Raw genomic sequence first — 57,671 nt, 5'->3', positions numbered from 1 at the left:
TTGGGGTAGAAGTTGAGTTGCTCATAGTGAAGTCTCCGCATTTGCGCGGGGATTATAACCTGAATAAACGAAATTCTTATGTTATTTATGCTCTAAAATGCTATCTTTACTTAAATATTTTACTTTTTATAACGATTAAATCGAAAAAGGCGGGTCTATATGGTCGATCGAACCTTACGGCGCATTTTTATTATTACGGGTATCGTACTTATTTTATGGGTATTGTATTTATTAAAGCCAGTTGTACTCCCATTTATTGTCGCTTTTTTAGTCGCTTATTTGTTTAATCCGTTGGTGGAAAAATTTCATCAGATTGGATTACCACGCTGGTTGTCTATTAGCATTGTATTTATTGGAATTGGTGTTGTTTTAACTTTAGCAATTTCTTATTTAGTGCCTTTGATTTGGCAGCAGTTAATGTATGCCAAAAGTAGTATTCCAGCAGGAATTCATTGGCTGAATGATACCTTTTTACCTTGGTTGTCGCGTACTTTTAATTTAGTGCAGATGGAAATTGATAAACATCAATTGTCTACGGTAGTCATGGATTATATTCAGACCAACTATAGTGCGGACAGTCTACAAACCATGGCACTGAAAATTGCCCAATCTGGACTGAGTTTTATTCAAGTGGGTGGGACCGTTGTTCTTATTCCAATTATTGCTTTTTACTTTTTGTTAGATTGGGAGCGTATGCTAGACAGTATGCGCCGCCTCATACCGCGTCCTTACGAAGAATCGACCTTAAAAATTGTGAGTGAATGTCACAGCGTACTGGGCGCATTTGTAAAGGGTCAGTTTTTGGTGATGTTGTTGCTCGGCATAGTTTATGCGGTTGGTTTGCAATTAATTGGACTAGAAGTTGGACTGATTATTGGTATGGTGGCAGGTTTGGCCAGTATTATTCCTTATCTAGGCTTTGGTGTTGGAATTATCGCGGCTGTGATTGCGACATTTTTCCAGTTTGGTCTTGATTGGATGCAACTGGCTTTGGTTGCTGTAGTCTTTATGATTGGTCAAGCCGTAGAGGGTTACATTCTGCAACCATTTTTGTTGGGGGATAAGATTGGTCTGTCACCCGTCGCTGTGGTTTTTGCGGTATTGGCAGGTGCTCAATTGGCAGGATTCCTAGGAATGTTAATTGCATTGCCTGTGGCTGCGGTGATTGTTGTGTTGCTTAAACATGCACGAGAATGGTATGAGCAGAGTCAATTGTATGGTACACAAGCAGTTGTGACTTCCTTTGCTGAAACTAATTCTATTAGTATAGAAACTTCGCAAATGGACATTGATATTGAAATTAAAGACCAAACCTCGAAAGATCAGCACACTGATGAGAAATCGAGTAACATTGAACCCAAAACATAAAGCGTATAAGGCTTAATCACGAATATGCGTCAACTGCAATTAGATATTGAACCCCAACTCGATGCCCGAATCAGTGATTTCTCTGGTCCAGGTTGGGGTCACGTCATTGATGCAATTCGTCAGTTACATGCAGGTTTAATGAATCGATTTTATGTGTATGGTGGTGCTGGAACAGGCAAAAGCCATTTACTTTCTGCGATTTGTGATTCTTATTTGGATGTGGGTAAATCAGCAATAAAGGTTTCTTTATTAGAACTGCTGGATGCACCTACAGAGGCGATTACCTCTTTAGAACGCTATGATTTAGTAGCACTTGATGATATCGAAGCGATTTGTGGTGTCCCGCATTGGCAAAAAGCAGTCTTTCATCTGATTAATTATAATAATGAAGTTGGCGGACAACTGGTTTTTTCTTCTCGCTTTGCACCAATTGAATTGAAATTAGAACTGCCAGATTTACAGTCCCGATTAACCCAAGCGGTGAGTGTCAAAGTTCCGACTGGAAGTTTATATGCAGATCGACAAATCTTGGTAAGTTCAGTGCTTGGCCGACGTGGCATTCATATCGATCAGCAAATTATTGATTATCTACTGTTGCATGGCCCACAGCAGGCTTCGATACTTTTACAAACTTTAGAGCAATTAATTCAATTGCTTAAAGGCGAAAAAACTAAATTGAGTCATGCCACTTTAAGACAGATTTATGCTTTGATCGATGAATATCAATAACAGATAAAAGCGCTTGAGTAATTTAAAAAGCTGTGACAAAGTACTGATAAATTCGCATCGCAGGGATTTGCGAGCATAGAAAAATAATAGAAATGTACGTTAAGGAGAACAGGATGCTGCCAATCAGCATGAAGCCTCAGTGTGTCCAACCCAATTCAAATCTTACCTTAGCCCAGAAAACATACAGTGTGATTGTGCTGTAGTTGCTTTAATGCCCAAAGAATTTGGCAATTTAGTCAATTTTATTTGTATTGGCATCTTTTAGGCTGTACAGCAAAAGGACTGCAATCAGATTGCATTGAAATTTTTTAGAAGGTGCAATCTAGAAAAACAAGATAATTAAAAAATTAAGGAGAGATGTATGCTCAAGCAGAGCATTGGTGTGGGAGTGTTATGTCTAGCTGGGCATGCTTATAGTGCAAATATTAGTGTTACCACCACTGAAGATATTGTAAAAGATGATAAAGAATGTTCATTGCGAGAGGCGGTGCATTATATCAATCAAGAGATGCCTAAAGAAGGATATTTTGGCTGTGGTGGGGAAGATGCAAGTCCTGTCATTTTATTAGAAAAGCAGAAAGTTTATAAACTCAATTCACACTTAAACATTCAACGTGAATTAACCATTAAAACCAATTATGACGTTGATTTTAATGAGACGCCTGTTTTAGGTAAAAATAATGCTGTGCTACAAATGCAAGCGAAAGACAATATTCTACGCATTGATGATGGTTCACAAGAGAAGCTACTGAGTGTCGTGCTGTATGAAGTAAGTCTACAAGGTTGTGGTCAGGTTCAATGTACTCAACAAGGTGGACTGATTTACAACAATGAATATCTACAATTAAGTTATGCAGCATTATCTGGGGGATATGCTGCTCAAGGTGGGGCAATTTATAATGTAGGTAATTCAACAATAGAGAATACGACGGACAGTTTAGTTGTCATTCAGAATAGTTTGTTTGAGAAAAATTATGCCAATGAAGGTGCAGTTTTATTTACCCAGCGTCCAGCCTATAAAATTTTAAATAGTGTCATTCGAAATAATGAGACAGCAAGTACCACATCGGCGAGTATTTATTCATCGTTATTATTTAATACAGATCAGTTGCCTACCTCTATATTAAATGTCGCTAACTTTATTAAGAACAGTACTTTTTTACAGAATAAAGGTTACTTGCTGAATTTACGTGATGGTATTGGCTTAAATAACCTGACCATGATTGGGAACGCGCAAGGTATCCAATTTGTTGCTCCTCAGGGCAAAGCTTTTTTGGCGAATAGTATTTTGGTGGGGAATCCGTATCCGATTACAAATCAGCAGGATTGTAAATTTGAGTCTGGTGATCAAAGCATTTTACAGAATAATTTAGTGTCGGCGATGTGTGGACAAGGATTAGCCGAGTATCCAAATGATATTTGGACTCAAACGGCTTTAGTTGCAGGAAGTGCACTTGAAGGAAAATGTAACAGTGCAAATTTAGATCGGCAAAGTTTAGTCTGTCCGTTTAATCAGGGAACTAGTAACTTTTTAGGTTACTTTAAGCCGCGCTTATTGGTGTCTTATCAAAACTTGAGTGATTCTTTAATCGTTAATCAGGGCAAACAAGCTACAGGTTCTGACACTGCACTGGTTGAATGTGAATCAAGTGATCAGCGGGGGCAGGTGCGTGATTCAAATAATGTCCTGTGTGACCGTGGTGCTGTTGAGTTGGTGTTCCCAACAACAATCGCGTTAATCGGGGATGATATCAATTACGGTGAAGTTGCGAAAATGTCGGTTGCCGATTTGCTGGGTGATGGAGAGCTTTTACCGAAAGACCAATGTGAAGCCTTATTGGGGGCAAATCCAGCGGGTGGTGCTTGGCAAGATGGATGCTTACAGGTTGTTCCAACAATTACTCAGCCTAAAGGGACTTTAACCATAGATGAGGAAGGAAACATTCAGTACAAGCCGAATGGGAACTGGCATGGTGCTGATATTTTCAAGATTCGCTTAGTCACAACAACCACACGATTCAATGATTCTCAAAACCCTTATTTAGAGATAAAAGTGCAAGTCTCTCAGGCACCAGCTGGACAAATGGAAAGCAGTAAGGTGAAAACTTCGGGCGGGAGTGCAGGGGTATTTAGTTTATTCGGTTTATTGGGACTGATTGGATTACGTCGTTACAAGAAATAGGCAAGGGATTTGACCGTGAAAAATTATAAAAAAGGTTTACTGACATTAATGGTGCTTTCTGCGATGTCATTGATGGCAGCAGAAGATACATTTATTCATGTCACTACGTTTGATGATGAAGATGGTGACAACTTAAATCAATGTTCTTTACGCGAAGCTATTAAAACGGCAGCCGATAATAAAGCTTTTGGTGGATGTAATGCAGGTGATACGCGTCTAGGGCAAAAAGATCGGATTCAGTTAAAAGAGGGAATCTATATACTGAAGCGTGAATTAGTACCACAATCGGTGATTGAGATTTATGGTGCTGAGCCGCTTGATTATTCCAAGAAGCATGTATTAACAAATACGTATCCTGCTACGACAGCAATTAAAACAACCATCAGTGGCGAAAATCAAACGCGCATATTGAATAGTTCTTTGTCCAAATATGGCGTTTCATTTAAAAACTTAACGTTGGCGAATGCGGTAAGTACGGGATTGGGTGGAGCTATTTATGCTGGTGCGGATATTAATTTGTCCAATGTTGCTATTATCAACTCACGTGCGGCACAAGGTGGTGCAATTTACCTTGATGGTAACATCGCGTTGACTATTGATCATGGTTTAATACAAGGTAACCAAGCAGGACAGGGCAGCGTTCTGGCGATGACCTGCCAAAACAACTTGTTATTTACCAAGCCCACAATTTCCATTCAAAATAGCAGTATTGTTGCCAATGGCGCGGCAAATAATCAGAGTATGTTGGATCTTTGTGGTGAAGCATCGACTTTACTGCAAACCAATACGATTGCCAAAAATCAGGCAAATATCAGTACAGGGGCAATTATTAAAAATGTCTCATCTAATGTTGGGCCGGCAAATTTAAGTGAAAATAGCACGCTGACACTACTCAGTAATACGATTGTTGAGAATAATGCAGCCAGTACGCTGCTTTATGATCAATTGGGCAGTAAAAATATTTCATTTAATGTGCTGGCTTATAATTCAGGGCAGTCATGCCGTTATGCTTTGAATAACGGGAATGTGGCTGATGCAAAACTCAATATGGTGGCAATGAATAACGCCCTTCAATTGGCTACAGTTACAGGACAATGCAATCTGCCGAAAATCGCTTATGAAAGTAATGTTTCAGGAACCAATACCAATATTGATGTCAGTAATATTTCGATGGCAACATTACTGACTGCGTATACGGGACCAAATGCCAATACAGAATATCTACCGCTGTACTACCCAAGAGATAATCAGACCGCGAATGATCTGGTGAATTTGAATGCGATAGGGTGCAGTGATGTTGATCAACGCGGATTTAGTCGCATTACGGATGCAACGCTAATTCTTAATCCAAGTATGAAAAATACCTGTGATATTGGCTCGGTTGAGCTGATGCGCTTAACTGCGGCAGATATTATTAATTTAAAGAATTTGTCCTATTCGCAGATGATCGCGGACTATCAGCAAGCGATTGATTTATATCAAGCACGTATAGATGATAAATCGACGGATGTGAAATATTTGACGCAATATCAAGCTGAGTTGACTGCTTTTAAAGACTTGAAGAGCAATACTGAAAAATATGCCAAGTATCGTGCGATTTATATTGACCCGTTTGCACTTGCATTGCCTGATGAACAATGGGTGAATAATGAATCACAGGTTAAGGCATTAAATGCAGAAAACTATACGATTAATACCCAAGTATTGGGTGTGGGGCATTATTCTGGTGAAGGCAGTAGCTTTCAATTTATTGGCGACCAAGATCCGAAGTTGAAATGTGAGTGGGTGCCAGAACTTAAACGAATTATGTTTTATCGCCTAGATGATAGTATTTCTACTATTGGTGAGAATGCTTTATGTACTTACAGCATCACCTCGAAAACAGATGCGACTAAAACAACATCTGGCTTATTAAGTGCGAGTTTTACCAATATTTCCCCAATTGCAAAAGAAGATACTTATCGCTTGCAATATGGATCTAGCCAGAAAATTTCCTTGCACCCACTAGAAAATGATTTTGATGATGATGGTCCAAAAGGCAGTATTGCTGGACTGAATAAAGCCGACTTTTATCATAATGAAGCAGGTCAGGAGTTGGCAATTCGCTTGGATAGTTTACCCAGCGCGATGATGGTCGACCCATCAGTTCCGAATGGGCCATGTCCTGGAAGTGCAATGCGAGATACCTGTTATTCGAGCGATTTAGTGGTGCAGGTAAAAAATAATTACAGCCCATTCGACCAGATTATGGAATATACCGTATTTGATGCCGAAGGTTTGGCTTCAAATCGAGCAAAAATTTATTTAAATAATACGGCTAAGAATACAGTCACATCTGGTGGCGGCGGCGGTTCAACTGGGTGGTTGAGTTTACTGGGTTTATTGGGCTTAGGTTTGTATCGCCGTCATAGTCAAACGAAAAAGCATTAAGCAAAGCGGAAACATTAACCTCATTGAGTAACGATGAGGTTAATGTTTAAAGATGAAATAGAAATATAAAAAGCCAATCTTATTTATTATAGATTGGCTTTTTATATGGCAATTTTTATCGGTATAAGCTGTTGTTATTGCTGTTCAGTGGTGTGATGTAGGTATTTGTTCATATACTCTTCACGTATGCTAATGCGTTCTTCTGGTGTGGCTTTTTGCATACGTGCACGTAAATCATTACGTTCTTGACTGCTCATTTGCTGCCAAGTTTCACGCATTTTCTGTTTCTCTTGTTCAGGTAACTGCGTGAACCAGTCCATACGCTGTTGTAAGCTGCTACTTTGTTCATCTGGAATTTCTTTGAGAGATTGATAGCGTTTGATTAATGCACGCTGTTCTTGCTCAGAAAGTGTTTCCCATGTTTCGGCCACTTGTGTATTGGCATCTTTAGAAAAAATCCAAAAACGTTCAAAACCTGCAAAACTTGTTTGCAAGAAGCCGAGTGCACAAAAAGCAAAAGCTAAACGTCTAGCTGCCATGTGGAACTTTGTCCTCACCTAAAACCATTAACATTTCCAAATCTTCAACCATTTGCGGAGAGAGTTTTGGTGTTACAACAACTTGATTTTGTGGTTTTGCAGACATATCGACAGCATTGGGTAAAACCACAATTCCTGCAATTGCTGCGGCTAAAGCAAACCCAGTCATTTTGAAATAGGCAAAGCGTGATGATTTTTGCTGCTGAATATGATCCAGTACATGATTCATCACTACAGGTTTTGCCTTATGTTGCTGAGCAAGACCATCAAGTTTGGAAGTAACTTGTTTTAAGAAATCATCTTGTTTCATTCAGATGACCCTCCCGAATATGGATTCAAATGCGATAACGCAGATCGCAAACCTTGAATCGCGCGATGATAATGTGTTTTTACACTGCCTTCACTACAATTCATAATTTGAGCAGTCGTTTGCGTGTCAAATCCTTCCCAAGCCCGAAGCATAAATGCTTGCTGTTGACGAACTGGCAGTTGCCGAATCGCAGCTTGAATTTCTTCAATAGTGACTGCCTGATCCAGAAACTCTAGTGGGCTAGGAGTTGTTTCATCAATAACATCCTGAATTTCTAGATCATCTTCATCTAGACTCACCTTTTTAAACAATGAAAAAGGCTGAGAACGACGAGCTTCTTTACGACGCCAATCTTGCAGTTTGTTATTTAAAATGGTGTAAAACAGGGGATACCATTCTTCAGTCGACTTCTCTGAATAGGATTTATGCAAAGAAATAAAGGCTTCTTGGACCAGATCCATTGCGATGCCTTGTTGTCCTTTCGTTGCATTTTCCATCATTACAAGTGCGCGTCCAGTTACGTCTTGCATAAAATTCTTTAGACGTTGTTCAGCCGTACTTTTTAAAGCACTTAAATTTTCGGACTGAGACTGTTTCGGCGCTAAATCCATAGAGATGGAAAACCCTGTCATTGGATTATCACCATTATTTCCAATACATATCCTTAATAACGTTGGAAATAATGGTTTGGTTGACAATATCCGTTATTATTTTTTCAAGTGTAATCTATTTTTGAAATTGGATGAGACAATTTAAAATAAAAGTGTATTAGATGCGTTGGCGGACCATTTCAAAAAAGCAGATTGAACCCGCAATAGCGACGTTGAGCGATTCTTGACCACCTGGCTGTGGAATGCTGAGTGCTTGAGCATGTGCCAAAGCAAAGTCAGAAACTCCTTGGCCTTCATTACCTAAGATCCAGACACACGCTTGTGTTAAATCTTTTTGATATAAACTTTCAGCCTGATGCGAGCTGGTCACATACACTGGAATTTCAAAGCGGTCGAGTACATCTTCGATGGCTACGTTTTCATAGGTGTTGAGTGAAAAGTGTGCACCCATGCCTGCACGTAATACACGTGGTGACCAGAGTGCTGCAGAACCTTTGGTACAAATCACTTGTTTGATACCAGCCGCAGCAGCAGAGCGGAGTAGTGTGCCTACATTGCCTGGGTCTTGAATGTTTTCCAAAATCAAGGTATCCAAGCTAAAGTCTACACTTTGGCTTGAACTTGGTAAGTCTACAACTGCCAAGAAGGGCAAAGTGGTTCCCAATGTGCTTAAGTCACGATATAAGCTTTCAGCAATCACAAAAACAGCACCTTCATATTCATCTAAAATATCGCAAATATCAGGGTGTTCGAGTGCATTTTCAGTGGTGAAAATAGAATTGAGTTTCTTCTTTTTTTCAACCCAAGCTAAGCCTAAGTGTGTCCCTTCAAGCACGGTTTGACCCTGCTTTTTACGGTAGCTACTTTGCTCTATTAAACCACGGAGATGTTTAATCTTTGGGTTGTCTTTTGATTCAAGGAAAATAATGGACATGGAGGAGACTCATGCACATAACACGTCAGATGGCTATGTGCATTTAAAAAAAATTAGTTGTGGTAGCCAGTCACTAAATTGACTTCGTTTTTAGAACCAATAATCACAGGGACACGTTGGTGTAGGTCAGTCGGTTGAATATCAAGAATACGAACGCGACCAGTTGTTGAAGCACCACCAGCTTGTTCAATCAGCATACTCATCGGGTTTGCTTCATACATTAAACGCAGGCGACCTGCTTTTTTCGGATCTTTAAGGTCGTATGGATACATGAAAATACCGCTACGGCAAAGGATACGGTGAATGTCGCCAACCATACATGCAACCCAACGCATGTTGAAGTCTTTCTCACGTGGACCTGTTTTACCTGCGAGCAGTTCTTCAATATAACGTTTTACTGGGTTTTCCCAGTGACGTTGGTTTGATGAGTTAATAGCATATTCTTTGGTATCTGCTGCCACTTGAATATTTTCAGAGGTGAGTAAGAATTGTTGAGTTTCTGGGTCAAAGGTAAAGAATACCGTACCCGCGCCAACGGTTAATGCCAACATGGTTGATGGGCCATAAAGCACATAACCCGCTGCAACTTGTTGAGTGCCTGCTTGCATGAAATCTGCTGACTGAGTCACTGCATTTTTTGCAGGCAAGATTGAGAAAATAGTACCTACACACATATTGATGTCGATATTGCTTGAACCATCAAGTGGATCAAATAACACTAAATATTCGCCATTTTCTTGGGCAGGGGTAAAGTCATCTAATTCTTCCGATGCTAAACCACCAACATGTGGATGAATTTTTAATGCGTCAATTAAATAGTCATTTGAAATCACATCCAGTTTTTTCTGTTCTTCACCTTGCACATTTTCATTTTCAGCACTGCCCAATACCCCAGCAAGCGCGCCTTTTTGTAAAGCTTGATCAATGGTTTTACACGTATTTGCAATAGTATCAATAACTTTTGCAAGTTCAGGTGTAAGATTCCCAGTTTGTTGTTCTAAGAATTGGGAAAGGGTGAGGTATGCCATGGCAGGAAAACTCCGAGTGAAAACCAATCAAATTGAGCAAAAAAAATTTAGACAGCTAGTTTAGATGAGAATGCCGCAAAAGAAAAATTAAACTCGATTATTTGGCTTGATTTTACCCTTGCAACTTTTAGGGATAGTGCTATGTTGATGTGAAGGATTAAGAATAATGTGGGAGCAGAATGATGACAACGCAAAAGTTTGATGCGATGCCAACAGAAAATGAAGGCATTAGTTTAGAGGATATTAGTCCTGAAAAGGTGAAAGAAGCTTGGAAAGAATATGAAGCCAAGCCTGAATATAAAGATTTCAATAAGCATGACTTGATTGAATCTATGCAGCATCTGCATGAAGAAGATGAACATAAGCCTGCTTAAAACATAAAAAAGCGCTCAATTTAAAGGAGCGCTTTTTTTATGTACTCAGACATGCTTATTTTAATAAAGGCGGTACAGCTTCGTAGTTGATTTCTACGCGGCGGTTTTCTTTCCACGCATTCTCATCATGTCCTGCATTAATTGGCATTTCTTTACCATAGCTGACCGCTTCTAATTGAGTTGGACTTACACCATTGGTGATTAAGAAGCTTTCTACTGCTTTAGCACGACGCTCACCCAGTGCCATATTGTATTCACGTGTACCACGTTCATCAGTATGACCAGTTAACGCAACTTTCGAGTTTGCATTTGCCATAAGGAACTGGGCGTGAGCTTGAAGTGTTTGGTAGTCTTCATTTGAAAGATCGCTACTGTCGTAGTCAAAATGCACTACACGTTTAGCTAAAAAAGCTTTGTTTGCAGCTGTAACCCCTTTTGAAGAAGCACCTGCAAGATTCTGTGCATTTAACGCTGCATCTTCGCTTAATCCTTCAGTGCTAACTGTTGTACCAGCAGAATTTGGTGTTTGACCTGTTTGAATTTCGGCTGCAGGTTTACGGCTGGCACAGCCAGTCATAATCAGGGCTGAAGCCAAAACAGGTAAAACCAATAGTTTAATAGCGTTCATCTTCATCTCCATAAAGATTGATTTTTAAAAAATTATTTAGGTGCCCAAGCGGGTTCGCGAACTTCGCCTTGTTCACTTGGTAAATTCATACGGAAACGACCATCGACCGACATAATAGAGAGCAAGCCACGGTTATCTTCACGAGTGGCATAAACCACCATTTGACCATTTGGAGAGAAACTCGGGGATTCATCCAGACTGGTTGGGGTCAGAATATTGGTAATTCCTGAATTAATATCCTGAATTGCGACTTTATAACTGCTGCCACTAGGACGATGGACTAAAGCGACTTTTTTGCCATCGGCACTTAATGTACCTCGTGCGTTGAATGCACCACGGAAGGTAATACGCTTGCTACTGCCATCTGCGAAGCTGTAACGGTAAATTTGTGGTGATCCACCACGGTCTGAAGTGAAAATAAAGGATTTACCATCAGGTGCATAACGTGCTTCGGTATCAATAGCGCTGTCATTGGTCATACGCTGTAACTGACGAGTATTTAAATCCATTTGATAAATTTCTGGATTACCATGCATGGATGCAGTAAATAACATGGATTTTCCATCTGGCGAGAAGCTCGGGGCGCCATTTAAGCCACGGAAGCTTGCCAGTTTTTCACGTTGACCTGTCGACAAATCTTGCACATAAATCGCTGGACGTTTGCTTTCAAATGATACATAAGCAATTTTTTGTGCGTCGGGTGTCCATGCAGGAGATAAGATTGGATCACGCGAGGTGAGAATGGTTTTAGGTTGTTCACCATCGGTATCTGCAATCTGTAAAGTATAGCGTTGCTCAGGTGTTGCAGGATTACGGAGTACATAGGCAATGCGTCCGCTAAAATCTCCTTGAATGCCTGTTAATGCTTGGTAAATAGCATCACTGATCATATGTGCGGCTTGACGTACACGTGAACTGGGTACGGTCAATAATTCGTTTAGCAGATATTGTTTTTTTTCAACATCATAAAGTTGGTAATGAACTTCATAACTTCCAGCAGCATTTTGTTTGATTTCCCCAGTGACGACATAAGGCACGCCAGCGGTCTGCCATGCAGCAGCATTCGGATTATTCATGCTCGCGCTTGCTGGTAAGTTTTGTGATGCACTGCTAAATTTTCCTGAACGATTCAGGTCATTTTCAACAATAGAATAAATGGTTTGATCATTACTAAATGGAATAATCGCAATTTTGGGCGCTTGCTCTGGTGCCTTTGCAATTTCTAAATGAAGTTGAGCATGGGCAGTTTGTGCAATGACAGGTAGAAAAGCTGTCATGATTGCTAAACCAAGTAGATGTTTACGCGTATTTTCCATCATTCGCTGTATACTCAAAAACGTCAATTTTTGTGGGTTGTGTGAAATTGCCTAACATAATGGCATGAATTTTCATGATTTAAAGCATTACATTATGGCTAAACTGTTATAACACTGTGAAAATACTTAATCGCCATGTTTTTGGCATGGCGATTGTGATTATTGAGCTGTGAAAGATGAGGTAAATGTGCGCGCTTCACGCCGTGCATCAGGGTCAGAAGGCATAGGATAAGGTGCTGCTGCACGAACTGCGGCTTCGACACTGGCTTTCATATCTGGGTCGCTTGAATTCACGACAACTGATAAAACTGCACCACTCTCACTTAAGGTGACTCGAGCACTGGCTTTCTGACCCGATGCGCTCGCAGGTGGATTCCACGCACGTTTCACTTTGTTTTCAAAGTCTCGTTTCGCTGTAGAGGCAATACGTTTTGCTTCAGCTTTTTTATTGGCAGCTTCTTCCGCAGCCTTTTTAGCAGATGAGGCTTTCGCTTCTGCTTCAGCACGTTCTTTTGCATCGGCTTGCGCTTTGGCTTTAGCAGCGGCGTCGGCTTGCGCTTTGGCTTTAGCAGCAGCGTCTGCCTGTGCTTTAGCTTTAGCAGCAGCATCGGCTTGTGCTTTAGCCTTTGCAGCAGCATCCACCTGAGCTTTGGCTTTCGCAGCATCTGCCTGTGCTTTGGCTTTTGCGGCAGCGTCTGCCTGTGCTTTGGCTTTTGCAGCAGCATCTGTCTGTGCTTTGGCTTTCGCGGCAGCATCTGTCTGTGCTTTAGCTTTCGCGGCAGCATCTGCTTGCGCTTTGGCTTTTGCAGCAGCGTCTGTCTGTGCTTTGGCTTTCGCGGCAGCATCTGCCTGTGCTTTGGCTTTTGCAGCAGCATTTGCTTGCGCTTGCGCTTTAGCTTTTGCCGCGGCGTCTGTCTGTGCTTTGGCTTTTGCAGCAGCATCTGCCTGTGCTTTAGCTTTCGCGGCAGCATCTGCTTGCGCTTTGGCTTTTGCAGCAGCGTCTGTCTGTGCTTTGGCAGCGGCATCTGTCTGTGCTTTAGCTTTTGCAGCAGCGTCTGCCTGTGCCTTAGCGGCAGCATTCGCTTCTGCTTTGGCTTTTTCTTGAGCTAAACGTGCTGCCTGTTGCTCAGTGGTGTTGGCTTTTGGAGGCGCAACAGGAATTACAGGGACAGGCTCTACACTCGGTTCAGCAGTTTGGGTAATTTCAGGTGCAATATTTTCATGCACAGTTTCTGAAAATTCAGTTTCTTCGAGTGGAGTAGGTTGTAAATCTTGGGGTTTGATCAAAATGGTTTTGATTTGTTCGGGCGGTTTAGGTGGTTTACTCATTCCTAAATAAAGTAAGCCCACAACCGCAAGTACATGTACACCAAATGTAAAACCCAGTGCAATTGAGTTTTGTTTGAAAGGTGGCTTTTGAAAATTCTTCATATTACTTTAAAGGTTCGGTCAGTAAGCCAACTTGGGTTAAGCCTGCATCTTGAAGGATTGACATTAACGCCATCACTTCTCCATAAGGACGAGTTTGATGACCATTGATCACAACATTGAGTTTTTTATTATTTTGTTGAGCTTGCGCTTGTGCCTCGACTAATAGTTGAGTGAGTTCTGTCAGTGCAAGTGGTCCCGTCGTTTGACCTTTTTGCTCTAAGAAGTATGTTCCATCTGCTTTTAAAGAAACAATTGAAGGGGCATCTTCTGATTGTAGCGGAGTGCCATTGGCTTGCGGTAAATCGACTTTAATTCCACTGGTGATCATTGGTGCTGTAACCATAAAGATCACTAATAGTACCAACATCACGTCAATGTAGGGTACGACATTCATGTCACTTTTTAATGGCTTTTTTATACGCTCAAAGCGTCCTGAACGTTGAATCGCCATCAGTCATTTTCCTGAACAGAACCAACTGATTGACGTTGTAATAGCGCCACCATTTCTTCTGCGAATAATGCACGATCTGAATAGACTGCTTCACCTTTTGCTGTGAAATGGTTAAATGCGAGTACTGCGGGGATGGCTGCAAATAAACCAATTGCTGTGGCAATTAAAGCTTCTGCAATACCAGGTGCAACGGTCGCCAAGGTCACTTGATCGACATCTGCCAGACCAATAAAGGCATTCATAATGCCCCAAACAGTTCCGAACAAGCCCACATAAGGCGCGACTGAACCAATACTGGCTAAAGCACCTAAGCCTTGTTCTAAGCCACCTTGATCACGACTTAAGCCAACACGCAAAATACGTTCAGTGCCTTCGATGGTTTGTTGCGTTGCTGCATGACGTTTTTTAAGTTTGAGGTATTCACCTAAACCTTGATAGAAAATATCTTCTAGCCCTACGCGTTTAGAATTGAGTTGGGCATTGTTATAAAGGGTATTTAGTTCTGCGCCTGACCAGAAGATTTTTTGGAAATGTTCATCATCTGCTTGGGCTTTTTTATAGCTCAGATGTAACTTGGCAATCAAAAACCAACTGTAGAGTGATGCAAGTAAGAGTAAAAGCATCACCAGTTGTACGACAGGACTTGCTTGTAAAATGAGGTCTGAAACGTGAAGTGTGGAGTCTAATTGATTTGCCATAGTTACACTGGAGCCGAGTTTTCTTAGATTTGTTCTAACTCTTTACGAATTAGATCGCGAATGACATCTGGCAAACGACGAGGTTTCATTTCTGCACTAATACATGCTAACTCGACTTCGCCAGAAGCCAACAAGATTTCACCACGATAAATATTTTGTTGCAATACAAAAGACGTAGCTTTACACGAAACTACACTTGCTGTAACAGTAATGAGGTCATCCATCAGAATTGGACGCATGTATTTAACATTAATTTTGTGCACCACAAAGTTGTAGTCCTTTTGGTGCCAGTAATGGTCTACACCAGAGGCACGTAACCATTCTGTACGGGTACGTTCCATAAAGCGAATATGGTTGGCATGATAGACAATACCGCCTGCGTCAGTGTCTTCAATATATACACGAATTTGAAATTCGAATTTATTCGCCATGATTGTGTTCCATGTCTAGATTTAATGTTGTGTTGCGAAGCCCATGCTTGTCCAAAGCTGCTTGAAATGATTGCAGGTATATGGGGTAAAGTCATGGGCTAAGTAATGCCATGAAGTTTAGCAGTTTGAAATGACCGTCCAATGGCACAAGTTTTCAATCTGAAAACTAGAGCGCTACAAGAGAAACAGTAAATACTGACATTTTTCGATTGTATATTTAAGACAAATCTATGTTGTAAAGCATAGTTGAAGGGGTGGATATTGACTGTCGTTTAAAAGTGAGAACGATGAGTGGCATAGGAATGAAGTGCAAACAGTGAATAGGAATATCCAAATGCTGAATACAGCGTGAACCCGAGATTTTATCCTATGCATTTTATTTTTATATAAAAAAGACCTATTCAAAGAAATAGGTCTTTTTAGAGAATGGACACGTGCATCATTGAGGGGTTGTGATAACTGAAAGTTTCTCTACCCCAACGCGTTCTATACTGGCTAAAAGTTTGGCCACCGTGCCGTAGGGAACGGTTTCATCGGCATTTAAGTTTAATGCCAACTTGCCATTGGCATTTTTACGCTGTGTGATTTCATGTTCAAAATTTTCGAGATTGACAGGGGCCTTATCTAAAAAGATTGCCCCATCTGGTTTTACGCTAATCACTAGTGCTTTGTTTTGATCTGTAGATTGTGTCGGTGCAGCTTTGGGTAGATTGACCTTTACGCTATTGGTTAATAAAGGTGCCGTGACGATAAACACGATCAATAAGACCAACATCACATCAACCAGCGGGGTAATGTTAATGTCACTGACGACATCGTCATCTTGAGAAGTTGAAATCGCCATTTAAGCCAAAGCCTCCTTTTCTTGAGATGACAACTGATGTGTCGCCACTGGTTTTGCAGCAATATGTGCAGTTTGCGTTTTTGTTGGCAGTTGGAAACCTACTTTTTGAGTGAGACTGACAAAGTCTGTTGCAAAGTCATCTAAATCTGCACCAATACCTTTCACTTTACGGACAAAAAAGTTGTAGGCAAGTACAGCAGGCACAGCAACAGCAATACCAATGCCTGTTGCAACCAGTGCCTGACCAATTGGACCAGCAACCACATCCATACTTGCACTGCCAGATTGGGCAATTGCTTGTAGAGCATGGATAATCCCAAACACAGTACCAAACAAACCAATAAATGGAGCATTGTTCCCAATGGATGCGAGAACGGCTGAGCCTTTTTCGAGCTGACGACGTTCAGCAAGAATTTGCTTGCGTAAGTGTCGTTCTAATAAATCTTGACGACTCCAAGTTTGTTGTAAATCTTGATGGGTTTTTTCATTGGCTTCTGTCAAGGTTTTAAAACCAGTTTGGGCAATACGTGCTGTCGGTCCCTGTGCATCTTCAGACTGGTTAATTGCCTCTGCCAAGTTCTGGGCTGACCAAAAACTGTCGACAAACAGCTTACTTTGTTTGGTGGCTTTTGATGTTTGTACGGCTTTCACCACAATTAAAACCCACGTTATGGTCGAAAAACTGATCAATAACCAAATGGTTGCATCATGAATAATCGTATTAATATCAGACATATTGAATTTTCCTAAGATAAAATTTTACAGTTTAATTGGGTAATTTGAAGTGAATCGGAACATCGACCCAACCTTCTACTGGCGTGTTACCACGCAGTGCAGGTGAAAATTTCCAGCGCTTCACAGTTTTTACAGCAGCATCATCCAGTGTTTTTTTGCCGCTGCTATTTTTCAGGTTGATTTCTAAAGGGCTGCCTGAAGCTGAAACTTTTACACGCAACATCACAATACCTTCCCAACCACGGTCTAACGCCACTTCTGGGTATTCGGGGGCTGGATTACTCAAGTAACCTGCATAACCTTTGGCTGCTGTCACGGGCAGGTTTTCTTGCGTGGGCTTACTTTCAGGTTCAGCGACTTTCTGGGTCGGTGCGACGTTTTCTTTAGGCTCAGCTTGCGGTACAGATTGAGCAATTGTTTTAGCGGTAGGTTTAGGCTGCTCAATTGGCTTCTGTTCGATAGGTTTCTGCACGGATTTTTCAACCACTGGTTTTTGGACAGGCTGAGGCTTTGCGGAAACAGGTGGAATGATTGGTTTTTGTATTTCCTGTTTAAGTTTGGGTTCAATCACCTTAGGCGGTTCTTCCTTGGGTTTTTCAATTACAATCGCGATTGGTTCGGGTTTTTTCACGACTAAGGGTGGTGTTGGAAGATGCTCTGCAAGATAAAAAATGCCGTAATGTAAAGCCAGAACAGTACCAATCGCCCAAAAGATCTTATGGGTTTGAACAGGTTTTTCTGCTGTGATCGGACTTGCCAAATGGGCCACAAATGGATCTACAGCATGAAATACATTGGACTGAACATTTTGAAGTTGTTCAAACAAAATTGCCTTTTTATAAGGACTTCGACTGACTTCACTCATATCAGTAATGCACCATTCAATAAGATTTAATTGTCATTGCAGAATATTTTTTATTTCTTAAATTAAATTGGATTAATTTGAATAAGGGAAATATTCTTTCAATTTTAAGTTTTTAATTAATTCACAAATGAGTGGATTAATTTAAATAAATGAGAAATTGAAAATATAATGAGTGATTTTTTAAAAATAGAAAAAGAACTTTTTTAGATTAGTATTTTTATAAAAAGTGATAAAAGAATAATCAAATATAATGGCTTAGAATAATTACAGATAATTTATTTCATATTTAAGATATCTGTTTTGGTTATATTTATTTTCTCTCTGCTTCTAATTTTAATATCTCTGCTAAATAAATCTATTTATATGTAATAAAGCCATTCATATAGAACAGCCTTATTCTATTTAAAGCTAAAATTTTTAAAAACGGGGCAATAACGCTTAACTAAAGAATATTGGCTACTTTTAAAAAGTGCTCACGCGTTCTAATACGTTCGATCCATGCTTTTAAGTGCGTATGATCATGATGACGCTCAATATCTAAATTGAACCAGTGATTGAGGGCTAAAGCCAAAGGAATATCGGCAACACCAAAATCTGAACCAGACAAATAGGGCTGTTTAGCAAGCTCGCTATTGGCAACATCTAATATTTTTTCTAGTCTTTCTGCTGCGACTTTGACCGCCGCTAAATCTCTTTTGTCTTCGGGCTGACGAACCAAATTAAAAAACACGATTCCAAACACTGGCAGGACGGTGGTGGTGTACCAGTCAATCCATTTTTCAGCGCTAAAGCGTAATTTCGGGTCTTTAATCCATAATGTTTTTTTTCCATATACCTCAGTGAGATACCGCAAAATGGTATTTGATTCCCACAAAACCGTGTCACCATCTTGAATGACAGGAATCAGACCATTGGGATTGAGCGCTAAAAACTCGGCAGTGTCAATCACACCATACTGTTGTCCCGCAGGAATATGTTCAAATTGAAGTCCAAGTTCGGCTGCTAGCCAAAGTACTTTGTGGACATTTAAAGAATTGGGTCTGCCCCAAATGGTGATGCTCATATATTTTCTCAGAAATTTTGAATGTGAGGATGCCGTACTTTGGTGAAATCTAGCATTTAAGCGATTGCCGATTCTGAACAGTCAAAACGACATAGCGATATTGAAATTTCACCACAGCACTTAGCTTTAAATCATTTTAGAAACGGTAGTTAACACGACCATAGTAATAGCCACCATAGAGTCCAAACGGTGAAAGCTGGGCATAGTGGTTTTCACCTAAGCCATCGACAATATTGGATTTTTCAGGGTAGGTGTTAAATAAGTTATCTGCACCCAAAGTTAATGAAAGACTGTCTGTGAGGTTGTATGTTGCATCTAAATCTACAATCCATTTAGCATCAAAAGTTTGGTCTGTAGCCGCGGTTTCGCTACGTGCAATGTAACTACCATAACGAGATAAGCGCGTATTTAAATCCAGTTTTGCATATTGCCAATTCGCAGCCACTGTGAATTTGGTTTTTGGATCTGCATCGGTGATCATGCCTTTGGTGCGACGGGTGATACGATCAATGTTGATACCATCTAACTGGCTTGGATTATCTGCAATTGCTGTAATATCCGTTTCATTCCAGTTAAAACCTAAGCTCCAGCGGATACGACCATATTTGTTTAACTGTTGGGTATAGTCTGCAACAACATCTACCCCATTGGTTTCTGTATCAAATAAGTTGGCATAGTAGGTGACATAGTTAACGTTAGAAAAACCGTTTGCCGCCAAGATGTTATTGATGCCGGTTCCTGTAAGTCCCGCCGTAGATGCAATACGATCTTCCAGTTCAATTCGATAAGCATCGACCGCAAGATTGAAATTTTTAAATGGACTATAGGTTAAACCTAGCGAGAAGTTGGTCGACTTGGTTGGATCGAGTGCTTCTGCACCCAATGCCTGACCCAGTGCAGAGTCGGTACGCACCGATTTACTATAGACATCTGAGCGAACGCCATTGTTTACCGTACTTACAATGCCCGTACTGGCAAAACCTTGTTGATATAAAGAGGGTGCAATAAAGCCTGTGCTGGCTGTTCCGCGTACCGCCAGTTGAGGATTGAACTCATAGCGGCTGTTAATTTTTCCATTGAATGTATCACCAGAACTATCATCATAATGCTCGAAACGCCCTGCTAAACCGACAAACCAGTTCTCAGTCACATCTAAACCTAAGTCTAAATAGGCAGCAGTATTGCTACGGCTAATATCGGCTTCATCTTCAGGTAAGAGCACACGGGCACCAAAGGTTCCGACTGTTGCAGGTAAACCTGCATTATCACCCGTAGGGATAATATAACCGCCATTTTTATAGGCTAAAGGATCAGTGGCTTTAGATGCCCAACCTTCTTTACGATAGTCCAGTCCCCATGCAACACTCAGTGGGTTTGCTCCAAAACCAATATCGAAGGTTTTCTTTAGATCAAGATTGCTGACCCATTGATACGCATCATATTTTTGCAAACCAAATGAAGTCGGGCTAGACGGTCCAAGAGATGGATTTAGATTATTTTGCGTAGAGTGATCTTGTGTATTTTTGCCATAAGAACTACTCACATCCCATGCCCAACCAAGCACATTATCGCCTTTTAGTCCCCAAACTGTTTGCACATCTGTTTCATTTAAAATGACATCGGGCGTTGTACCATTCGGGAAGATTTCAACGATACCTGATCTAGAGTTTGGACGACGATAAGAGGCCCCAGTCGAAGCATCACGCCAGCCTGCAGTGGTGTAGCTATACAGGGTTGCAGCTTTACTTAAAGGAAGTTCAGCATTTGCAGAAACATTAAACTGTTCAACCGAAGGCAGACCTAATTTATTTAAATTACGATCTACCGTGGCTTCACGTGGGTCATCTTGACCATTTACTTTAGAATAGATTCTGCCTGAAACAGCGCCTGCACGAGTGGTAGCATCCTGATTTTTCAGGTCAAAACCAAAATTGATAAAGCCTTCTTGACCCAGTGGTGCACCAACATTGGCATTCAGTTGGAAGGTTTCTCCATTTCGGTCAGTAGCATCATAATGCTCTCGACCCCCATAGGTGGTACTGATATTGCCGCCATTATCTGCCGATTTGAGCACAATGTTGATGACCCCTGCAATGGCATCGGAACCGTATTGAGCGGCTGCACCATCTCGTAAAACTTCAACTCGTGCAATCGCACCAATTGGAATCAAATCTAAGTCCGCTGCTTGGTAGCCTTCGCCAAAGCCGTATTTATTAATAGCCAAAGCACCGACATGACGACGTTTCCCATTCACTAGAACAAGCGTATGTCCACCGCCCAAACCACGTAAACCCGCAGAACGGGCAACAGCTCCGTAACCATCGGGCTGGCTAGGCACAGTAGCCACACTAAAAGATGGAATCACTTTGGCCAAAATGTCTCTTAAAGCGAGGGTATTACCTTGTTTGAGCAACTGTTCACCACTAATTACGTCCACAGGTGCAGGGCTTTCAGTGATGGTACGAATACCACCACGGTTGCCTACGACTACTACGCTTTCGAGTTGCTGAACATCTTCTTTTTCAGAAGATGTAGGTACATTTTTATTCACATCTTGTGCATAAATAGAACCTGTAATTCCGCAAGTTAATGCAAAAAAAATGGATTGATGAAGGAGTGATATTTTAAAACCCAACTTTTCAGGCTGAGGCTGTATTAACTTGGTGTGCAGCATTATATTTTCCACTGATAATGTAATTCGGGAAGGTTTGTTTAAATCAATAAGCAGGTGAGTGTGATGACTCTGTAAGTCAATATATCGATTGTTTTTTTATTGTTAAATATTAAATAATCATTTAAATATCAGTTTTGAGTAAATATATTTATATTGAAATTTTAATAAGTTTTTCTTTATTTTTAATAACACTTTAATCTCTTTATGAAAATCATATTTTCACTTTTTTATATAACTTTAAGTTTATTTAATATTTAATTTTTAAAAGCTAAATCCGTTTAATAGGTTCCAACTTTATATCTTTTGGAAAATGGAAAATGGGGCTGAGTTATAAATTAAGCATACTGGATAAATGCCCAAGAGCCGAAGGTATCAGCGCGGAACAGTCATTTAAAAATGCCTTGCAGATTGCTCAAACGGCAGAAGCTTTAGGGTTTTATCGTTACTGGGTGGCTGAGCACCATTCCACAGCACTCCTATCAAGCCCATCACCTGAAATCTTAATTGCATGGTTGTTGGCTCAGACTAAGACCATTCGAATTGGCTCGGGTGGAGTAATGTTGCAGCACTACAGCCCTTATAAAGTTGCTGAAAATTTTAATGTACTGGCAAGTCTTGCGCCTGACCGTGTGGACTTGGGTGTAGGCAAAGCACCTGGTGGTTTTCCTGTTTCAACCCAAGCACTACAACTTGGGTTAGACCAAACACAAAAGGGCAACTTTAAAGCGCAGTTACAAGCATTAGATCATTATTTGAATGCAAAGTTAGATCGGAATCTGCCTAATCAGGTTGCTGCAACACCAATACCTCAGCAAAGTGCAGAAAAGTTCTTATTGGGGGCGAGTATTGATAGTGCTCGACTCGCAGCAGATTTGGACTGGAACTTTGTATTTGCTGCACATTTAAATGGCGATGCCAAGCTACTTCAAGATGCTTTACAGACTTACTCACACTATTCGGCAGGAAAAAGAGCCATTGTTGCGGCACAAATTATTGTGGCTGATAGCCGTGATCAAGCTGAAGAACTGGCAGCAGGGCTTTCGGTGTGGACGTTGGAACTTGAGAATGGTCAACGAGTAAAAATCCCGAATGAGCAAAGTGCACAGGAGTTTTCGAGACAAGCTCAATCTGCAATTAACAGCCTTAAAAAAGAACAACTGAATATTCTCAAAGGTACAGTTGATGATGTTCATCAGCAATTACACGCTTTGCATCAACAACATGGAATCCATGAATTTATTGTTGAATCGCCACTGTTGGATCATGCAACGCGTCTGAAATCTCTAACACTACTGGCACAGCACGCTGTGCTTGCAGCCTAAGTTGGAGAAAGTTGATGCCAAATAAACAGTTACTTGAACAGCAGTTGCTCAGTTGGAGACATGAGTTACATCGTCATCCAGAATTATCTGGGCAAGAGTTTCAAACCACCGACAAATTAAAACAATGGTTGTCTGAATACGGCATTGAAACTTCAACGTGGGGTTTAAAAACAGGACTGATTGCAGATATTGGCACTGGTTATCCAATTGTGGCTATTCGAGCAGACATCGATGCTTTACCCATTCACGAAGAAATCGAGCAAGAGTTTCGTTCGATTCAAGACGGGGTAATGCACGCTTGTGGGCATGATTTGCATAGCTCAACCATTTTAGGCGCTGCAATTTTACTCAAAGCTCAAGCGTCTGAATTAAAAGGTACGGTACGCGTTATTTTTCAGCCCGCTGAAGAAACCTATAGTGGTGCTTATGAAGTACTCAATAGTGGAGCCTTAGAAGATGTATCGGCCATTTTCGGTTTTCACAATGTTCCTGAGTTAGCTCTAGGCACTTTTGCGACACGCTCTGGTGCATTTTATGCCAACGTCGACCGATTCAAAATTGTGATTAAAGGCAAGGGCGGTCACGCAGGTCGACCGCATGAAACCAAAGATCCAATCGTTGTGGCGGCACAGTTGATTAGTGCTGTGCAAACCATTGCCAGTCGTAGCATAAATAATTTAGACACCTGTGTAGTCAGTATTACCCAAGTACATGCGGGCACAAGCTGGAACATCTTACCAGAAGAAGCTCGCTTAGAGGGCACGGTAAGAACCCATTCTCCTGCGGTTCGTCTAGCTGTTGAAGAAAAACTTAAACAAATTGCACAAGGTATTGCACTTGCCCACTCAGTCGACATTGCTGTGGATTGGGACAATGGCCCCGCCGCATTAATCAACACTGCAACATGGGCTGAACTGAGCCAAACCGTTGCACGTGCACAAGGTTATGAGGTGCAAGAGGCACCGCTGTATTTGATCGGTGAGGACTTTGGCGCTTATTTAGAACAGATTCCCGGTGCATTTGTCAGTATCGGCAGTGCCAGTCACTTCGGTTTGCATCATCCGCAATATCAACCCAATGAATCTTTAATTTATCCAGCTGCTCAGTACTTTGCTGCCTTAGCAACACAAGCACTTGAGTCTATTCATAAAAATGCAGAGGTCTAACATGAGTAATCACAAACAAATTCGCCTTGGAACTATCTTACACGGTGCAAACGGAAATATGTCTGCATGGCGCCATCCTGAAGCGGTGGTCGATGCCAGTATTAATTTTGAGTTTGCCAAAAACGTCGCACGTCAGGCTGAACGGGCAAAGTTTGATTTTGTCTTTGTGGCGGATGGTTTATATATCAATGAAAAATCGATTCCTCATTTTCTGAATCGTTTTGAACCGATTACCTTGCTTTCAGCCCTAGCCAGTGTAACTAAAAATATTGGTTTAGTGGGTACAGTGTCGACCTCGTATAGCGAACCTTTTACGATTGCACGTCAGTTTGCCAGTCTGGATCATTTAAGTGGCGGACGTGCAGGATGGAATGTAGTGACCACACCGCTTGAAGGCACTGCAAAAAATCATACCCGTAAGCAGCATCCTGAGCACAGCCAACGCTATGAAATTGCAGATGAATATTTGCAAGTCGCAAAAGGGCTTTGGGACTCGTGGGGTGAAGGCGCTTTCGTTCGTAATAAGGAAACAGGACAATTTTTTGAGCGCAGTAAATTACATACCTTGAACCATAAAGGTAAACATTTTGAAGTGGCAGGCCCACTCAATGTAGAGCGTTCGCCACAACACCGTCCAATTTTGTTCCAAGCAGGAGCATCAGGTGCAGGTCGTGCATTAGCCGCGAAACATGCCGATGCCATTTTTACCCATCAAGCCACGCTCGAAGAAGCACAAGCGTTTTACTTAGATGTGAAACAGCAAGTGATTAAGAATGGTCGTGACGCAGATGATTTGCTCATTTTCCAAGGGATTGGGGTTTTGATCGGAGATTCTGCTGAAGACGTAGAGCGTCAATATCTTGAAACAGCCGCATTAGTCACGATAGATGACGCTCTGAATTATTTAGGACGTTTCTTTGAGCATCATGATTTTTCTCAATATGAACTCGATTCACCTTTTCCTGAACTGGGCACACTGGGTGAAAACAGCTTCAAAAGTGGCACTGATGAAATTAAACGTAAAGCCAAAGCAGAGAATTTAACTTTACGTCAGGTTGCACTGCAAGCAGCAACGCCACGTCCACCTTTTGCTGGAACGGTAGAAGAAGTCGCAGATCAGTTAGAACTGTGGGTAAAAGAAGAGGCGGCAGATGGCTTCATTATTGCGGGTGCAACACCAAAAACTTTAGATACTTTTATTGAAAAAGTTGTGCCATTGCTGCAACAGCGTGGGCTATATCGTACTGAATATCCAGACACCACTTTACGCGCTAGTTTTGCTTTAAAGCGACCAGAAAATCAATTTGAACAATCAGAAAAGGAACAGCCTCATGCGGTTGAATAAAACACCTTTGGCGATTGCTTTGGCACTGTTGGTTGGTGTTTCTCTGCTTGGATGCAGTAAAGAACAGGCATCTACTCAAACGGCTAGCTCAACAGACGAGTCTACAAAGTCGACCGAAAAAACCGATTTCTATAGCCGTGAGCTTGCCAAATTAAAACAGAATATGGTGCCTATTCATGTTGCTCACAATGCGGAAGCCAGTCAGAAAATTCCAAAAGATTTTAAGTTTGTAAATGCGGGTTATTTTACCGTTGCTGCGATTTCAGGAGCACCACCTTTAAGTGTATTGGGGCCCGATAATCAAACCTATATTGGAACTGAAATTGATATTGCCCGTTTGATTGCAGACAGTTTGGGCTTAAAACTGAAACTGGTTCGTACCTCGTGGGAAGACTGGCCGCTCGGTGTCCTTAGTGGCAAATATGATGCAGCGATTGCCAATGTCACTGTGACCAAAGAGCGTAAGGAGAAATTCGACTTTGCGACCTATCGTCAAGATGTATTGGCTTTTTATGTCGCAGAGAAAAGTAAAATTAAAGCCATCAAAGGTCCCGATGATATTTCAGGTTTAAAAGTGATTGTCGGTTCTGGTACCAATCAGGAAAAAGTACTGCTGGACTGGATTGAGGACAACAAAAAGAAAGGTCTGCCACCGGGGCAAGCACTTTATTACGATGACGGTGCATCTGCAAGTTTGGCGCTTCAGTCTGGGCGGGTTGATGCTTTATTTGGCCCTAATGTCGCTTACGCATGGCAAGCGGCAAATGGTGCAAAAATCCGTTTGGCAGGCACAGCACTCGGTGGTGGAACACGACCTGCCGAATTGGGGGTCACGCTGAAAAAAGGCAGTGGCTTAGTTGATGCAGTACAAACGGCTTTAAATGGAGTGATTCAAACAGGCGAGTATCAAAAAGTCTTAGCACGTTGGGGGACTCAGGCAGAAGCGATTCAGCATTCGGCAATTAACCCTCCAGGCTTGGGAGACTAACATGTACAAAGCTCAGACTATCGCGTTTTTTGGTCTGACACTGGCAGCTTTAAGCCTAGCGGGTTGCTACAACAATGAGAAAGCAACTTATAAGCAAGAAAATCGTTTGAAAACTGAGTTTTCTGAACAAGAGCAACAGACCTTAAGAAATAACATGGTGGCTATTCATAGTACTCAAAATGCGGAGGCAATTGCTCAATTGCCTCAAGGTTTTAAATTTGTAAATGATGGTTATTTCACTGTTGCTGTGGGAACCAACAGTTTTCCACCTCTGCATGTTTTGGCAGAAGATAACCAGACGCGTATTGGTAGTGAAATTGATATTGCACAGTTAATTGCTGACAGTTTAGGTCTAAAACTTCAAGTGATTCCAAGCTCGTGGGAAAACTGGCGACTCGGTTTGGCATCGGGAAAATTCGATGCCGTACTCAGTAATATTGCTGTCACAGAACAGCGTAAGCTGAAATACGATTTTGCGACTTATCGTCAAGACATGTTGGCTTTTTATGTGCCTAAAGACAGCAAAATTCAAACGATTGAAACGCCAGATGATATCGCGGGACTCAAAATTGTGGTCGGTTCTGGCACCAATCAAGAACGGCTGCTGTTGAAATGGATTGAAAATAATCGACAAAAAGGGCTAGACCCAGCGCAGCCGATTTATTTGGAAGATGGTGCAGCAGCAGCTTTGGCGTTGCAGTCAGGTCGTGTCGATGCTTACCTCATACCCAATGTGATGGGCGTATGGCAACAAGCCAATGGTGCCAATATTAAAGCAGTGGGCACCTTAGATGAGACATGGTCCGTTGCAGTTGCCGTCAAAAAAGGGACTGGGCTAGTGAATGCCATTCAAACTTCCATTAATGGTGTGATTGCGAATGGCAAATATACCCAAGCCTTGACACGGTGGAATTTACAAAATGAAGGAATTTCAAAATCAGTGATTAACCCACTGATTCAGGATAAATAAGAGGTCATTATGCAAGAAAAATTTATCCAAATGTCCGTTGATGTACCCGAAGCACAACCTTTGCTTGATCAGTTATTTGCTGAATATGAAGAAATCTATGGTGATTTTTTTGCGCGTCAAGAGACTCACGTCATTGATGAGCGTAAAAAAGCCACACATCGGGAACGCTATGAAGGCGCGGAAGACTTTTTACCGCCGCATGGATTATTCGTGGTGCTTAAACGTGATGATGAAGTGATTGCAATGGGAGCGTACAAACGTTATGACGCAGAAACCGCAGAGCTGAAACGGATTTGGTCACATCGAGACTTACGTAAACAGGGATTGGCTGCAAAAATAGTCAAAGAACTTGAACGAAGTGCGCTTGCTGCGGGGTATCGCAAAATCTTTCTCACCACAGGATTTAAACAAATTCCAGCAGTGAAATTGTATTTGAGTCTAGGCTATGAACCGCAGTTTGAACTCACTCCAGATTTTAATTTTGATCGATACATTGGTGCGCCTTTACACGGTGGACTTCCTTTTAGAAAGACTTTACTGCAAAAGGAGGTCGCATGAGTTTAGAACACTATAAAATCGTTCCAGCACGTCATCCACTGCGCTACATTGGTGTCGCATTTTCGATATTAATGATTGCAGTCGTCGCGGAATCGATATTTTCCAATCAAAACTGGGGCTGGCCTGTTTTTAGACAGTGGTTCTTTAACCCTGCGATTCTTCAGGGTTTGATGATGACGCTAAAACTGACATTTTGGTCAATCGTGTTTAGTTTAATTCTGGGTACCATTGTAGCCATGATGAGACTGTCATCATCTTGGTTAATTCGCTCATTGGCATGGGTGTATATCTGGATGTTCAGATCACTACCACTGCTGTTGGTGCTGATCATTCTCTATAATTTTTCTTATTTATATGAACATATCAATGTTGGTGTGCCTTTTACCGACACAGTCTTTGCTCAGTTTAAAACCATTAATGCACTGGATCAGTTCTCAACGGCTTTAGTCGGTTTGGTGATAGTACAAAGTGCTTATACCGCCGAAGTTATTCGAGGTGGGATTTTGTCTGTCGATCATGGTCAATTTGAAGCAGCGGCAGCATTAGGTCTGTCATGGTGGCGCCGTACGACACGCATTATTTTACCGCAATCCATTCGCAGTATCATTCCAGCGATTATCAATGAATGTGTGGGTTTATCAAAGGGCACATCGATTGTGTATGTTTTGGCAATGCCTGAACTTTTTTACACCGTACAAATGATCTATAACCGCAATCAAGAAGTGATTCCGTTGTTGATGGTTGCCGCCGTTTGGTATGTGATTGTCACCAGTGTATTTTCCATTGTGCAATGGTATATCGAAAAAGTACTGGTGAAAGGTGAGCGGAAATCAGCCATTAATAGTTTTGCTTTTTTCAAGAAAGTACAGCCACAAGCGACTCAGCCACGTATAGGAGCCAGCTATGATAATTAATCAATCAACATCGCCTACAAATGGTCATATCCAAGTGAGCCATGTATTTAAAAATTATGCGGGACATGCGGCATTACAGGATATTAGCCTGGATATTCCAGCGGGATCCGTGACGGTGATTATTGGTCCATCGGGGTCGGGTAAATCCACTTTATTACGGACGATAAATCATTTAGAACGTGTAGATGCAGGATTTATTCAAATTGATGATGAGTTTATCGGCTATCGGAAAAAAGGCGATAAACTTTATGAATTAAAAGAGCGAGATATTTTAAAACAACGTAAATCGGTGGGTTATGTATTTCAGAATTTTAATCTGTTTCCACATTTAAATGTTTTGCAAAATATTATTGAAGCACCCTTAGCACATAAAAAACTCAGTAAAGATCAAGCCATTTTAAAAGCCAATCAATTATTGGGTTTAGTGGGGCTAAGAGATAAGGTTGAAGCATGGCCTAAACAACTTTCTGGTGGTCAGCAGCAGCGTGTAGCGATTGCCAGAGCTTTGGCACTAGATCCTAAAGTGATTTTATTTGATGAACCTACCTCCGCTTTAGACCCTGAGCTGGTAGGAGAAGTCTTGAATGTAATCAAAAGCTTGGCGAAATTGGGTAAAACCATGGTGATTGTAACGCATGAAATTGCCTTTGCACGAGAAGTTGCCGACCATGTGGTATTTATGGATCAAGGCAGAATTGTTGAACAAGGAACAGTTCAACAGGTTCTGGAACATCCTAAAGAAGAGCGTACTCAAAATTTTTTATCTCGGGTTTTATAAATTTGAGTACTATTTTTTAATGATATATATTTTAATTTTATATATTAAAAATCGTTAGTGAATTATAAAACTAACGATTTTTTTATAAGTTTAATTTTGTTGATAAGGTATGATTAAATCCATATAAATAGAATAAATTTCATCCTTTATAATCATTTTAAATTTATTTTTAATAGTGATTAAAATGAGCAGATTAATTTATTTAGATTATGCAGCAACAACACCTATTCTTCCTGAAATTTCTCAAGCAATGATTCGATGTTTGTCCGTAGAAGGTGATTTCGGAAACCCAGCCTCACAATCGCATCATTATGGTTGGGATGCTGCAAAACATATCACCACGTCTAGACAGCATGTTGCCAATTTAATCCATGCCAAACCTCAAGAAATTATTTGGACTTCAGGTGCGACAGAATCGAATAACCTCGCGATCAAAGGCACTTTAGATGCTTATAAGTATAAAAATAAACACATTATTACCAGCAAAATAGAGCATAAGGCCGTTTTAGATACTTGTGCAGAGCTAGAAAATCTTGGTTTTCAGGTCACTTACTTACAGCCTGAATTGGGTACAGGTGTGATTCGTCCAGAGCAGGTAAAACAAGCCATTCAATCCAATACAGTTTTAATTTCATTGATGATGGTTAATAACGAAATTGGCACATTAACTGATATTCAAGCGATTGGTCTTTTAGCACATCAACATCAGATTTTATTTCACGTTGATGCTGCTCAAGCTGCGGGAAAAAAAGCGATTGATGTTCAGGCGATGCAGATTGATTTACTCAGTTTATCTGCCCATAAAATCTATGGACCCAAAGGCATTGGTGCACTATATGTTCGTCAAGACATTCAAAAACACATCAAGACCCAAATTCATGGCGGTGGGCATGAGCAAGGCTTACGTTCGGGAACTTTAGCCACACATCAAATTGTGGGTATGGGAGAAGCGTGCCGACTGGCTAAATTAGCCTTAGTAGATGAACAAAGGCGGATCCAACATCTAAGAAATAAGCTACTGCAAGGTTTACAGGCTTTGACACCCGTGAACTTAAATGGTCATGCTACACAGCATGTCGCAAATTATTTAAATGTGAGCTTTTTAGGCGAACGAGCCAATTCGATTATTGCCGCGATTAAACAGGTTGCTGCAGTTTCAAGTGGTTCGGCTTGTAATTCACATCATGCAGCACCTTCTCATGTATTAAGTGCTTTAGGACTGAATGAAAATTTGGCGTCAAACGCGGTACGTTTTAGTTTTGGTGCGTATACCACGCAAGAGCATATTGAAGTATTACTGCATGAATTGCGAACCATTGTGCAGTCAAGTGAGCAAACACTTCAGTTGTCCTTTGTGTAAGCCCTATGCGGTTATAAATTTAGCATCAGCTTAAAGCGGCACAATGAATATGGACTTTAAAATTTTGAACTTGATGTAGTAGGGTAATTCGATTGAAATAACTGATATGTATTCGAGGTTTTTCTGGGCTTATTCAAGGTTATCCTGTTTTAATGAGTAAGCCTGAAAGTGGTTGTTCTTTATCTTTATACCTGTAAGATGTAATTTAATAATGGTTGATTTTGTATTTAAATATTTGAATTATATTGTGTTTTTAATTTAAAAATTATTCATCATCACTATTTAAGATGTCTAGCCCCAATCTTAAGCTTAAAATCCATAGTTGTCTAAAATAAGATGAGAACCCATCGTCAGTAAAATAGGTCGGCGTTATGGCTCATCTAATATCTTGATGTTGCATCGTAAGCAAGCACCATCTAAATCAGACAAGATTTTAATTTGCATACTAGCGGGAAGTGAAATAAATAAGATAAAAAGAGCGTTGGCAATTTAATCTTTTTGGGGGAGATATGAGCCGCAGAGCCTATTTAATTTGGGTGATTGTGATGATTGCGGGGCTAATTTATTGGTGGAAGCCAAGTCCTAGTATTGAAAATGCTCAAGATCATCAACGAGTCAGTGACACAGTTCAAACCTTTAATGGGTATACCATGACCAATTTGGCGAATTATGAGGGGCAATTTCGGGTTTTATCACGGGAAAACTATCGTTCAGGACGTGAGGCAGAGCTTAGCCCTGTCGATTTTGCACTCGGTTGGGGAAAAATGGCTGATCCTGCGGTGTATAAACAGCTTTCGATTCGTCAAAGTAATCGTTGGTATTACTGGCGTTATGAAAATCAGCCACCTATTCCACGCCAAGAAATTGAAACACAAAGTGCCAATACACATTTAATTCCTGCGAATGCATCCATTGCAAAACAATTGGCGGATGTTGATCAAGATGATCTGATTTACTTAAAAGGACATTTAGTCGAAGTAAAATCGGCAGATGGTTGGATGTGGCGCAGTTCACTCAGTCGTGACGATACAGGGAATGGGGCGTGTGAGTTGATGTTGGTGGAAGAAGTGAGAGAGCTTTAGGGTGTTGCAAATTGACCCTCTGGGCTTAAAAGGAATGGATTGATAATCTAGGTAGCATAATGAATTAAAAAGGTGATCTTGGATGACCCCCTTTTTTTCAGATCATGTTAATTAGAGTTTTTCATTTTGTTGCTTCCATTGGCTTTGTATTTGATTGGCGAACTTAGGATAGTCCTGAATAAAACGAACATGGAGTTCTACGCCTGTTTTTAGGGTGGCATCATCAACCATAAAATATGGATTATGGTTTGGTGCAGCCTGATCCATTTTTTGTGATGGAGCTGTTGCACCTAAAAAAACAAAAAGGGAAGGCATGAGTTGACCATAATATGAAAAGTCTTCGCTCGCACTCGCATTATGCGCTAGTACATGTAGTTTCTCTTCACCTGCAACCTGTTTAAGTGTGGGTTGCATCAGTTGTGTCAGTATCGGGTTGTTTGAGGTGACAGGTGCATAAGCAGCAATTTCGACCTTCGCCTGTACATCATTGGCTAAAGCATTGTGTTCTAACATGATGGGGATATTTTTTAACAGGTTTTGGCGAATATCTTCACTGTTGGAGCGGATGGTGCCGACCATATTGACTTGCTCAGGAATGATATTGCCTGTTGTTCCTGCTTGAATACTGCCAATACTAATCACGCCCATACCTTGAGTAAGATTGGATCTACGGCTAATTAAACTTTGTAAATTGTTAATCATTTGCGAAGCTGCATAAATTGGGTCACGACCATCCCAAGGCATAGAACCATGGACTTGTTTTCCATTGACTTGAATGCGAAGGTGATCGGCACTATTGAGCATCACACCTTCTTTATAAAAGAGATTGTTGCTTGGCATGCCAGCCATAACATGCATGCCAAAGATGACTTCGGGTTTAGGGTTTTTAAGTGCACCATCCGTAATCATTTTACGCGAGCCAATTTCAGCACCCTGCGTGAAATTGTCTATGTCAGCGCCACCTTCTTCGGCAGGTTGGAAAATAAAAATGACCGTGCCAGCCAGTTTATCTCGATTATCAGCCAATACTTTAGCAGCACCAAGTAACATCGCTGTATGGGCATCATGTCCACAAGCGTGCATGACAGAAACTTCTTTGCCTTGATAAATGGCTTTGGTTTTACTGGCAAAAGGCAGCTGGGTTTTTTCTTCTATGGGTAATGCATCCATATCTGCGCGTAATGCCATCGTTGGACCCGGTTTTGCGCCTTTTAATATGGCAATTATCCCTGTTTTAGCAAATCCCGTTTTTACCTCTAGACCATAAGATTTAAGCTGCTGTTGCACCAGTTTAGATGTTTCAAACTCCATATTCCCCAGTTCTGGATGTTGATGAATGTGATGACGTAGTTGAATAGTTTGTGCTTCATTTTTTTCGACAGCAGTGTCAATCCAATCGGCAAAACTTAAGGGACTACAGAGTAGAAGTGATGTAATAAAACAGGATAATCGGAATGGTTTCATGCAATACACAGCCTTGTGATAATTCATTATTGAGCTGTAAAACATGCCATTGTGCTGAAGATAAGGCAAAAACCATGTAGGTATATTTTTTGATTTTTAAGGTATCGACTTACTATTGTGAATGCTCGAATTTATCATTAGATAGATGAGTTGTTCGGCTCAAATAACCGCTATTTTCGAGTTTGATTTAAAAGAAAAGGGAGAATATCTCTCCCTTTTCTTATTTATTTTTCTTTCGGTTCGGGTGGCGTCATCCCAAATTGCAAGTACGCCATATTGGTAGCAATACGACCACGCGCAGTCCGCATAGCATAACCTTGTTGAATTAAATACGGTTCAATCACATCTTCCAATGTGCCTGAATCTTCAGCCATGGCAGCAGCTAAGGCTTCAATACCTGCGGGACCACCATCAAAACGCTCAAGCAGCATGCTTAAATAACGACGGTCTAGGGTGTCTAAGCCATCTTTATCGACATTGAGCATATCTAATGCACGTTGTGCCATATCCTGCGTTACTTCGCCTGTACCTTTCACTTGGGCATAGTCACGAACTCGACGTAATAGTCGATTGGCAATACGTGGTGTGCCACGAGCGCGACGCGCAATTTCTGCCGAGCCTTCATGAGTAATTGGTACATCCATTAAGTTGGCAGAACGCGTGACAATATGCGTTAAATCTTTCACCGAATAAAACTCTAAACGTTGCACAATCCCAAAACGATCACGTAGTGGGGAAGTGAGCAAACCTGCACGAGTGGTGGCTGCGACAAGGGTAAATGGGGGTAAATCTAATTTAATTGAGCGTGCAGCAGGACCTTCACCAATCATGATATCGAGTTGGTAGTCTTCCATTGCAGGGTACAGGATTTCTTCAATGACTGGCGAAAGACGATGAATTTCATCAATAAACAGTACATCACCTTCTTCAAGATTGGTCAGCATAGCGGCCAAATCACCTGCACGTTCTAATACAGGTCCTGAAGTCGATTTCAAGTTTCCGCCCATTTCACGCGCAATAATATTGGCCAGTGTGGTTTTACCCAATCCAGGTGGACCAAAAATCAAGGTATGGTCAAGTGCTTCTGCACGACCGCGTGCGGCACCAATAAAGATTTCCATTTGTTCGCGTACCACAGGTTGACCAATATAGTCATCTAGTGAAGTTGGACGGATGGCGCGATCAATATGATCTTCGGGTTTTTCGGAACCACCGATGAGACGGTCTTGCATAATGGTTGAATAAATCTCTGGCTGAACTTTCGAGGCACAGCCTCAAATTATGATTTATGGTTAGGTGCCATTGTGTAGGCATTGCCTTACTTTTGAAAGATCAAAAGTAACAAAAATCTTGTGTTGGATTGAGGATATGTCCTTATATCCCAATCCAACATGGCGACATCCATGTCGCCATCGTGTATCTCATTTGGGTGAGGAGTGCATCTGTTTGAATTATTTATTCATCGACTTGAGTGCAGCACGGATAATGTCGCTTGCCTCAGTAAAATCGCCTTTGGCTGCATTCACCAATTTCTGCGCTTCTAAAGGTTTGTAACCTAAAGATTGTAAAGCGGCTTCGGCTTCGGCAACTGCTGAATTTCCTGTAAATTGGATTTGTTCAGTGGTTGAGTTGCTTGGTACCGAACCTGATGACATGGCTTTAAAGCGATCACGTAATTCAATCATCAGGCGTTCGGCAGTCTTTTTACCGACGCCAGGGACTTTGATTAAGGTATTTATATCTTCATGTTCAACTGTATGAATCAGCATGTCTACGCTGAGCGTTGAAAGAATACCTAAAGCCATTTTCGGACCGACACCGTTGACTTTTAAAAGGGTACGGAAAATGATTTTTTCTTGTTGATGTAAAAAGCCGTACAGTAATTGTGCATCTTCACGTACTGCCAAGTGTGTCCATAAAGTGACTTTTTGTCCCTTTTGTAATTGGCAAAATGTTGATAAAGGTGTATCAATCTCATAGCCAACGCCGTTGACATTTAACAGTACTGTTGGGGCTTCGAGGGCAAACACTTCGCCAATTAAACATCCAATCATTTTTTAAACTTCACTATTTGAGGTATATACGGTTGCCAGTGGAAAAATGATGTTTTGTATAACATCACTGATTTAGAAGTCATGTTAAAAGCATTTTTATCTTTGCTTTGGGTTACATCAAACCAGACTTGTTACCTTGCAGTTCTTGCGAAAGATTATAAGCCTGATGATCTGAAAACTTTGAAATAATATCCAGTACTTGCATAATATTTTCATAATGATTGTTGCCAAAACGCGCACCTGAACGCTGTAAAATGGTAAATAGGCGTTGTTCTTTAAAGCTTAAGGCTTTGTGCGGTGTGGTGAGGGGAATAAAAGCATCTAAAATATTCTGTAAACTTTGATGGGCGATGATTTCTAATCCCGCTTTTTGTGGATGTTCAAAAATCTTATCGCGCGCCAGTTCTTTAGCACGGTTAATTCCCAACTCAATGTCTTTGGAACAATACTGCAATAAGCTGCCTTTCAGTTGTCCCGTCAGAATTTCATAATGATGTTTGGCAAAGGCGGTAGTCACTTCATCAACTAAACGTTTCATGACTCGACCGCGCAATGCGGCAATTTTTTGCTGCCAAGTGGTATCCATCGAGAGTTCTGAAGGTTTGCCATAGTCTGCAATTAAATCGAGAAAGATGGGTTCGACTTCTTCATAACTCAACATATTTAGAATAATGCCATCTTCTAAATCAATCAGGGCATAGCAAATATCGTCTGCGGCTTCTAATAAATAGGTCAGTGGATGACGGCAGTAACGATCTTTTGCCAATTGAATGAGTCCAAGTTGCTCTGCAATTTGCCCCAATATTTCTTTTTCAGACTGATAACAACCAAATTTAGCACGCATACTGGCAGGGGTATTGCCTTGTTCGGCAATGGTTTTGGATAACCATGGATATTTTAAATATGCGCCTAACGTGGCATAGGTTAAACGCATGCCCCCATCATTGGGATGATAGTCAATCTTGGTCAGTAGGCGTAAACCTTGTGCATTACCTTCAAATTGACGCACATCGGCTTCTTCTTCTGGAGTGAGTTTTGCCAGAAAGTTGCCATGAGATGCATCATCAAACCACTCTCGAATGGCATATTCACCTGCATGCCCAAAAGGGGGATTACCAATGTCGTGTGCCAAACAAGCGGCTTGAATAATAGCGCCAACATCTGCAGGGGAAATCCAAGCAGGAAGATTGTCCTTTATTTTCTCTGCTGCCAACATACCCAATGAGCGACCAATGCAGGACACTTCTAGCGAATGGGTTAGACGGGTATGAATACCATCATGCTGGGTCAGCGGATGGACTTGGGTTTTTCGATTTAGTTGCCTAAAACTTTGTGAAAAAATAATACGATCATAATCTTTATGAAAAGGGCTTCGTGCCTGTTCTGTACTTTGTTTTTTACTGCCAATGCGAACTGTGGAAAGCAGTTCTAACCAACGCATTTGTTCCATTTATTATGTTTCATAGAAGGATTGTTTAAATCATGCCAAAAAATATTGGGTTGCACTAGAGCAGTGCGACATGAATTGTCGGTTGGAATGTAAAAAAAATCTGGAGTTGTGGTTTAAATGAAAAGGTAGAGGATTGAAAAGGAATTTTGATTGTTTTTGAGCAACAACAAATATTTTTTATGAAAAAATTCACACTATTTCAGCTTAAGTAGTCAATCTAGTTATTTATTTTTATGTCATTTTATCTAAAAAAGCGTAATAAAGCGGTTGTAAATGAAATTCTTGCAGGATTAGGTTACATAATCAGGGTTAGCCATCTAGCTGATTCGACCTTTTCACAGTAGAATATGTGACTCTCTTCAAAGTCACATTGCGGTAAAGTTCAAAAGACTTGCCCGTGGAGCCAAAATCAGCATGTTTATCGTGGCCGGTGCACCAGCACATTCTTCTTTTAAGAAAACTCAACTATTATCACGTCTAGCGTCAATTAGTTCTGTTCAATCAATAGAAAGCCAATGGGTCTATCTGTTTGACCAAGCGCTCAACGAGCAACAGCAGCAATCTGCCTTACAATTATTAAATGATGGCGAAGTTTTTCAAGTCCGCCAAGCATCGAATGATGACGTCCAAATTTTGGTGACACCTCGCGTGGGTACAATCTCGCCGTGGTCTTCTAAAGCGACGGATATTTTTGCCAACTGTAATACCCCGATACACCGCCTTGAACGCGGTGTTTTGTTTACTTTAAAAGGTATTTCTGAAGTATCGAATGAAGTAAAGCTGGCTTTACATGACCGTATGACAGAGAGCGTATTCAGCAGTATTGATGATGCTGTGGCATTATTTCAAGAAACTGCACCAAAACCTTTAAATTCAATTGATATTTTGGGTCAAGGTAAACAGGCACTGGTACAAGCCAATTCGGAATTTGGTTTTGCGTTGTCTGATGAAGAAATTGATTATTTAACGGCTGCTTTTAACAAGCTGGGTCGTAATCCGCATGACATCGAACTAATGATGTTTGCTCAAGCAAACTCAGAGCACTGTCGTCATAAGATTTTCGGTTCTGAATGGACGATTGATGGTGAAGTACAACCATTGTCATTGTTCCAAATGATTAAAAATACCTATAAAGAATCACCAACGGATGTTTTGTCTGCTTATAAAGACAACGCATCAGTAATTGTGGGTTATGACACACAACGTTTCTACCCGAAAAAAGATGAAGACACAGGTCACTATACGTATAAGTATAAGAGCCAAGCTGCTCACATCCTGATGAAAGTGGAAACGCATAACCACCCAACAGCAATTGCACCATTTGCAGGTGCTGCAACGGGTTCAGGTGGTGAAATCCGTGATGAAGGCGCAACAGGTCGTGGTGGTAAGCCAAAAGCAGGCTTAACAGGCTTTACCGTATCGAACTTAAACATTCCTGGTTTTGAACAACCTTGGGAAGAAAACTACGGCAAACCTTCACGTATGGCATCGCCACTTCAAATCATGATTGAAGGCCCATTAGGTGGTGCTGCGTTTAACAACGAATTTGGTCGTCCTGCTTTAAATGGTTATTTCCGTACTTTTGAACAGAACGTGAATGGCGAAGTTAAAGGTTTCCACAAGCCAATTATGATTGCAGGTGGTTACGGTAACATTCGTCCTGACCATGTAGAAAAAGACGCGATTCAACCGGGTGATTTACTCATCGTTTTAGGTGGACCAGCGATGCTGATCGGTCTAGGCGGTGGTGCGGCATCATCTGTAGACAGCGGTACGATGGGTGAAAGCCTAGATTTTGCTTCGGTACAACGTGAAAACCCAGAAATGGAACGCCGTTGCCAAGAAGTGATTGATACCTGCTGGCGCATGGAAAATGAAAACCCAATCGTGTCTGTACATGACGTGGGCGCGGGTGGTATTTCCAATGCCATGCCAGAATTGGTGAATGACCATGAGCTCGGTGCTATTTTAGACCTTCGTAAGATTCCTTCACTTGAAGCTGGCATGTCTCCAATGGAGATTTGGTCAAACGAAGCGCAAGAACGTTATGTACTCGCGATCAAACCAGAATCTTTAGCCTTGTTTGAATCAATTTGTGCACGTGAACGCTGTCCATTTGCGGTATTGGGTGAAGCGACTGAAGCACGCCAATTGACTGTGAATGACCCATTGTTCGAGAACAAAGCGGTGGATATGCCAATGCAAGTCATGCTTGGCGGTACACCACGTATGAGTCGTTCATATGAAACGATCGAGCGTAAGGGCGATGATTTTGATGTTGCTCAAGTGGACTTGAAAGACGCGATTTTCCGTGTGTTAAAGAACCCAACAGTTGCTTCTAAATCATTCCTTATCACCATTGGTGACCGTTCAATTACAGGTATGGTTGCGCGTGATCAGTTGGTAGGTCGTTGGCAAGTACCTGTTGCAGATGCAGCAGTAACAACCACTAGCTTACAAGGTTATACAGGCGAAGCGATGGCAATGGGTGAACGTCCACCTGTAGCATTGTTAAACCCTGCGGCATCGGCACGTTTAGCTGTGGCGGAATCAATTTCAAATATCATGTGTGCCAATATTGAACAGATCAGCGACATTAAGTTGTCTGCGAACTGGATGGCAGCAGCAGGGCAAAAAGGTGAAGACCAAGCCTTGTTTGAAGGTGTGAAAGCCATTGGTATGGAAATGTGTCCTGCTTTAGGGATTGCAATTCCTGTTGGTAAAGACTCATTGTCGATGCGTACCACTTGGAATGACGAAGGTCAGGACAAGGCTGTAACGTCTCCGATGAGTGGTGTGATTACAGCATTTGCACCAGTGAATGATGTACGTAAAACCTTAACGCCTGAATTAAAAAATACAGATTCGGTTTTAGTCCGTATTGACTTGTCTAAAGGTCAATTCCGTTTGGGTGGTTCGATCCTTGCACAAGTCTATAAAGCAATTGGTTCAGTAACGCCAGATGTCGACAGTTTTGCTGATTTCAAAGCTTTCTTTGATTTAGTCCAAGACTGGAACAACCGTGGCTTAATTCAAGCCTACCATGACATTGGTGATGGTGGTTTAGTAGCAACTGTTGCAGAAATGATGTTTGCTTCACGTTTAGGTGTTGCACTAGAAAATCAATCTACAGCAGCGTTGTTCGCAGAAGAAATTGGCGCAGTGCTTCAAATTAGTACTTCTGACTGGGCGACTCTTGCAGATGAAGTTGCTGCATCAAGCTTAAAAGATGCCATTTCAGTTGTGGGTTCAGTCAATACCACAGATCAGTTAACGATCAATGGTTTGACTTTGCCACGTGTTGACTTGCAACATGCTTGGGCTGAAGTATCACACCAAATTCAACGTTTACGTGATAACTCTGAAACTGCTGATCAAGAATTTGCCTTAATTGCAGATAGCGCGCATCAAGGTATCATTGCACAGCCTACTTTTGATCTGAATGAGCCAGTTGAAGCGCCGTTTATTAATTTACGTCGCCCAAGCATGGTGATTTTACGTGAACAAGGCGTAAATGGCCAAACTGAAATGGCAGCTGCATTTGACAAAGTTGGCTTTAACACCGTCGATGTGCACATGAGTGATTTACTTGCGGGTCGTGTTGATTTAAATGACTTCGAAGGTTTAGTGGCTTGTGGTGGTTTCTCTTACGGAGATGTCATGGGTGCTGGCGGTGGCTGGGCAAAATCAGTCCTATTTAACCCACGCCTACGTGACCAGTTTGAAAAATTCTTTAACCGTCAAGAAACATTCACTTTAGGTGTGTGTAACGGTTGCCAAATGATGTCGCAACTTGCGCCATTAATTCCAGGTGCAGATGCTTGGCCGCGTTTCCATCGCAACACTTCAGAAGTATTTGAAGCACGTGCAGTGAACGTTCGTATTGAAAAATCACATTCTGTATTGCTTGAAGGTATGGAAGGTTCGATTCTTCCGATTGCAGTTGCACATGGTGAAGGTCGTGTTGTTGCAAGTGCAGAAAAATTGGCTGCCTTAAATGCAGGTAACCAAGTGACTTTACGTTATGTAGATAGTCATGGTAACCCAACTCAACACTATCCATTAAACCCGAATGGTTCTCCAGAAGCGATTACAGGTGTAACCTCTAAGGATGGTCGTGCAACCATTATGATGCCGCATCCAGAGCGTAATTTCCGTGCCATTCAGCATTCTTGGAAACCTGAAGAGTGGAGTGAAGATGGCGCATGGTTACGTATGTTCCGTAACGCACGTAAGTTTATCGGTTAATCCATAACACATTAAAAAAGCCACCTTCGGGTGGCTTTTTTTTGCCTGAATATTAATGTTGTAAATGCTGTTGCATAAATTGATCAACTTGACGGGTATAGTCATTATTCTGTCCCAAGTTCCGATTAATTTCGGCATGAGACAAGGGCAGAGGTAAATAGGCTATGGCCGTGCCTAAAGCCTTTGTGTGTTGAATAAATGAATGGGCTTGTATACAAGGCTGATCGGGGCGAACTGTTGAACAGACTGCCAGAAAAGCAGGCATTGCATGTTTTAATTGTGCTTTAGGGGAGACTGAACGCCAGTTCTTGGCAGAAGACCCAAAAACACGATCATAAAATTGAGCATGTTGATTGGACATGGTGGCTTCTAAGTCATAGGCAGCACTATCTAAGGCAATCGTTGCTTTCCATGGTTTTGGAAAATTTGAAATCCATTCTGGGTGAGTAGAGAGTAAGGTGACCAAATGTGCACCTGCTGAATGTCCCATAATCACGATGTTTCGATTATCTGCCTGCCAATTAGAGGCATTCTTCTGTACGAAATTCAAGGCATCGGCAATATCTTGAGTTTGTTGCTGCACGGTGACTTTAGGGACTAAGCGATAATTGACTGAAATTACCACCCAGCCTTGTTGATTCCAATAGGTTGCTTTATGTTGAATCAAACCTTGATGAGATTTATCACCAATACTCCACGCTCCACCATGTACAATTATTAAAATAGGTGCGAGTTTTTGATTTGGCAGACTCGATTGCGGGAGATAGACATCTAATTTTTGTAATGTATCTGATCCATAAGAAATATTGTGAATTGTATTTTTTTGTCGAAAAATTTCAAGATTTTGAAAGAAATTGGCATAGGTTGTTTGTGTATTTAAAAATACGAACAGACAGAAAGTGGCTAGGGGAGCTATACATTTCATTGTTATCTCAAATTTTTTCTGGTTTATTTTTACATTGTTGTAGATGTGGTTGTGTGACATTAAAACAGAATAAGAATAACGATTAAATAATTTAAATCCAGTCAGGATCTAAAAAGTTGGTGTAAAATTTGCTTAATAAATAATCGAAATATATGTTTCTTTCTTTTTAGCAATAAAACTGTATTGGAGATAGAGAATGATAAAAACAGTAACTTATCCGAATAAGATCGTGCTAAAACAAAAGGGTTGGAAGTGGTTCGCTGTTGTGGTGGGACTGCAATTGAGCTTAATACTCGGTTATGCCATTACACAAAACCTGTAATGTCTAAAAGAAAACATTAAGAGCCATCAGAGCTGGCTCTTAATCGTTTGTAAATTATGAGTTGTTATTTTGATATTCAGTAATAACTTCTAAAGCTGCACGAAAGGCTTCTTGTGTTGCGGGTGCGCCACAATAGGGCAAGCTATGTAGTAACACTTCTTGAATTTCTTCAACTGTTGCTCCATTGTTGAGTGCACCACGTACATGTCCTTTCAGTTCAGTGGGACTTTTGAGTGCAGTTAAAAAGGCAAGGGTAATTAGTGAGCGATATTTACGAGGTAACACACCTTCGCGTTGCCAAGTTGAGCCCCAAGCATGTTCATTAATCCAATCTTGTAGCGGTTGAGTAAAAGGTACAGTATTGTCTTGAGCGCGTTTGACAAAACTTTCACCCATCACTTCGGTGCGTACTTTTAATCCATTTTCATAATCTTGCTGAGACATTTGAGTCACTCTTCTTCATTAAAAAGTGATAAAAGTTTAACCTTTTATCACTTTGATCTGTATGATTTTTTCAAAACTTGACAGTTAATCAACAAGTTCTACGGCAATTGCGGTTGCCTCACCACCACCAATACAGAGTGTAGCTACGCCTTTGGTTTTACCTAAACGCTTTAATGCATAGATTAAGGTTAAAATGATGCGTGAGCCTGATGAACCCAATGGGTGACCCAATGCACATGCACCACCGTTTACGTTGACTTTTTCAGGGTCCAGATTGAAAGCATCAATCGCTGCCATGGTTACCATAGCAAAGGCTTCATTGATCTCCCATAAATCTACTTCTTCTACAGACCACCCCGCTTTTTTCAGGACTTTTTCAATTGCAGCCACGGGCGCAATGGTAAATTCTGAAGGATGTTGAGAGTTGGTTGCCGTGGCACGAATATGTGCCAGTGGGGTTAGACCTCGCTTCGCTGCTTGTTCAGCAGACATCACCAACATAGCAGATGCGCCATCTGAAATGGAACTCGAATTGGCTGCGGTGATGGTGCCATCTTTGGCAAAGGCAGGACGTAGGTTTGGAATTTTATCAATATTGGCATGAAACGGATTTTCATCCTGCGCCACAACTACCTCACCTTTGCGGCTCGACACGGTAATTGGTGCAATTTCAGCTTGTAAAAAACCATTTTGAATAGCCGCTTGTGCACGAGTTAAAGAACGAATTGCAAACGCGTCTTGTTGCTCGCGTGTGTAGCCTTTTTTATCCGCCATTTTTTGTGCCAGAACCCCCATTGAAAGTCCAGTTTCTGCATCTTCTAAACCTTCTTGGAACATGTGATCTTTAATTTCACCATGCCCCATACGGTAACCTGCACGCGCCTTTGGTAGTAGATAGGGTGCGTTGCTCATGGATTCCATACCACCCGCCATGACAATTTCTGCATTACCTGCACAAATGGCATCGGCAGCTTGCATCACAGCTTTCATACCTGAACCACAAATTTTATTGATGGTGGTCGCACCCACATGGTCGGGTACACCCGCAAGACGCATGGCTTGACGAGCAGGAGCTTGTTTTAAGCCCGCAGGTAGAACGCAGCCCATAATCACTTCATCAATATCCTGAGCGGCAACGTTTGTGCGGTTTAAAGTCTCTTGAATAACGGCTGCGCCAAGTTCTGGGGCTGAAAGACTCGATAATGCACCTTGGAAACTTCCCATTGCGGTACGACTACCAGCAACAATGACGATGTCTTTATTCATGTTTATCTCCGTGTATTTATATCTGTTCCGTTCTTGTTGAATCAAAATTAAAGCAGCCGAAGCTGCTTGAATAAATCTGATTTATGCGCTTACCGTTTCTTGAACGTTATCGACAATTAATGGTACCCCTGTGACCGCTTGAATTTGTTCTAAGCTAACATCTTTCGCTAGCTCAATCAGTTTGACCCCTTCAGGTGTAATGTCCATTACACCTAAGTCACTGATAATACGATTGACTACACTTTGGCCAGTCAGTGGTAGGGTACATTGTTCAACAATCTTAGGACTACCATCTTTGGCACAGTGTTCCATCAGTACAACGACTTTTTGCACACCTGCAACCAAGTCCATTGCACCGCCCATACCTTTTACTTTTTTACCCGGAATCATCCAGTTGGCAAGATCACCTTGTTCCGAAACTTCCATGGCACCTAAAATGGCGATGTTGACATGACCGCCACGAATCATGGCGAAAGAATCAGAGCTTGAGAAAAATGCTGCGCCTTTACGCGCGGTCACGGTCTGTTTGCCCGCATTAATCAGGTCGGCATCAACCGTTTCTTCCGTAGGGAATTCTCCAATACCCAATAAACCATTTTCAGACTGTAACCATACGTTGATGTTTTCTGGAATATAGTTGGCGACTAGTGTCGGTAGACCAATGCCTAGATTCACATAAAATCCATCTTCAAGTTCTAGTGCAGCACGTGCAGCCATTTCATTGCGTGTCCAAGCCATGATTAAGCCTCCTGCTTAATGGTTAATTGTTCAATGCGTTTTTCAGGGGTGGCATTCAAAATAATGCGGTTGACATAGATACCAGGTAAATGAATGTCATCGGGATCGAGTTCACCAATTTCAACCACGTGTTCTACTTCAACTACAGTAAATTTTCCTGCCATTGCACATTCAGGATTAAAGTTGCGGGCGGTTTTACGGAAAATCAAATTACCAGCTTTATCAGCTTTATAGGCTTTGACTAAGGCAACATCAGCCGTTAATGAGTTTTCGAGAATATACGGTTTTCCATCAAACTCACGGTGTTCTTTACCTTCGGCAATCAGTGTGCCAACGCCTGTTTGAGTAAAGAAAGCAGGAATACCTGCACCGCCAGCGCGTAATTTTTCTGCCAGTGTACCTTGTGGGGTAAGTTCAACTTCGAGTTCACCATTTAAATATTGGCGTTCAAATTCTTTATTTTCACCAACATAAGATGAAATCATTTTTTTAATTTGTTTGGTTTGTAAGAGTTTACCTAAACCAAAATCATCCACGCCTGCGTTGTTTGAAATACAGGTGAGGTCATTTACCCCAGTTTGTTTGAGCGCTTCAATTAGGGCTTCTGGAATACCACATAAGCCAAAACCACCAACAGCAATCGTTTGTCCATTTTGAACCACATCTTGCAAAGCAAGTGTTGCATTTGAATAGAGCTTATTCATATCAACTTCTCTAAATCCCTTAGTTTGTATGAACTCATTATTAGCATTGCTCGTGCGTAGAATGAAGTTGAAATTTTCAAACAGTTAATCAGAAAAACTCAATAATAGGGCGAAAAATAAACAAAATTCAGCATAAAAAAAGGATGAATCCTGTAATTAAATTTGATAAAGGGAGGGAAAGAAAAGAGTAAATAACTGTAATTTATTCATTTATATATGATTTTTATAATTGTATTGTTTTAAGGTTTCGATGAATTGTGCAGTAATATTGGAAATCTCAAAATTCTTTTTATAAATAATTCCAACAGGTTTAATGAGATCCTGATCTTGTAATTCAATCAGCACATTTTTTTCAGTATCAATAAATTGCTGAAAATGACGTGGAATTACACTGACCCCAATCCCAAGCGCAACAAAACTTGATAACGAACTGATTTGATGACACTCCACTTTTAAGTCCAATTGAATATCATTATTTTTGCAATTTTCTTCAATCAGATGACGCACAATTGAGGGTTGTTGCAAGGTGACGAAAGGATTGGCACAGAGATCTTTCCATGTAATCGAAGTTGCATGGGCTAAAGGATGTGCTTTGGGTAATAACGCGAGAAAATCTTCATTGAATAGCGGTAAGAATTCGAGCGTATCAATCTGTTGTGGTTCGAAACAGATCCCGAGTTCAAAAATACCATCGAGCACATTTTCAATAATTTTTTCATTGGTAATGTCATGAATGGAAAAATTAATGTTGGGATGTAAGCTTAAAAAATTTTGAATCACGTTCGGCATGATGGCATGCGTGACAAAAGGCATAGAGGCAATATTGAGTGTACCGCGTTGTAATTTAAAACGTTGTTTCACATCTTTTTCCATATCTTCCCAGTTTGCCAATAGTTTTTTGGCATAAGGAATTAAGGATTTACCCTCAAAAGTTAATTCTACTCGACGTGTGTTTCGCTTAAAAAGTTTTCCACCTAACTCTTCTTCTAGGGTTTTGATGGTGAGGCTTAAAGCCGATTGACTCAGGTGAAGTTCATTCGATGCATTGGCATAGTTCAAACTGCGAGCGAGGGCTAAGAAGGCTTTTAATTGTTTTAAAGTCATAAGTAGGTGTGTACCACAAGGGATAAGCGAAATATGAGGTCTGTCTTGATTTTGAGCCTTTTTCACATGAAATGCAAAAAAACAATGAAGTTACAGATGATTAGATTTATTTATACTTTATTTTATTATAATTATTTTTAATATTATTGGTCTTCTAAATTTGATTATATTAAATTGATTGATGAGTTTTTTAAAACAATTAATCATATTTTTAAATATATTTTATTTTGTTTTAATATTTTTCATAAGTAATTGATAAATATTAAAATATAAAATTAATTATATTTTTTATAATATTTAAATGTTGTTTTTTAAATTTTTGGTGTTATTTTTTTAAATACTAAAAGTGGTAGTAAAAATATTTTTGCTTATTGTTTTTATATAGGGTTTAGTATAACTCTAAATAAAATTGAGCATATTTTCGGTCAAAAATAAAGGTCTATCACATTGTCTATCGCAATGTGTACACCCTTATATATTCTTTATCAGGGAGAAAAGAATATGTGGGATTTATTTGTTATCCTGCTGTCTTTAGGCTTGTTAATGTACACAGCCTACAAAGGATTTTCGGTCATTCTCATGGCACCCCTCTGTGCCTTGCTTGCGGTATTTTTGATTGCACCAAACCATGTTTTACCCTTCTATTCAGGCGTATTTATGCCGAAGATGGTGAACTTCATTAAAGACTATTTTTTGGTATTCTTACTGGGTGCAATTTTCGGAAAAGTCGTAGAAATGTCGGGGATTGCATCTTCGATTGCAAAAACCATTGTGAGTTTGATTGGGGCTAAACGTGCAATTTTAACGGTTGTATTGTTGGGTTCAATTTTGACTTATAGTGGCGTGAGCTTATTTGTGGTGGTGTTTGCTGTTTATCCATTTGCCAACCAACTGTTCCAAGAAGCGAATATTCCTAAACGTTTAATTCCTGGCACAATTGCACTCGGTGCATTTACCTTTACCATGGATGCCTTGCCTGGTACGCCACAAATTCAAAACGTTATTCCAACCACGTTCTTTGGTACAAATATTTATGCAGCACCTTTTCTAGGGATTATTGGTGCAATTTTCGTACTGTGTACAGGTTTGCTTTATCTACAATGGCGTTGTCGTGTCGCTGAACAAGCGGGTGAGGGCTATGCTGGTTTTGCCAATGGGCAACAAGTACAAACGGCACCAGATTCTACGGCTACCGCTAATCTTCTAGATAGCCAAAATGGTTCTAAAGCACGTCAGGCACTGGCCTTCGTACCATTAATTTTAGTTGCTGTGATGAACAAGATTTTATCAACAGCAATTCCAAAATGGTATCCAAACGGTTTCGACTTTAATACGATTGGTTTGGCCAATTACACCGTGGATGTAGCAAAAACAGGTGCAATCTGGGCGGTGGGTTTGGCATTGATTGTCGGCATTATCAGTGCATTTTTATATGACTATCAACGTGTGATTGTACAGTTCAAAGAAGGTGTGAATACCAGTATTAGTGGTGCGTTACTCGCCGTGATGAATACTGCTTCTGAATATGGTTTTGGTGCCATTATTGCGGCATTACCTGGTTTTGCCCTAATTAGTCATAGTTTAAGTTCAACCTTTACCAATCCATTGGTGAATGGTGCAGTGACCACAACTGTATTGGCAGGGATTACTGGTTCTGCTTCTGGGGGCATGAGTATTGCCTTGAGTGCGATGGCAGATCAATACAATGCTGCAATTTTAGCGGCGGGTATTCCGCCAGAAGTCATGCACCGTGTGGTTTCTATGGCATCGGGAGGTATGGATACTTTACCGCATAATGGTGCTGTAATTACTCTACTTGCAGTTACAGGTTTAACCCATAAGCAAGCGTATAAAGATATTTTTGCTGTCACCATTATTAAAACCACAGCGGTATTTGTAGTGATTACGGCATTTACAATTTTCGGTATTGTTTAAGATTGCGTCAGCTCAAAGCAGACAAGATTGAATAGGAGTAAGTCATGAGCTTGCAGTTAGAAAATAAAGTTGCATTTATTACAGGTTCAGCCAGCGGCATTGGTTTGGAGATTGCCAAGAAGTTTGCCCAAGAAGGTGCAAAAGTTGTGATCTCTGACATGAACGCTGAAAAATGTCAGGAAACGGCTGAAGCACTAAAAGCACAGGGTTTTCAGGCACTTTCAGCACCTTGTAATGTAACGGATGAAGCCCAGTATCAGGCCGCGATTGAGTTAACTCAGACTACTTTTGGTACTTTGGATATTTTAATTAATAACGCGGGCTTTCAACATGTTGCACCAATTGAAGAATTTCCAACAGCGGTGTATCAAAAACTGATTCAAGTGATGTTGACGGGTTCTTTCATTGGCATTAAGCATGCCTTTCCAATTATGAAAGCACAAAAATCAGGTCGTATTATTAACATGGCATCGATTAATGGCTTAATTGGATTTGCGGGTAAAGCGGGTTATAACAGTGCCAAACATGGTGTGATTGGTCTGACTAAAGTTGCTGCTTTAGAGTGTGCTCGTGATGGTATTACTGTAAATGCACTTTGTCCAGGTTATGTTGATACGCCGTTAGTCCGTGGGCAAATTGCGGATTTAGCAAAAACACGTAATGTGAGTTTAGATTCTGCACTTGAAGATGTGATTTTGGCGATGGTGCCACAAAAGCGTTTGCTCAGTGTTGAAGAAATTGCTGATTATGCAATTTTCTTGGCCAGTGACAAAGGTGCTGGTATTACGGGGCAGGCTGTAGTCATGGATGGAGGATACACTGCACAATAACAATACTTATAAATTGAGATACGACTCTATCCAGCCATAAAAGAATCGCTATTCTTTAGATAGAACCGTAACTTTTTCCTTGACCAGTCGGAAACGACTGGTTCTTTTTTAGAGGCGGAGAGTATGCTTGTTTAGCTCGTTATTTTTCACTTTTAAAAAACAGCAATAACATTGAAATTAAAGTTAATATAAAAATTACTGGCCAGATAATCAGTAAATCAATGCGGATATTAGCGTCTGGTGACTTGAGCTGAACTAAAAATTCCCAGAGCGCATAAAGCAGCCATAAAATTGCGGTCAGTCCTAAATATTTCGCGCTACGCTGGTGGCTAAAATTACGCACGATTAAATAGCCGATAAAAAAGATGCAGGCAACCCCGAAAATGGAAAGAGGCTTGGCGACCAATAAATTTGTCAGAAAATTCATATCCACCTCCTGTAAAGATTCTTATGTGCAAACTTATAGAACTGGGGTGAATGACATTTTGAGCTAGAATTCTTCGGATCATAGCTGAGTCTAGCATTTGAAAGTCTTTAAGTTTCAGGAGCGATTTAACTGTGATCGACACAGACCAATTGGTTCTCGTTCACATGGGATCGACTCGTTTTCATGGACTTAAATTATTCAAGTATTCTTATCATCATAAGTGTATGCACGGTTTGAATCTTGTCATTATGCTTGCCCTGTAGCATATATAGATAGTTTATAATTTAGCTGATTTTTTAATCAATTGCCTGACGTATAAATGTGGTGATAAGTTGTAAACAATGGTGAGCCGAAACAGGCAAGATCTGTTTGATTTAAGAGAATGATGTTGAGCTTGCAGATTTGCAGAAGGTGATTGCCAAATCACCTTCATTTTCATATTGATGCTGAATTATTTACTTTGATTTTCTGAGACAAACTCTTTGAAATCGGCTTTACGAATTTTAGCATGAATACCTTTAGTGCGGTCAACCACTTGTGAAACTTCAAAATCTGTTGCGGCACTTAAATACGCATAGGCAGTCGCTTCATCAATTCCATATTCTTGATTTAAAAAACGAATCGCTTCACGAGTTGATTTTTTCATTGCTTCATCTAGATCCGCATCTAAACCCGGGGTAATCCAAAATTCTGCATTTTCAGCCAAAGGTTGTTTAATTTCTTGCCCCGGAATTTTATCTTTACCTGCTTTCAACAACGTAAATTTGAGGGTCGCACGTGCAGATGCTTCCAATGCCGTCAGTGCGACTTCACCATCCCCTTGCGAGAAATGGCTGTCACCCGTGTAAAAAAGTGCACCTTTCACCTGAACAGGATAATAAGCAGTCGCACCCGCACCAAGCTCATTAATATCAATATTTCCACCATACAATGCTGGTGGTACAGAATGAACAGGTTCAGAAGTATTTGCTGCTACCCCCATAATGCCCATAAAAGGATAAAGTGGAAAACGAATGGCTTTGCCTGATGCGGTCTTTAACACGCCTTCATATTCACCTTGAGCATTCTTTTCAATTGGGGTGAAAATTGAAACATTGCCGAAACGTTCAGGATGCTCAGCAGATGGATTATCTTGTTGAGGTGTCTTTGGGAATTCTCCGACTAATGCTCCTTTTCCGTGTCGATTCGAAATTACACCATAGGGTACACGTGGTTCGACCTTAATTACTTCGACTTTTAAAATATCCCCAGGCTCAGCACCTGCAATGGCAACTGGCCCTGTAACAATGTGGGGGCCATCTTTATGGAAGTCATGTGCTAGTTTGGATTGGGTAATTTTTTTGGCTTCATCTAGAATATATTCAGACTTGACTCCTTTAGATTGGAAATATTTGTCTGCATCACGGCCTTGATCTTCAAGTAAACCTTCGTGGGAGACCGTATCGAATGTGACAATACTGCCAGAGTTCACCGTTAACACAGGTTTTGCGTCCCGATTAGGTAAATAGCCCCAAGTAATGGTATTTAACGTGGATGGCACATAGTAGTTACCTTTATAGGTGCCATCTTTAAGTAAAGTTGGTTTTTCAGATATTCGTTTTAGAATTTTGAAATCATCGGCATAAGTGAGTGCTGAGCTCAATGTCGTTAATACAGCCAATGAAATAAGTTTAATTTTCAACATAAGTTTAACCTTTACTTAATCTATAACCCATTTATGTTCTTGATATATAGCAATCCATGTGCCAGTTTTAATAGATCAATCAATTCAATACTTCGGATAAATTATGTGAAAATTAAATTGGTTAATTTGACTTGTGATGATGCAATTTATTGGAGGTTTATTTACTCATAGGTAAAATATGCCTAGTTTTAGAGCGCCTTTTGAATGGATGATATTGTTATAAGATCACTTAATTGCCCCAGTTCTTGAAAATAGATCATGTTAGAAATTGAAAGATAAAAATCCGTACAATTTTTCAACTTTATATCTATTCTGTTTGCTATGATCAAAAGAAATAATTCATCAATACCAAGAGAACAAGAATGAGCTTTATTACCGCCGAACATGCCAAAATTCTTACGGCAACTGCTAAATTAGATATCAACCTCTATAAAGAGCGCTTAGCAAAATTAATTGAAGACAGTGCTCAGCAGGGGAATACAGCAGTTTTTGCTGTTTTACCGAAGCATTTACCATTAATTGAAATTCGGGAGCTTTCGGCTGAATTGACCCAATTGGGTTATCAAGTTCGCTTTGAAGTGAATGAATTCTTTTATAGTTTTAATGTGTACTGGATATAGTGTAATCGCTTTAATTGATACTCATGACAATAAAAAACCCTTTAAATATATGATCTAAAGGGTTTTTAAAATCAAAGCCTTAATTAAGCTTCAATTGTTTGCACGGCAATTTTCTTTGTTGGGTCAACTTTACGACGCACTGCGGGTACAGGTTCGCCATGGTATTGACGGTCTGCAAAGTAGCTTGAACGAACCATAGGTGCCGACCAAATATTTCTAAAACCAAGTTTGCGACCATGTTCAGCGTAACGCTCGAATTCTTCTGGGCTGACAAAACGGTCAATTGGCGCATGTTCTTTAGATGGCTGTAAATACTGACCGATAGTCACATAGTCCACATCATGTGCACGTAAGTCATCTAATAAAGCAAGTACTTCTTCTTCAGTTTCACCAATACCGACCATCAAACCACATTTAGTTGGAACGTCTGGGCAGTATTCTTTAAACATTTTAAGCAGCGTTAAAGAGTGTTGGTAATCTGAACCTGGACGCATGGCTTTATACAAACGTGGCACAGTTTCAATATTGTGGTTAAACACGTCTGGTGGGCATTCAGTCATAATGCGTAAGGCAATATCCATACGGCCACGGAAGTCTGGCACCAAAATTTCGAGTAAGGTTTTCGGGCTTAAACTACGCGCTTCTTTAATACAATCGACAAAGTGCTGTGCGCCACCATCCAATAGATCATCACGGTCTACCGAGGTAATGACTGCATATTTCAAACCTAAATTTGAAATGGTTTCAGCCATATGGCGTGGTTCATCTGGGTCAAGCGCATTTGGACGGCCATGAGCAACATCACAGAATGGGCAACGACGAGTACAGATGTCACCCATAATCATAAAGGTTGCCGTACCACCGCCAAAACATTCTGGTAAATTTGGGCAGGCAGCTTCTTCACATACAGTATGTAATTTTTGCGCCCGTAAAGTTGTTTTAATGCGTTGAACTTCCTCAGGCGCTGTCATCTTGACACGAATCCAGTCTGGCTTACGAGGCACTTCAACCGTAGGAACAACTTTGACAGGAATACGTGAAACTTTTTCTGCACCACGAAGTTTGACACCCTGTTCAGGTTTACGGCTTTCAGACATATTCAACTTTTCCACTGTTTACACGGAGAGATATGGAAATATTATAACGGAATTGCACATTGATAGGGCAAAAACACTATTCATTTTCTAAATGTCGTCATCATTCAATATATGACTATGAAATACAGCAAAGTCAGCTATTTTCAGTCATAATAGAGCGAAAATAGACACAGATTTATAGAAAAGGAGCGTTGAATGGCACGTAAGAAAGAGGTCGTTAGTGGAACTTTTGTGAAATACGATGCGGTCGTTCTCGGTTCGGGTCCTGCTGGCGAAGGCGCGGCAATGAAACTTGCTAAATCAGGCAAGCGTGTTGCAATTATTGATATGCGAGAGCAATTGGGGGGCAACTGTACCCACGTTGGCACAATTCCAAGTAAGGCATTGCGTCAAACAGTATCGAGCATTATTCGCTATCAACGCGATCCAATGTTCCAAAAAGTGGGGGATTGGAAACAATTCACCATGAAACAAGTGCTACGCAATGCGCATAAAGTCATTCAGCAACAGGTTGAGACGCACTCGCGTTTTTACGATCGTAATAAGATTGATATTTTCCACGGACGTGCCTATATCCAAGATCAAAATACAATTTTGGTTTTTACGCCTGAAGGGATTAAAGAAACCATCATGTTTCAGCAGTTGGTGATTGCGACGGGTAGCCGTCCTTATCGTCCTGCCATGCTTGATTTTAATCATCCGCGTGTATTTGATTCAGATAAAATTTTGGATTTGGATTTCTCAATTCAGAAAATCATCATTTATGGTGCAGGTGTTATTGGTTGTGAATATGCGTCAATTTTCATTGGTTTAGATCATAAAGTTGATTTAATTAATACCCAAATGAAATTACTCAGCTATTTAGATGATGAAATTTCAGATGCACTCTCTTATCACTTACGTGAACAAGGTGTGTTGATTCGTCACAATGAACAGATTGATCATCTCGAAACCTTTGATGATCACGTTGTGATGCATTTGCTTAGTGGTAAGAAAATTAAAGCCGATGCCATTTTATGGTGTAATGGTCGTTCGGGTAATACCGATGGTTTAGGACTCGAGAATGTTGGTATTAAGCCAAACAGCCGCGGTCAAATTACTGTGAATGATCAATACCAAACTGAAGTTGACAATATTTACGCTGCGGGTGATGTGATTGGTTGGCCATCGCTGGCTTCTGCTGCCTATGACCAAGGTCGTTGTGCAGGGGCAAATATGAGTGGCGAAGAAGGTATTGAACCCGTAGTTGATATTCCTACAGGGATTTACACCATTCCAGAAATTTCTTCGATTGGTAAGAATGAACAGCAGTTGACTGAAGAAAAAATTCCGTATGAAGTGGGTCAGGCATCTTTCCGTCATTTAGCCCGTGCACAAATTACAGGCGATACCGTCGGTGAATTGAAGATTTTGTTCCACCGCGATACCTTGGAAATTTTGGGTGTACATTGCTTTGGTAATAACGCTGCGGAAATTATTCATATTGGTCAAGCGGTCATGAACAGTCCAAATAATACCATCAAGTATTTTGTGGAAACGACGTTTAACTACCCAACAATGGCTGAAGCCTACCGTGTAGCAACTTTGAATGGTATGAACCGTTTGTTCTAATTATTCTGTGTATTACATGCTAAAGCCCATCATGATTGATGGGCTTTTTTATGTGCTGCGGAATGATGAATATCGTTTAGAAAGGTCGAGCACCTGCCAAGCTAATACGTTTTAATAGGCGACGTTGTTCTGCGGGAAAGGGTGTTCTCGAATGTAATGTGACTTGATTGTCCCAAAACACGATATCTCCCGTTTCCCAATGATGTTCATAGCGGAATTCTGGTTTTAGAATATGTGCGCGTAGTTCTGCGATGAGTTTACTGCCTTCAATATCATCGACATTGACCAATTCAACTTCCGAACGCGTATTTAGCCACAATGCTTTACGTCCCGTTTCAGGGTGAATGCGTACAAGTGGATGTGGATAGGCATGTCCTAAAATAGGTTGATCTTTAAAGCGATAATAAGGTGAATCTGCATAACCGCTTGTCCCTGTATTACTTTGTGCACGGACAAAGGGGTTGTAGGTAATGAGCTGTAACGAGTCGATTTTCTTTTTAATCTCATCCGAGAGGGCGTCATAGGCTTTAATGGTATTGAACCAAGTAGTTTGTCCACCATTTTGTGGCAGTTCAATGGCATAAAGCAGTGAGCCGAAAGAGGGAAGAGGTGTCCATTGGTGATCGGCATGTGGGCTTAGCTCGCCGTGACCTGTGTAGTCTCCTTGCCCCACTGCATTTGATACAGGTACAACATCAGGCGGGATACCCGTGTCAGATTGGCTCGCAAGTACTGGATTGTCTGCACTTGGGCGGAAAATAGAACCAAAATAGCTGGCAAAGGCTAGATACTGTAAATCATCTAAACTTTGTTGTTTAAAAATCAAAATTAAATGTTCGGCTAGGGCTTGTTTAAGACGGAAAATGGTTTCGCCTGACTGAGCTTTACCTGCATCTAAGCCTGTCACAACCGCGCCTAAAGCTTGATCTTTCAAGGGGGTAATTTGAATTTCATTTGGATGTTGAAATGCTTCAGGTAAATGCCATTGCGGTGCATCATGAATGGCTTGAGAAAGTTGTGTAAGACTGGTCATTGTTATTACTCTAAATTTCTTGTTGTTTTAAACTAAGAAAAACTCAGCATTTTTTGAAATAAGAATAAATGCTGAGTTTATGAAAAGTAGAGTCAATCTTGAAGGGATTAATGTGGGCAAAATGCCTGATTGAAATATTCAAATAGCTGCGGGGTTTGCATCCATAAAATAATTGCGAGCGTTAATAAACTGATGATGAGCATCACAACAGAAGTTTTAATCCAAAATACAGATGAATTATTCATGGACCACCGCCTTTTCATCGACAAAGAAATGAACCAGTACGCCTAAAACACTGAGTGCAATTGAAATCATCCAAACCGCTTGATAATTGCCAGTCATGTCATGATTCACGCCACCGAGCCATCCACCAAAAAATGAACCGACTTGGTGGGTAAAAAATACAAGACCGCTGAGCATAGACAAATAGCGAATACCAAACATATTGGCGACAATCCCGTTGGTCAATGGTACGGTAGATAACCATAATAAACCCATGATGATGCCAAAACTATAGATTGTCCATGTACTTAAAGGTATGGTTAAAAAAGCAATAATGGCGATACCACGGAGTGCATATAAACCCATGAGTAATTTGGGTTTGGAAAACTTACCTCCTAACCAGCCCGCAGTGTAAGTACCAAAGATATTGAATAATCCCACTAAAGCGAGAAACACGGTGCCCGTGGTCGCATCAAAACCATGATCAATCAGATAACCTGGGAGGTGAATACCAATAAAGACCACTTGGAAGCCACACACCATAAAACCTAAAGATAAAAACCAGAAAGGTTTATGTGCTTTCGCTATGCTCAAAATTTGTTTAAAACTGAGCGCAGGTGCACTACTTGTAGCTTGGCTATTTGGTGCCACATACATGGGTGCTTTTAGCATCCAAGCGAGCGGGACAATAAAGGCAATTAAAATTGCACTGACAATTAAAGCGGCTGACCAACCAATATTTTGCAATAACAATAAGGTGGATGGCAGCATAATAAACTGCCCAAAAGAGCCTGCTGCACTGGCTATACCCATGGCTAAACTACGTTTTTCGGGTGGGGCTGCGCGCCCAACCGCAGAAAGTAACACAGGAAAAGAGGTGGCTGATAAAGCTAAACCTAGAATCAGACCGACACTGACATTCAGCATAAAGCCAGTTGAGCTGACGGACATGAGTAATAAGCCAATCGCGTAGAGAATACCTCCTACCGTGACGACAATTTTACTGCCATATTTATCGGCAAAAGCTCCTGTAATGGGTTGTACGGCACCCCAAATGAGGTTTTGTAATGCGATTGCTAAACTAAAGACGTTATGCCCCCATCCAAATTCATGACTCATAGGAACCAAATAGAGTCCAAATGCATGTCGAACACCTAGCGAAAGCGCCAAAATGATAGCGCTACCAATCAGCATATAAATAAGGGGTTTTGAAAATTGACTTTGGGTCATTGCCGCATTCGTCTTTGAAATATAAGTTTGGCTGTATTGTACGCAATATATCGATTAATTTCGATATGTGATTAAAATATTTGAAAAGTGACGTAATGATTGAGGTATTAGTGCAGCATATATGAATATGTGAAAGCTA

The 57,671-nt window shown here is 40.8% G+C and carries 54 protein-coding genes (1 of these 54 running past the window's edge); 21 read left to right on the top strand and 33 right to left on the bottom strand.

Annotation, left to right across the window (positions count from 1 at the left end):
• Positions 1 to 25: the 5' portion of a phosphoribosylformylglycinamidine cyclo-ligase gene (gene purM, locus E0H82_RS06185; RefSeq protein ID WP_116759343.1), read on the bottom strand. It extends 1,046 nt beyond the left edge of the window; 25 of the gene's 1,071 nt are visible here — the first part of the coding sequence; the start codon lies at positions 23 to 25; its stop codon lies off the left edge, out of view.
• A gap of 134 nt (positions 26 to 159) precedes the next feature.
• Here purM and cxpE point away from each other — a divergent pair, with 134 nt between their 5' ends.
• The 4 genes from cxpE to E0H82_RS06165 all read left to right on the top strand — a co-directional run bounded on the left by cxpE (position 160) and on the right by E0H82_RS06165 (position 6,709).
• Positions 160 to 1,368: a chloramphenicol efflux transporter CxpE gene (gene cxpE, locus E0H82_RS06180; RefSeq protein WP_131263833.1), complete on the top strand. Its 1,209-nt coding sequence runs from the start codon at positions 160 to 162 to the stop codon at positions 1,366 to 1,368.
• Positions 1,369 to 1,392: 24 nt separating this feature from the next.
• Positions 1,393 to 2,097, top strand: coding sequence for a DnaA regulatory inactivator Hda (hda, locus tag E0H82_RS06175; protein WP_131263832.1), 705 nt, complete (start codon positions 1,393 to 1,395; stop codon positions 2,095 to 2,097).
• Between the two features lie 361 nt (positions 2,098 to 2,458).
• Positions 2,459 to 4,279, top strand: coding sequence for a rhombotarget A (gene rbtA / locus E0H82_RS06170; protein ID WP_131263831.1), 1,821 nt, complete (start codon positions 2,459 to 2,461; stop codon positions 4,277 to 4,279).
• A 15-nt stretch (positions 4,280 to 4,294) separates the two neighbouring features.
• Entirely contained in the window at positions 4,295 to 6,709 is a 2,415-nt protein-coding gene (locus E0H82_RS06165) for a CSLREA domain-containing protein (RefSeq protein WP_131263830.1), read from the top strand.
• A 134-nt stretch (positions 6,710 to 6,843) separates the two neighbouring features.
• On the opposite strand, the gene E0H82_RS06160 is transcribed toward E0H82_RS06165, so the two are convergent.
• The 5 genes from E0H82_RS06160 to E0H82_RS06140 form a co-directional block, all read right to left on the bottom strand.
• Positions 6,844 to 7,248, bottom strand: coding sequence for a DUF3106 domain-containing protein (locus tag E0H82_RS06160; protein ID WP_131263829.1), 405 nt, complete (start codon positions 7,246 to 7,248; stop codon positions 6,844 to 6,846).
• Complete coding sequence (locus E0H82_RS06155; RefSeq protein WP_131263828.1) at positions 7,238 to 7,558, bottom strand: hypothetical protein; 321 nt, start codon at positions 7,556 to 7,558, stop codon at positions 7,238 to 7,240. Before E0H82_RS06155 ends, E0H82_RS06160 begins: the two co-directional genes overlap by 11 nt.
• Positions 7,555 to 8,169, bottom strand: a complete 615-nt coding sequence (locus tag E0H82_RS06150) for an RNA polymerase sigma factor (RefSeq protein ID WP_131263883.1) — start codon at positions 8,167 to 8,169, stop codon at positions 7,555 to 7,557. Before E0H82_RS06150 ends, E0H82_RS06155 begins: the two co-directional genes overlap by 4 nt.
• 157 nt (positions 8,170 to 8,326) lie before the next feature.
• Positions 8,327 to 9,103 carry a TrmH family RNA methyltransferase gene (locus E0H82_RS06145; RefSeq protein ID WP_116759334.1) on the bottom strand — a complete coding sequence of 259 codons (777 nt, stop codon included), beginning with the start codon at positions 9,101 to 9,103 and terminating at the stop codon, positions 8,327 to 8,329.
• Between the two features lie 53 nt (positions 9,104 to 9,156).
• Positions 9,157 to 10,131: a class 1 fructose-bisphosphatase gene (locus tag E0H82_RS06140; RefSeq protein ID WP_131263827.1), complete on the bottom strand. Its 975-nt coding sequence runs from the start codon at positions 10,129 to 10,131 to the stop codon at positions 9,157 to 9,159.
• A 182-nt stretch (positions 10,132 to 10,313) separates the two neighbouring features.
• On the opposite strand from E0H82_RS06140, the gene E0H82_RS06135 reads away from it, so the two are divergent.
• The gene (locus E0H82_RS06135) at positions 10,314 to 10,505 is read left to right on the top strand and encodes an NF038105 family protein (protein ID WP_131263826.1); all 192 of its coding nucleotides are present in this window, start codon (positions 10,314 to 10,316) and stop codon (positions 10,503 to 10,505) included.
• Positions 10,506 to 10,560: 55 nt separating this feature from the next.
• On the opposite strand, the gene pal is transcribed toward E0H82_RS06135, so the two are convergent.
• From pal to E0H82_RS06080, 11 genes are all read right to left on the bottom strand, one after another.
• Positions 10,561 to 11,133, bottom strand: coding sequence for a peptidoglycan-associated lipoprotein Pal (pal, locus tag E0H82_RS06130; protein WP_131263825.1), 573 nt, complete (start codon positions 11,131 to 11,133; stop codon positions 10,561 to 10,563).
• 32 nt (positions 11,134 to 11,165) lie between these two features.
• Entirely contained in the window at positions 11,166 to 12,449 is a 1,284-nt protein-coding gene (gene tolB / locus E0H82_RS06125; RefSeq protein WP_165492930.1) for a Tol-Pal system beta propeller repeat protein TolB, read from the bottom strand.
• Between the two features lie 159 nt (positions 12,450 to 12,608).
• Positions 12,609 to 13,880 (bottom strand): cell envelope integrity protein TolA, encoded by a 1,272-nt coding sequence (gene tolA, locus E0H82_RS06120; RefSeq protein ID WP_131263823.1) that lies wholly within the window; start codon positions 13,878 to 13,880, stop codon positions 12,609 to 12,611.
• Between the two features lies 1 nt (position 13,881).
• Positions 13,882 to 14,331, bottom strand: coding sequence for a protein TolR (gene tolR / locus E0H82_RS06115; RefSeq protein WP_131263822.1), 450 nt, complete (start codon positions 14,329 to 14,331; stop codon positions 13,882 to 13,884).
• Positions 14,331 to 15,029, bottom strand: coding sequence for a protein TolQ (gene tolQ, locus E0H82_RS06110; RefSeq protein WP_131263821.1), 699 nt, complete (start codon positions 15,027 to 15,029; stop codon positions 14,331 to 14,333). The genes tolR and tolQ overlap by 1 nt, the downstream gene beginning before the upstream one ends.
• 23 nt (positions 15,030 to 15,052) lie before the next feature.
• On the bottom strand, positions 15,053 to 15,460 hold the full coding sequence (gene ybgC, locus E0H82_RS06105) for a tol-pal system-associated acyl-CoA thioesterase (RefSeq protein WP_131263820.1): 408 nt from the start codon (positions 15,458 to 15,460) through the stop codon (positions 15,053 to 15,055).
• Between the two features lie 439 nt (positions 15,461 to 15,899).
• Complete coding sequence (locus E0H82_RS06100; protein WP_131263819.1) at positions 15,900 to 16,304, bottom strand: ExbD/TolR family protein; 405 nt, start codon at positions 16,302 to 16,304, stop codon at positions 15,900 to 15,902.
• Positions 16,305 to 17,039: a MotA/TolQ/ExbB proton channel family protein gene (locus tag E0H82_RS06095; protein WP_131263818.1), complete on the bottom strand. Its 735-nt coding sequence runs from the start codon at positions 17,037 to 17,039 to the stop codon at positions 16,305 to 16,307.
• Between the two features lie 31 nt (positions 17,040 to 17,070).
• The gene (locus E0H82_RS06090) at positions 17,071 to 17,904 is read right to left on the bottom strand and encodes an energy transducer TonB (RefSeq protein ID WP_131263817.1); all 834 of its coding nucleotides are present in this window, start codon (positions 17,902 to 17,904) and stop codon (positions 17,071 to 17,073) included.
• Between the two features lie 442 nt (positions 17,905 to 18,346).
• The gene (locus E0H82_RS06085; RefSeq protein WP_131263816.1) at positions 18,347 to 18,967 is read right to left on the bottom strand and encodes a glutathione S-transferase family protein; all 621 of its coding nucleotides are present in this window, start codon (positions 18,965 to 18,967) and stop codon (positions 18,347 to 18,349) included.
• A 136-nt stretch (positions 18,968 to 19,103) separates the two neighbouring features.
• Positions 19,104 to 21,641, bottom strand: a complete 2,538-nt coding sequence (locus E0H82_RS06080; RefSeq protein ID WP_131263815.1) for a TonB-dependent receptor plug domain-containing protein — start codon at positions 21,639 to 21,641, stop codon at positions 19,104 to 19,106.
• Between the two features lie 317 nt (positions 21,642 to 21,958).
• Here E0H82_RS06080 and E0H82_RS06075 point away from each other — a divergent pair, with 317 nt between their 5' ends.
• From E0H82_RS06075 to E0H82_RS06030, 10 genes are all read left to right on the top strand, one after another.
• Positions 21,959 to 22,963, top strand: a complete 1,005-nt coding sequence (locus E0H82_RS06075) for an MsnO8 family LLM class oxidoreductase (protein WP_131263814.1) — start codon at positions 21,959 to 21,961, stop codon at positions 22,961 to 22,963.
• Between the two features lie 14 nt (positions 22,964 to 22,977).
• Positions 22,978 to 24,129 (top strand): amidohydrolase, encoded by a 1,152-nt coding sequence (locus E0H82_RS06070; protein ID WP_131263813.1) that lies wholly within the window; start codon positions 22,978 to 22,980, stop codon positions 24,127 to 24,129.
• A 1-nt stretch (position 24,130) separates the two neighbouring features.
• Positions 24,131 to 25,474 carry an LLM class flavin-dependent oxidoreductase gene (locus tag E0H82_RS06065; RefSeq protein ID WP_131263812.1) on the top strand — a complete coding sequence of 448 codons (1,344 nt, stop codon included), beginning with the start codon at positions 24,131 to 24,133 and terminating at the stop codon, positions 25,472 to 25,474.
• Positions 25,461 to 26,462 carry an ABC transporter substrate-binding protein gene (locus E0H82_RS06060; RefSeq protein WP_131263811.1) on the top strand — a complete coding sequence of 334 codons (1,002 nt, stop codon included), beginning with the start codon at positions 25,461 to 25,463 and terminating at the stop codon, positions 26,460 to 26,462. The genes E0H82_RS06065 and E0H82_RS06060 overlap by 14 nt, the downstream gene beginning before the upstream one ends.
• Position 26,463: 1 nt before the next feature.
• Positions 26,464 to 27,432, top strand: coding sequence for an ABC transporter substrate-binding protein (locus E0H82_RS06055; RefSeq protein WP_131263810.1), 969 nt, complete (start codon positions 26,464 to 26,466; stop codon positions 27,430 to 27,432).
• 9 nt (positions 27,433 to 27,441) lie between these two features.
• A complete protein-coding gene (locus tag E0H82_RS06050) occupies positions 27,442 to 27,990 on the top strand; it encodes a GNAT family N-acetyltransferase (protein WP_131263809.1) in 549 nt (182 codons plus the stop codon).
• Positions 27,987 to 28,904 carry an amino acid ABC transporter permease gene (locus E0H82_RS06045; RefSeq protein ID WP_131263808.1) on the top strand — a complete coding sequence of 306 codons (918 nt, stop codon included), beginning with the start codon at positions 27,987 to 27,989 and terminating at the stop codon, positions 28,902 to 28,904. Before E0H82_RS06050 ends, E0H82_RS06045 begins: the two co-directional genes overlap by 4 nt.
• Complete coding sequence (locus tag E0H82_RS06040) at positions 28,894 to 29,682, top strand: amino acid ABC transporter ATP-binding protein (RefSeq protein ID WP_131263807.1); 789 nt, start codon at positions 28,894 to 28,896, stop codon at positions 29,680 to 29,682. Before E0H82_RS06045 ends, E0H82_RS06040 begins: the two co-directional genes overlap by 11 nt.
• Positions 29,683 to 29,866: 184 nt before the next feature.
• A complete protein-coding gene (locus tag E0H82_RS06035; RefSeq protein WP_131263806.1) occupies positions 29,867 to 31,042 on the top strand; it encodes a cysteine desulfurase family protein in 1,176 nt (391 codons plus the stop codon).
• A 509-nt stretch (positions 31,043 to 31,551) separates the two neighbouring features.
• Positions 31,552 to 32,124: a hypothetical protein gene (locus tag E0H82_RS06030; RefSeq protein ID WP_131263805.1), complete on the top strand. Its 573-nt coding sequence runs from the start codon at positions 31,552 to 31,554 to the stop codon at positions 32,122 to 32,124.
• A 111-nt stretch (positions 32,125 to 32,235) separates the two neighbouring features.
• Here the strand turns inward: E0H82_RS06030 and E0H82_RS06025 are convergent, their stop codons facing one another.
• The 4 genes from E0H82_RS06025 to E0H82_RS06010 all read right to left on the bottom strand — a co-directional run bounded on the left by E0H82_RS06025 (position 32,236) and on the right by E0H82_RS06010 (position 37,092).
• Positions 32,236 to 33,588, bottom strand: coding sequence for an amidohydrolase (locus tag E0H82_RS06025; protein WP_131263804.1), 1,353 nt, complete (start codon positions 33,586 to 33,588; stop codon positions 32,236 to 32,238).
• A gap of 224 nt (positions 33,589 to 33,812) precedes the next feature.
• A complete protein-coding gene (gene ruvB / locus E0H82_RS06020; protein WP_131263803.1) occupies positions 33,813 to 34,820 on the bottom strand; it encodes a Holliday junction branch migration DNA helicase RuvB in 1,008 nt (335 codons plus the stop codon).
• A 219-nt stretch (positions 34,821 to 35,039) separates the two neighbouring features.
• Positions 35,040 to 35,642: a Holliday junction branch migration protein RuvA gene (ruvA, locus tag E0H82_RS06015; protein ID WP_131263802.1), complete on the bottom strand. Its 603-nt coding sequence runs from the start codon at positions 35,640 to 35,642 to the stop codon at positions 35,040 to 35,042.
• Between the two features lie 112 nt (positions 35,643 to 35,754).
• Complete coding sequence (locus E0H82_RS06010; RefSeq protein ID WP_131263801.1) at positions 35,755 to 37,092, bottom strand: deoxyguanosinetriphosphate triphosphohydrolase; 1,338 nt, start codon at positions 37,090 to 37,092, stop codon at positions 35,755 to 35,757.
• Positions 37,093 to 37,506: 414 nt separating this feature from the next.
• Between E0H82_RS06010 and purL the strand changes: the two genes are divergently transcribed.
• A complete protein-coding gene (gene purL / locus E0H82_RS06005) occupies positions 37,507 to 41,340 on the top strand; it encodes a phosphoribosylformylglycinamidine synthase (RefSeq protein ID WP_131263800.1) in 3,834 nt (1,277 codons plus the stop codon).
• Positions 41,341 to 41,392: 52 nt separating this feature from the next.
• Here the strand turns inward: purL and E0H82_RS06000 are convergent, their stop codons facing one another.
• The gene (locus E0H82_RS06000) at positions 41,393 to 42,265 is read right to left on the bottom strand and encodes an alpha/beta hydrolase (RefSeq protein ID WP_131263799.1); all 873 of its coding nucleotides are present in this window, start codon (positions 42,263 to 42,265) and stop codon (positions 41,393 to 41,395) included.
• 196 nt (positions 42,266 to 42,461) lie between these two features.
• Here E0H82_RS06000 and E0H82_RS16750 point away from each other — a divergent pair, with 196 nt between their 5' ends.
• Positions 42,462 to 42,587 (top strand): KGW motif small protein, encoded by a 126-nt coding sequence (locus E0H82_RS16750; RefSeq protein ID WP_264757548.1) that lies wholly within the window; start codon positions 42,462 to 42,464, stop codon positions 42,585 to 42,587.
• A gap of 54 nt (positions 42,588 to 42,641) precedes the next feature.
• Here the strand turns inward: E0H82_RS16750 and E0H82_RS05995 are convergent, their stop codons facing one another.
• The 5 genes from E0H82_RS05995 to E0H82_RS05975 form a co-directional block, all read right to left on the bottom strand.
• Positions 42,642 to 43,031: a carboxymuconolactone decarboxylase family protein gene (locus E0H82_RS05995; protein WP_016167377.1), complete on the bottom strand. Its 390-nt coding sequence runs from the start codon at positions 43,029 to 43,031 to the stop codon at positions 42,642 to 42,644.
• Between the two features lie 84 nt (positions 43,032 to 43,115).
• Complete coding sequence (locus E0H82_RS05990) at positions 43,116 to 44,297, bottom strand: thiolase family protein (protein ID WP_131263798.1); 1,182 nt, start codon at positions 44,295 to 44,297, stop codon at positions 43,116 to 43,118.
• An 81-nt stretch (positions 44,298 to 44,378) separates the two neighbouring features.
• Positions 44,379 to 45,035, bottom strand: coding sequence for a CoA transferase subunit B (locus E0H82_RS05985; protein WP_131263797.1), 657 nt, complete (start codon positions 45,033 to 45,035; stop codon positions 44,379 to 44,381).
• Positions 45,036 to 45,037: 2 nt separating this feature from the next.
• A complete protein-coding gene (locus E0H82_RS05980) occupies positions 45,038 to 45,739 on the bottom strand; it encodes a CoA transferase subunit A (protein WP_131263796.1) in 702 nt (233 codons plus the stop codon).
• Between the two features lie 210 nt (positions 45,740 to 45,949).
• Entirely contained in the window at positions 45,950 to 46,843 is an 894-nt protein-coding gene (locus E0H82_RS05975) for a LysR family transcriptional regulator (protein WP_131263795.1), read from the bottom strand.
• A gap of 501 nt (positions 46,844 to 47,344) precedes the next feature.
• Between E0H82_RS05975 and E0H82_RS05970 the strand changes: the two genes are divergently transcribed.
• Both E0H82_RS05970 and E0H82_RS05965 read left to right on the top strand, forming a co-directional pair.
• A complete protein-coding gene (locus tag E0H82_RS05970; RefSeq protein WP_131263794.1) occupies positions 47,345 to 48,778 on the top strand; it encodes a GntP family permease in 1,434 nt (477 codons plus the stop codon).
• A gap of 44 nt (positions 48,779 to 48,822) precedes the next feature.
• Positions 48,823 to 49,608 carry a 3-hydroxybutyrate dehydrogenase gene (locus E0H82_RS05965; protein WP_131263793.1) on the top strand — a complete coding sequence of 262 codons (786 nt, stop codon included), beginning with the start codon at positions 48,823 to 48,825 and terminating at the stop codon, positions 49,606 to 49,608.
• A 139-nt stretch (positions 49,609 to 49,747) separates the two neighbouring features.
• Here the strand turns inward: E0H82_RS05965 and E0H82_RS05960 are convergent, their stop codons facing one another.
• Both E0H82_RS05960 and E0H82_RS05955 read right to left on the bottom strand, forming a co-directional pair.
• The gene (locus tag E0H82_RS05960) at positions 49,748 to 50,035 is read right to left on the bottom strand and encodes a hypothetical protein (RefSeq protein ID WP_131263792.1); all 288 of its coding nucleotides are present in this window, start codon (positions 50,033 to 50,035) and stop codon (positions 49,748 to 49,750) included.
• A gap of 451 nt (positions 50,036 to 50,486) precedes the next feature.
• Positions 50,487 to 51,719 (bottom strand): acetamidase/formamidase family protein, encoded by a 1,233-nt coding sequence (locus E0H82_RS05955; protein WP_131263791.1) that lies wholly within the window; start codon positions 51,717 to 51,719, stop codon positions 50,487 to 50,489.
• Positions 51,720 to 52,081: 362 nt separating this feature from the next.
• Between E0H82_RS05955 and E0H82_RS05950 the strand changes: the two genes are divergently transcribed.
• On the top strand, positions 52,082 to 52,339 hold the full coding sequence (locus E0H82_RS05950) for a hypothetical protein (protein ID WP_131263790.1): 258 nt from the start codon (positions 52,082 to 52,084) through the stop codon (positions 52,337 to 52,339).
• Positions 52,340 to 52,422: 83 nt separating this feature from the next.
• On the opposite strand, the gene lipA is transcribed toward E0H82_RS05950, so the two are convergent.
• Positions 52,423 to 53,436 (bottom strand): lipoyl synthase, encoded by a 1,014-nt coding sequence (lipA, locus tag E0H82_RS05945; protein ID WP_131263789.1) that lies wholly within the window; start codon positions 53,434 to 53,436, stop codon positions 52,423 to 52,425.
• 195 nt (positions 53,437 to 53,631) lie between these two features.
• Here lipA and sthA point away from each other — a divergent pair, with 195 nt between their 5' ends.
• Positions 53,632 to 55,047, top strand: a complete 1,416-nt coding sequence (gene sthA, locus E0H82_RS05940; protein ID WP_131263788.1) for a Si-specific NAD(P)(+) transhydrogenase — start codon at positions 53,632 to 53,634, stop codon at positions 55,045 to 55,047.
• A 76-nt stretch (positions 55,048 to 55,123) separates the two neighbouring features.
• Here sthA and E0H82_RS05935 read toward each other — a convergent pair whose 3' ends face one another.
• The 3 genes from E0H82_RS05935 to E0H82_RS05930 all read right to left on the bottom strand — a co-directional run bounded on the left by E0H82_RS05935 (position 55,124) and on the right by E0H82_RS05930 (position 57,532).
• On the bottom strand, positions 55,124 to 56,080 hold the full coding sequence (locus E0H82_RS05935) for a TauD/TfdA dioxygenase family protein (RefSeq protein ID WP_131263787.1): 957 nt from the start codon (positions 56,078 to 56,080) through the stop codon (positions 55,124 to 55,126).
• A 107-nt stretch (positions 56,081 to 56,187) separates the two neighbouring features.
• On the bottom strand, positions 56,188 to 56,325 hold the full coding sequence (locus E0H82_RS16525) for a hypothetical protein (RefSeq protein WP_165492925.1): 138 nt from the start codon (positions 56,323 to 56,325) through the stop codon (positions 56,188 to 56,190).
• A complete protein-coding gene (locus tag E0H82_RS05930) occupies positions 56,318 to 57,532 on the bottom strand; it encodes an MFS transporter (RefSeq protein ID WP_131263786.1) in 1,215 nt (404 codons plus the stop codon). Before E0H82_RS05930 ends, E0H82_RS16525 begins: the two co-directional genes overlap by 8 nt.
• Between the last annotated feature and the right edge of the window lie 139 nt (positions 57,533 to 57,671).

It is taken from the genome of Acinetobacter sp. ANC 4910 (assembly GCF_004331035.1).
In the GTDB taxonomy this organism is placed as follows: domain Bacteria; phylum Pseudomonadota; class Gammaproteobacteria; order Pseudomonadales; family Moraxellaceae; genus Acinetobacter.
This window is presented reverse-complemented; position numbering and strand designations above follow the sequence as displayed.

What these genes read in the sequence shown, in the direction of transcription:
- ruvB (WP_131263803.1), bottom strand. Translation starts at nt 34,820, where the DNA reads ATGCAAGACCGTCTCATCGGTGGTTCCGAAAAACCCGAAGATCATATT.
- tolA (WP_131263823.1), bottom strand. Translation starts at nt 13,880, where the DNA reads ATGAAGAATTTTCAAAAGCCACCTTTCAAACAAAACTCAATTGCACTG.
- E0H82_RS06065 (WP_131263812.1), top strand. Translation starts at nt 24,131, where the DNA reads ATGAGTAATCACAAACAAATTCGCCTTGGAACTATCTTACACGGTGCA.
- E0H82_RS06075 (WP_131263814.1), top strand. Translation starts at nt 21,959, where the DNA reads ATGGGGCTGAGTTATAAATTAAGCATACTGGATAAATGCCCAAGAGCC.
- E0H82_RS06150 (WP_131263883.1), bottom strand. Translation starts at nt 8,169, where the DNA reads ATGGATTTAGCGCCGAAACAGTCTCAGTCCGAAAATTTAAGTGCTTTA.
- E0H82_RS06090 (WP_131263817.1), bottom strand. Translation starts at nt 17,904, where the DNA reads ATGAGTGAAGTCAGTCGAAGTCCTTATAAAAAGGCAATTTTGTTTGAA.
- E0H82_RS06080 (WP_131263815.1), bottom strand. Translation starts at nt 21,641, where the DNA reads ATGCTGCACACCAAGTTAATACAGCCTCAGCCTGAAAAGTTGGGTTTT.
- purL (WP_131263800.1), top strand. Translation starts at nt 37,507, where the DNA reads ATGTTTATCGTGGCCGGTGCACCAGCACATTCTTCTTTTAAGAAAACT.
- E0H82_RS06070 (WP_131263813.1), top strand. Translation starts at nt 22,978, where the DNA reads ATGCCAAATAAACAGTTACTTGAACAGCAGTTGCTCAGTTGGAGACAT.
- tolQ (WP_131263821.1), bottom strand. Translation starts at nt 15,029, where the DNA reads ATGGCAAATCAATTAGACTCCACACTTCACGTTTCAGACCTCATTTTA.
- ybgC (WP_131263820.1), bottom strand. Translation starts at nt 15,460, where the DNA reads ATGGCGAATAAATTCGAATTTCAAATTCGTGTATATATTGAAGACACT.
- E0H82_RS06060 (WP_131263811.1), top strand. Translation starts at nt 25,461, where the DNA reads ATGCGGTTGAATAAAACACCTTTGGCGATTGCTTTGGCACTGTTGGTT.
- tolR (WP_131263822.1), bottom strand. Translation starts at nt 14,331, where the DNA reads ATGGCGATTCAACGTTCAGGACGCTTTGAGCGTATAAAAAAGCCATTA.
- E0H82_RS06100 (WP_131263819.1), bottom strand. Translation starts at nt 16,304, where the DNA reads ATGGCGATTTCAACTTCTCAAGATGACGATGTCGTCAGTGACATTAAC.
- E0H82_RS05985 (WP_131263797.1), bottom strand. Translation starts at nt 45,035, where the DNA reads ATGGCTTGGACACGCAATGAAATGGCTGCACGTGCTGCACTAGAACTT.
- sthA (WP_131263788.1), top strand. Translation starts at nt 53,632, where the DNA reads ATGGCACGTAAGAAAGAGGTCGTTAGTGGAACTTTTGTGAAATACGAT.
- E0H82_RS06135 (WP_131263826.1), top strand. Translation starts at nt 10,314, where the DNA reads ATGACAACGCAAAAGTTTGATGCGATGCCAACAGAAAATGAAGGCATT.
- E0H82_RS06155 (WP_131263828.1), bottom strand. Translation starts at nt 7,558, where the DNA reads ATGAAACAAGATGATTTCTTAAAACAAGTTACTTCCAAACTTGATGGT.
- tolB (WP_165492930.1), bottom strand. Translation starts at nt 12,449, where the DNA reads ATGGAAAATACGCGTAAACATCTACTTGGTTTAGCAATCATGACAGCT.
- cxpE (WP_131263833.1), top strand. Translation starts at nt 160, where the DNA reads ATGGTCGATCGAACCTTACGGCGCATTTTTATTATTACGGGTATCGTA.
- E0H82_RS05975 (WP_131263795.1), bottom strand. Translation starts at nt 46,843, where the DNA reads ATGACTTTAAAACAATTAAAAGCCTTCTTAGCCCTCGCTCGCAGTTTG.
- E0H82_RS06055 (WP_131263810.1), top strand. Translation starts at nt 26,464, where the DNA reads ATGTACAAAGCTCAGACTATCGCGTTTTTTGGTCTGACACTGGCAGCT.
- E0H82_RS05995 (WP_016167377.1), bottom strand. Translation starts at nt 43,031, where the DNA reads ATGTCTCAGCAAGATTATGAAAATGGATTAAAAGTACGCACCGAAGTG.
- E0H82_RS05980 (WP_131263796.1), bottom strand. Translation starts at nt 45,739, where the DNA reads ATGAATAAGCTCTATTCAAATGCAACACTTGCTTTGCAAGATGTGGTT.
- E0H82_RS05970 (WP_131263794.1), top strand. Translation starts at nt 47,345, where the DNA reads ATGTGGGATTTATTTGTTATCCTGCTGTCTTTAGGCTTGTTAATGTAC.
- E0H82_RS06140 (WP_131263827.1), bottom strand. Translation starts at nt 10,131, where the DNA reads ATGGCATACCTCACCCTTTCCCAATTCTTAGAACAACAAACTGGGAAT.
- E0H82_RS16750 (WP_264757548.1), top strand. Translation starts at nt 42,462, where the DNA reads ATGATAAAAACAGTAACTTATCCGAATAAGATCGTGCTAAAACAAAAG.
- hda (WP_131263832.1), top strand. Translation starts at nt 1,393, where the DNA reads ATGCGTCAACTGCAATTAGATATTGAACCCCAACTCGATGCCCGAATC.
- E0H82_RS06085 (WP_131263816.1), bottom strand. Translation starts at nt 18,967, where the DNA reads ATGAGCATCACCATTTGGGGCAGACCCAATTCTTTAAATGTCCACAAA.
- E0H82_RS16525 (WP_165492925.1), bottom strand. Translation starts at nt 56,325, where the DNA reads ATGAATAATTCATCTGTATTTTGGATTAAAACTTCTGTTGTGATGCTC.
- E0H82_RS06040 (WP_131263807.1), top strand. Translation starts at nt 28,894, where the DNA reads ATGATAATTAATCAATCAACATCGCCTACAAATGGTCATATCCAAGTG.
- rbtA (WP_131263831.1), top strand. Translation starts at nt 2,459, where the DNA reads ATGCTCAAGCAGAGCATTGGTGTGGGAGTGTTATGTCTAGCTGGGCAT.
- ruvA (WP_131263802.1), bottom strand. Translation starts at nt 35,642, where the DNA reads ATGATTGGATGTTTAATTGGCGAAGTGTTTGCCCTCGAAGCCCCAACA.
- E0H82_RS05930 (WP_131263786.1), bottom strand. Translation starts at nt 57,532, where the DNA reads ATGACCCAAAGTCAATTTTCAAAACCCCTTATTTATATGCTGATTGGT.
- E0H82_RS06035 (WP_131263806.1), top strand. Translation starts at nt 29,867, where the DNA reads ATGAGCAGATTAATTTATTTAGATTATGCAGCAACAACACCTATTCTT.
- E0H82_RS06030 (WP_131263805.1), top strand. Translation starts at nt 31,552, where the DNA reads ATGAGCCGCAGAGCCTATTTAATTTGGGTGATTGTGATGATTGCGGGG.
- E0H82_RS06025 (WP_131263804.1), bottom strand. Translation starts at nt 33,588, where the DNA reads ATGAAACCATTCCGATTATCCTGTTTTATTACATCACTTCTACTCTGT.
- E0H82_RS06050 (WP_131263809.1), top strand. Translation starts at nt 27,442, where the DNA reads ATGCAAGAAAAATTTATCCAAATGTCCGTTGATGTACCCGAAGCACAA.
- E0H82_RS06010 (WP_131263801.1), bottom strand. Translation starts at nt 37,092, where the DNA reads ATGGAACAAATGCGTTGGTTAGAACTGCTTTCCACAGTTCGCATTGGC.
- E0H82_RS06160 (WP_131263829.1), bottom strand. Translation starts at nt 7,248, where the DNA reads ATGGCAGCTAGACGTTTAGCTTTTGCTTTTTGTGCACTCGGCTTCTTG.
- E0H82_RS06095 (WP_131263818.1), bottom strand. Translation starts at nt 17,039, where the DNA reads ATGTCTGATATTAATACGATTATTCATGATGCAACCATTTGGTTATTG.
- E0H82_RS05960 (WP_131263792.1), bottom strand. Translation starts at nt 50,035, where the DNA reads ATGAATTTTCTGACAAATTTATTGGTCGCCAAGCCTCTTTCCATTTTC.
- E0H82_RS05950 (WP_131263790.1), top strand. Translation starts at nt 52,082, where the DNA reads ATGAGCTTTATTACCGCCGAACATGCCAAAATTCTTACGGCAACTGCT.
- lipA (WP_131263789.1), bottom strand. Translation starts at nt 53,436, where the DNA reads ATGTCTGAAAGCCGTAAACCTGAACAGGGTGTCAAACTTCGTGGTGCA.
- E0H82_RS06145 (WP_116759334.1), bottom strand. Translation starts at nt 9,103, where the DNA reads ATGTCCATTATTTTCCTTGAATCAAAAGACAACCCAAAGATTAAACAT.
- E0H82_RS05965 (WP_131263793.1), top strand. Translation starts at nt 48,823, where the DNA reads ATGAGCTTGCAGTTAGAAAATAAAGTTGCATTTATTACAGGTTCAGCC.
- pal (WP_131263825.1), bottom strand. Translation starts at nt 11,133, where the DNA reads ATGAACGCTATTAAACTATTGGTTTTACCTGTTTTGGCTTCAGCCCTG.
- E0H82_RS06045 (WP_131263808.1), top strand. Translation starts at nt 27,987, where the DNA reads ATGAGTTTAGAACACTATAAAATCGTTCCAGCACGTCATCCACTGCGC.
- E0H82_RS06000 (WP_131263799.1), bottom strand. Translation starts at nt 42,265, where the DNA reads ATGAAATGTATAGCTCCCCTAGCCACTTTCTGTCTGTTCGTATTTTTA.
- E0H82_RS05935 (WP_131263787.1), bottom strand. Translation starts at nt 56,080, where the DNA reads ATGACCAGTCTTACACAACTTTCTCAAGCCATTCATGATGCACCGCAA.
- E0H82_RS05990 (WP_131263798.1), bottom strand. Translation starts at nt 44,297, where the DNA reads ATGAATAAAGACATCGTCATTGTTGCTGGTAGTCGTACCGCAATGGGA.
- E0H82_RS05955 (WP_131263791.1), bottom strand. Translation starts at nt 51,719, where the DNA reads ATGTTGAAAATTAAACTTATTTCATTGGCTGTATTAACGACATTGAGC.